This is a genomic window from Kitasatospora sp. NPDC053308, from assembly GCF_055585785.1.
On sequence record NZ_JBVJJY010000015.1, the window covers coordinates 53,395 to 108,944 of the forward strand.

General features: G+C 75.0%; 52 protein-coding genes and 1 pseudogene (2 of these 53 only partly in view). 24 read left to right on the forward strand and 29 right to left on the reverse strand.

Features of this window, described 5'->3' with window-relative positions; translation table 11 throughout:
* Positions 1–754, forward strand: the 3' portion of a protein-coding gene (locus tag ACZ6Y7_RS27795) for an MFS transporter (RefSeq protein ID WP_465760671.1). Its footprint begins 512 nt before the window's first position; the window shows 754 of its 1,266 coding nt (coding positions 513–1,266); the start codon falls outside the window, past its left edge; the stop codon is at positions 752–754.
* Between the two features lie 81 nt (positions 755–835).
* Here ACZ6Y7_RS27795 and pgm read toward each other — a convergent pair whose 3' ends face one another.
* The gene (gene pgm / locus ACZ6Y7_RS27800; protein ID WP_465760672.1) at positions 836–2,476 is read right to left on the reverse strand and encodes a phosphoglucomutase (alpha-D-glucose-1,6-bisphosphate-dependent); all 1,641 of its coding nucleotides are present in this window, start codon (positions 2,474–2,476) and stop codon (positions 836–838) included.
* 141 nt (positions 2,477–2,617) lie between these two features.
* Positions 2,618–2,917 carry a YciI family protein gene (locus tag ACZ6Y7_RS27805; protein WP_465760673.1) on the reverse strand — a complete coding sequence of 100 codons (300 nt, stop codon included), beginning with the start codon at positions 2,915–2,917 and terminating at the stop codon, positions 2,618–2,620.
* Between the two features lie 303 nt (positions 2,918–3,220).
* On the opposite strand from ACZ6Y7_RS27805, the gene ACZ6Y7_RS27810 reads away from it, so the two are divergent.
* Both ACZ6Y7_RS27810 and ACZ6Y7_RS27815 read left to right on the forward strand, forming a co-directional pair.
* Positions 3,221–3,658 carry a hypothetical protein gene (locus ACZ6Y7_RS27810; protein ID WP_465760674.1) on the forward strand — a complete coding sequence of 146 codons (438 nt, stop codon included), beginning with the start codon at positions 3,221–3,223 and terminating at the stop codon, positions 3,656–3,658.
* Between the two features lie 74 nt (positions 3,659–3,732).
* The gene (locus ACZ6Y7_RS27815; RefSeq protein ID WP_465760675.1) at positions 3,733–5,253 is read left to right on the forward strand and encodes an FAD-binding protein; all 1,521 of its coding nucleotides are present in this window, start codon (positions 3,733–3,735) and stop codon (positions 5,251–5,253) included.
* 213 nt (positions 5,254–5,466) lie between these two features.
* Here ACZ6Y7_RS27815 and ACZ6Y7_RS27820 read toward each other — a convergent pair whose 3' ends face one another.
* Positions 5,467–6,984, reverse strand: a complete 1,518-nt coding sequence (locus ACZ6Y7_RS27820) for a multicopper oxidase family protein (RefSeq protein WP_465760676.1) — start codon at positions 6,982–6,984, stop codon at positions 5,467–5,469.
* A 329-nt stretch (positions 6,985–7,313) separates the two neighbouring features.
* Here ACZ6Y7_RS27820 and ACZ6Y7_RS27825 point away from each other — a divergent pair, with 329 nt between their 5' ends.
* The 3 genes from ACZ6Y7_RS27825 to ACZ6Y7_RS27835 are packed head-to-tail and all read left to right on the forward strand — an operon-like array spanning position 7,314 to position 10,242.
* The gene (locus ACZ6Y7_RS27825; protein ID WP_465760677.1) at positions 7,314–8,870 is read left to right on the forward strand and encodes a pyridoxal phosphate-dependent decarboxylase family protein; all 1,557 of its coding nucleotides are present in this window, start codon (positions 7,314–7,316) and stop codon (positions 8,868–8,870) included.
* A complete protein-coding gene (locus ACZ6Y7_RS27830; RefSeq protein ID WP_465760678.1) occupies positions 8,867–9,541 on the forward strand; it encodes a hypothetical protein in 675 nt (224 codons plus the stop codon). The genes ACZ6Y7_RS27825 and ACZ6Y7_RS27830 overlap by 4 nt, the downstream gene beginning before the upstream one ends.
* Complete coding sequence (locus tag ACZ6Y7_RS27835; protein WP_465760679.1) at positions 9,538–10,242, forward strand: DUF6875 domain-containing protein; 705 nt, start codon at positions 9,538–9,540, stop codon at positions 10,240–10,242. The genes ACZ6Y7_RS27830 and ACZ6Y7_RS27835 overlap by 4 nt, the downstream gene beginning before the upstream one ends.
* 629 nt (positions 10,243–10,871) lie before the next feature.
* Here the strand turns inward: ACZ6Y7_RS27835 and ACZ6Y7_RS27840 are convergent.
* The 6 genes from ACZ6Y7_RS27840 to ACZ6Y7_RS27865 form a co-directional block, all read right to left on the reverse strand.
* On the reverse strand, positions 10,872–11,759 hold the full coding sequence (locus ACZ6Y7_RS27840; protein ID WP_465760680.1) for an ABC transporter permease: 888 nt from the start codon (positions 11,757–11,759) through the stop codon (positions 10,872–10,874).
* On the reverse strand, positions 11,719–12,594 hold the full coding sequence (locus tag ACZ6Y7_RS27845) for an ATP-binding cassette domain-containing protein (RefSeq protein WP_465760681.1): 876 nt from the start codon (positions 12,592–12,594) through the stop codon (positions 11,719–11,721). The genes ACZ6Y7_RS27840 and ACZ6Y7_RS27845 overlap by 41 nt, the downstream gene beginning before the upstream one ends.
* Positions 12,591–13,082, reverse strand: coding sequence for a MarR family winged helix-turn-helix transcriptional regulator (locus ACZ6Y7_RS27850; RefSeq protein WP_465760682.1), 492 nt, complete (start codon positions 13,080–13,082; stop codon positions 12,591–12,593). Before ACZ6Y7_RS27850 ends, ACZ6Y7_RS27845 begins: the two co-directional genes overlap by 4 nt.
* Positions 13,083–13,090: 8 nt before the next feature.
* The gene (locus tag ACZ6Y7_RS27855) at positions 13,091–13,588 is read right to left on the reverse strand and encodes an NUDIX domain-containing protein (RefSeq protein WP_465760683.1); all 498 of its coding nucleotides are present in this window, start codon (positions 13,586–13,588) and stop codon (positions 13,091–13,093) included.
* 81 nt (positions 13,589–13,669) lie between these two features.
* Positions 13,670–13,918, reverse strand: a complete 249-nt coding sequence (locus ACZ6Y7_RS27860; RefSeq protein WP_465760684.1) for a hypothetical protein — start codon at positions 13,916–13,918, stop codon at positions 13,670–13,672.
* Entirely contained in the window at positions 13,915–14,085 is a 171-nt protein-coding gene (locus tag ACZ6Y7_RS27865; RefSeq protein ID WP_465760685.1) for a hypothetical protein, read from the reverse strand. Before ACZ6Y7_RS27865 ends, ACZ6Y7_RS27860 begins: the two co-directional genes overlap by 4 nt.
* A gap of 155 nt (positions 14,086–14,240) precedes the next feature.
* Here ACZ6Y7_RS27865 and ACZ6Y7_RS27870 point away from each other — a divergent pair, with 155 nt between their 5' ends.
* The 4 genes from ACZ6Y7_RS27870 to ACZ6Y7_RS27885 all read left to right on the forward strand — a co-directional run bounded on the left by ACZ6Y7_RS27870 (position 14,241) and on the right by ACZ6Y7_RS27885 (position 15,843).
* Positions 14,241–15,077, forward strand: a complete 837-nt coding sequence (locus tag ACZ6Y7_RS27870; protein ID WP_465760686.1) for a helix-turn-helix domain-containing protein — start codon at positions 14,241–14,243, stop codon at positions 15,075–15,077.
* The gene (locus tag ACZ6Y7_RS27875) at positions 15,067–15,273 is read left to right on the forward strand and encodes a DUF397 domain-containing protein (RefSeq protein ID WP_465760687.1); all 207 of its coding nucleotides are present in this window, start codon (positions 15,067–15,069) and stop codon (positions 15,271–15,273) included. The genes ACZ6Y7_RS27870 and ACZ6Y7_RS27875 overlap by 11 nt, the downstream gene beginning before the upstream one ends.
* An 81-nt stretch (positions 15,274–15,354) precedes the next feature.
* Positions 15,355–15,558: a DUF397 domain-containing protein gene (locus tag ACZ6Y7_RS27880; protein WP_465760688.1), complete on the forward strand. Its 204-nt coding sequence runs from the start codon at positions 15,355–15,357 to the stop codon at positions 15,556–15,558.
* An 81-nt stretch (positions 15,559–15,639) separates the two neighbouring features.
* Positions 15,640–15,843: a DUF397 domain-containing protein gene (locus tag ACZ6Y7_RS27885; protein ID WP_465760689.1), complete on the forward strand. Its 204-nt coding sequence runs from the start codon at positions 15,640–15,642 to the stop codon at positions 15,841–15,843.
* 115 nt (positions 15,844–15,958) lie between these two features.
* Here the strand turns inward: ACZ6Y7_RS27885 and ACZ6Y7_RS27890 are convergent, their stop codons facing one another.
* Positions 15,959–16,327, reverse strand: a complete 369-nt coding sequence (locus ACZ6Y7_RS27890; RefSeq protein WP_465760690.1) for a hypothetical protein — start codon at positions 16,325–16,327, stop codon at positions 15,959–15,961.
* A 445-nt stretch (positions 16,328–16,772) separates the two neighbouring features.
* Here ACZ6Y7_RS27890 and ACZ6Y7_RS27895 point away from each other — a divergent pair.
* Both ACZ6Y7_RS27895 and ACZ6Y7_RS27900 read left to right on the forward strand, forming a co-directional pair.
* Positions 16,773–17,351: pseudogene (locus tag ACZ6Y7_RS27895) on the forward strand (pyridoxal-dependent decarboxylase); the annotation flags it as partial.
* 97 nt (positions 17,352–17,448) lie between these two features.
* Positions 17,449–18,123 carry a pyridoxal phosphate-dependent decarboxylase family protein gene (locus ACZ6Y7_RS27900; RefSeq protein ID WP_465760691.1) on the forward strand — a complete coding sequence of 225 codons (675 nt, stop codon included), beginning with the start codon at positions 17,449–17,451 and terminating at the stop codon, positions 18,121–18,123.
* A gap of 507 nt (positions 18,124–18,630) precedes the next feature.
* Here the strand turns inward: ACZ6Y7_RS27900 and ACZ6Y7_RS27905 are convergent.
* The 13 genes from ACZ6Y7_RS27905 to ACZ6Y7_RS27965 form a co-directional block, all read right to left on the reverse strand.
* The gene (locus ACZ6Y7_RS27905; RefSeq protein ID WP_465760692.1) at positions 18,631–18,807 is read right to left on the reverse strand and encodes a hypothetical protein; all 177 of its coding nucleotides are present in this window, start codon (positions 18,805–18,807) and stop codon (positions 18,631–18,633) included.
* 122 nt (positions 18,808–18,929) lie between these two features.
* The gene (locus ACZ6Y7_RS27910) at positions 18,930–19,886 is read right to left on the reverse strand and encodes an alpha/beta fold hydrolase (protein ID WP_465760693.1); all 957 of its coding nucleotides are present in this window, start codon (positions 19,884–19,886) and stop codon (positions 18,930–18,932) included.
* A complete protein-coding gene (locus ACZ6Y7_RS27915; RefSeq protein WP_465760694.1) occupies positions 19,883–20,671 on the reverse strand; it encodes an indole-3-glycerol-phosphate synthase in 789 nt (262 codons plus the stop codon). The genes ACZ6Y7_RS27910 and ACZ6Y7_RS27915 overlap by 4 nt, the downstream gene beginning before the upstream one ends.
* The gene (locus ACZ6Y7_RS27920) at positions 20,668–21,387 is read right to left on the reverse strand and encodes a phosphoribosylanthranilate isomerase (protein WP_465760695.1); all 720 of its coding nucleotides are present in this window, start codon (positions 21,385–21,387) and stop codon (positions 20,668–20,670) included. The genes ACZ6Y7_RS27915 and ACZ6Y7_RS27920 overlap by 4 nt, the downstream gene beginning before the upstream one ends.
* Positions 21,384–22,529 carry an acyl-CoA dehydrogenase family protein gene (locus tag ACZ6Y7_RS27925; protein WP_465760696.1) on the reverse strand — a complete coding sequence of 382 codons (1,146 nt, stop codon included), beginning with the start codon at positions 22,527–22,529 and terminating at the stop codon, positions 21,384–21,386. The genes ACZ6Y7_RS27920 and ACZ6Y7_RS27925 overlap by 4 nt, the downstream gene beginning before the upstream one ends.
* Positions 22,530–22,634: 105 nt before the next feature.
* Positions 22,635–23,009 (reverse strand): ectoine synthase, encoded by a 375-nt coding sequence (locus ACZ6Y7_RS27930; protein WP_465760697.1) that lies wholly within the window; start codon positions 23,007–23,009, stop codon positions 22,635–22,637.
* A complete protein-coding gene (gene trpA / locus ACZ6Y7_RS27935; protein ID WP_465760698.1) occupies positions 23,003–23,884 on the reverse strand; it encodes a tryptophan synthase subunit alpha in 882 nt (293 codons plus the stop codon). Before trpA ends, ACZ6Y7_RS27930 begins: the two co-directional genes overlap by 7 nt.
* Complete coding sequence (locus ACZ6Y7_RS27940) at positions 23,877–24,908, reverse strand: hypothetical protein (protein WP_465760699.1); 1,032 nt, start codon at positions 24,906–24,908, stop codon at positions 23,877–23,879. The genes trpA and ACZ6Y7_RS27940 overlap by 8 nt, the downstream gene beginning before the upstream one ends.
* Positions 24,909–24,912: 4 nt before the next feature.
* The gene (locus ACZ6Y7_RS27945) at positions 24,913–25,182 is read right to left on the reverse strand and encodes an acyl carrier protein (protein WP_465760700.1); all 270 of its coding nucleotides are present in this window, start codon (positions 25,180–25,182) and stop codon (positions 24,913–24,915) included.
* 255 nt (positions 25,183–25,437) lie between these two features.
* Positions 25,438–26,931, reverse strand: coding sequence for an AMP-binding protein (locus ACZ6Y7_RS27950; protein WP_465760701.1), 1,494 nt, complete (start codon positions 26,929–26,931; stop codon positions 25,438–25,440).
* Positions 26,932–26,936: 5 nt separating this feature from the next.
* Positions 26,937–27,872 carry a MaoC/PaaZ C-terminal domain-containing protein gene (locus ACZ6Y7_RS27955; protein ID WP_465760702.1) on the reverse strand — a complete coding sequence of 312 codons (936 nt, stop codon included), beginning with the start codon at positions 27,870–27,872 and terminating at the stop codon, positions 26,937–26,939.
* Positions 27,869–29,104: a beta-ketoacyl-[acyl-carrier-protein] synthase family protein gene (locus tag ACZ6Y7_RS27960; RefSeq protein ID WP_465760703.1), complete on the reverse strand. Its 1,236-nt coding sequence runs from the start codon at positions 29,102–29,104 to the stop codon at positions 27,869–27,871. The genes ACZ6Y7_RS27955 and ACZ6Y7_RS27960 overlap by 4 nt, the downstream gene beginning before the upstream one ends.
* Before the next feature lie 38 nt (positions 29,105–29,142).
* Entirely contained in the window at positions 29,143–30,354 is a 1,212-nt protein-coding gene (locus tag ACZ6Y7_RS27965) for an aminotransferase class I/II-fold pyridoxal phosphate-dependent enzyme (protein WP_465760704.1), read from the reverse strand.
* Positions 30,355–31,116: 762 nt separating this feature from the next.
* Here ACZ6Y7_RS27965 and ACZ6Y7_RS27970 point away from each other — a divergent pair.
* The 5 genes from ACZ6Y7_RS27970 to ACZ6Y7_RS27990 all read left to right on the forward strand — a co-directional run bounded on the left by ACZ6Y7_RS27970 (position 31,117) and on the right by ACZ6Y7_RS27990 (position 36,703).
* Positions 31,117–31,989 carry an AfsR/SARP family transcriptional regulator gene (locus tag ACZ6Y7_RS27970; protein WP_465760705.1) on the forward strand — a complete coding sequence of 291 codons (873 nt, stop codon included), beginning with the start codon at positions 31,117–31,119 and terminating at the stop codon, positions 31,987–31,989.
* 1,016 nt (positions 31,990–33,005) lie between these two features.
* Positions 33,006–33,359, forward strand: a complete 354-nt coding sequence (locus ACZ6Y7_RS27975; RefSeq protein WP_465760706.1) for an ArsR/SmtB family transcription factor — start codon at positions 33,006–33,008, stop codon at positions 33,357–33,359.
* A 140-nt stretch (positions 33,360–33,499) separates the two neighbouring features.
* Entirely contained in the window at positions 33,500–34,492 is a 993-nt protein-coding gene (locus ACZ6Y7_RS27980) for a phosphotransferase family protein (RefSeq protein ID WP_465760707.1), read from the forward strand.
* Between the two features lie 1,004 nt (positions 34,493–35,496).
* A complete protein-coding gene (locus tag ACZ6Y7_RS27985; protein WP_465760708.1) occupies positions 35,497–36,252 on the forward strand; it encodes an alpha/beta fold hydrolase in 756 nt (251 codons plus the stop codon).
* Positions 36,245–36,703, forward strand: a complete 459-nt coding sequence (locus ACZ6Y7_RS27990; protein ID WP_465760709.1) for a MarR family winged helix-turn-helix transcriptional regulator — start codon at positions 36,245–36,247, stop codon at positions 36,701–36,703. The genes ACZ6Y7_RS27985 and ACZ6Y7_RS27990 overlap by 8 nt, the downstream gene beginning before the upstream one ends.
* A 197-nt stretch (positions 36,704–36,900) precedes the next feature.
* On the opposite strand, the gene ACZ6Y7_RS27995 is transcribed toward ACZ6Y7_RS27990, so the two are convergent.
* The gene (locus ACZ6Y7_RS27995) at positions 36,901–37,374 is read right to left on the reverse strand and encodes a MarR family winged helix-turn-helix transcriptional regulator (RefSeq protein ID WP_465760710.1); all 474 of its coding nucleotides are present in this window, start codon (positions 37,372–37,374) and stop codon (positions 36,901–36,903) included.
* Between the two features lie 90 nt (positions 37,375–37,464).
* Here ACZ6Y7_RS27995 and ACZ6Y7_RS28000 point away from each other — a divergent pair, with 90 nt between their 5' ends.
* Positions 37,465–37,941: an SgcJ/EcaC family oxidoreductase gene (locus ACZ6Y7_RS28000; protein WP_465760711.1), complete on the forward strand. Its 477-nt coding sequence runs from the start codon at positions 37,465–37,467 to the stop codon at positions 37,939–37,941.
* A gap of 1,203 nt (positions 37,942–39,144) precedes the next feature.
* Here ACZ6Y7_RS28000 and ACZ6Y7_RS28005 read toward each other — a convergent pair.
* Positions 39,145–39,975 (reverse strand): hypothetical protein, encoded by an 831-nt coding sequence (locus ACZ6Y7_RS28005; protein ID WP_465760712.1) that lies wholly within the window; start codon positions 39,973–39,975, stop codon positions 39,145–39,147.
* A 525-nt stretch (positions 39,976–40,500) separates the two neighbouring features.
* A complete protein-coding gene (locus ACZ6Y7_RS28010) occupies positions 40,501–41,241 on the reverse strand; it encodes an MBL fold metallo-hydrolase (protein ID WP_465760713.1) in 741 nt (246 codons plus the stop codon).
* Between the two features lie 1,157 nt (positions 41,242–42,398).
* On the opposite strand from ACZ6Y7_RS28010, the gene tpx reads away from it, so the two are divergent.
* A complete protein-coding gene (gene tpx, locus ACZ6Y7_RS28015; RefSeq protein WP_465760714.1) occupies positions 42,399–42,899 on the forward strand; it encodes a thiol peroxidase in 501 nt (166 codons plus the stop codon).
* Positions 42,900–43,463: 564 nt separating this feature from the next.
* On the opposite strand, the gene ACZ6Y7_RS28020 is transcribed toward tpx, so the two are convergent.
* Genes ACZ6Y7_RS28020 through ACZ6Y7_RS28030 form a run of 3 tightly spaced genes read right to left on the reverse strand, consistent with a single transcriptional unit; the run spans position 43,464 to position 45,494 of the window.
* On the reverse strand, positions 43,464–44,219 hold the full coding sequence (locus ACZ6Y7_RS28020) for an SDR family NAD(P)-dependent oxidoreductase (RefSeq protein ID WP_465760715.1): 756 nt from the start codon (positions 44,217–44,219) through the stop codon (positions 43,464–43,466).
* Positions 44,216–45,199: a 3-oxoacyl-ACP synthase III family protein gene (locus tag ACZ6Y7_RS28025; protein WP_465760716.1), complete on the reverse strand. Its 984-nt coding sequence runs from the start codon at positions 45,197–45,199 to the stop codon at positions 44,216–44,218. Before ACZ6Y7_RS28025 ends, ACZ6Y7_RS28020 begins: the two co-directional genes overlap by 4 nt.
* Before the next feature lie 34 nt (positions 45,200–45,233).
* Positions 45,234–45,494 carry a hypothetical protein gene (locus tag ACZ6Y7_RS28030; RefSeq protein ID WP_402214061.1) on the reverse strand — a complete coding sequence of 87 codons (261 nt, stop codon included), beginning with the start codon at positions 45,492–45,494 and terminating at the stop codon, positions 45,234–45,236.
* A 2,403-nt stretch (positions 45,495–47,897) separates the two neighbouring features.
* Between ACZ6Y7_RS28030 and ACZ6Y7_RS28035 the strand changes: the two genes are divergently transcribed.
* The 5 genes from ACZ6Y7_RS28035 to ACZ6Y7_RS28055 all read left to right on the forward strand — a co-directional run.
* Positions 47,898–48,791, forward strand: coding sequence for a class I SAM-dependent methyltransferase (locus ACZ6Y7_RS28035; RefSeq protein WP_465760717.1), 894 nt, complete (start codon positions 47,898–47,900; stop codon positions 48,789–48,791).
* A gap of 54 nt (positions 48,792–48,845) precedes the next feature.
* Positions 48,846–50,537, forward strand: a complete 1,692-nt coding sequence (locus ACZ6Y7_RS28040) for a flavin-containing monooxygenase (RefSeq protein ID WP_465760718.1) — start codon at positions 48,846–48,848, stop codon at positions 50,535–50,537.
* Between the two features lie 2,037 nt (positions 50,538–52,574).
* Complete coding sequence (locus ACZ6Y7_RS28045; protein WP_465760719.1) at positions 52,575–54,056, forward strand: FAD-binding protein; 1,482 nt, start codon at positions 52,575–52,577, stop codon at positions 54,054–54,056.
* Between the two features lie 164 nt (positions 54,057–54,220).
* Positions 54,221–54,712: a hypothetical protein gene (locus ACZ6Y7_RS28050; protein WP_465760720.1), complete on the forward strand. Its 492-nt coding sequence runs from the start codon at positions 54,221–54,223 to the stop codon at positions 54,710–54,712.
* Positions 54,713–54,765: 53 nt separating this feature from the next.
* Positions 54,766–55,550, forward strand: partial view of an alpha/beta fold hydrolase gene (locus tag ACZ6Y7_RS28055; RefSeq protein WP_465760721.1) — the 5' portion only. The gene runs 145 nt beyond the window's last position; 785 of the gene's 930 nt are visible here — the first part of the coding sequence; the start codon lies at positions 54,766–54,768; its stop codon lies off the right edge, out of view.

Genomic DNA, 55,550 nt, shown 5'->3' on the forward strand with positions numbered 1-55,550 from the left:
CGGCCTCGCCGCGCTGCTGCGCGACCTGCCCGCCCCCGCCGCCGCCCCCACCCTGCGCTCCCGCCTGGCGCCGCTCGGCCGGCCCCGGGTGCTGGGCGCGGCCGCGACCACGCTGGTGTTCTTCCTCGCCTTCCAGAGCGTCTACATCTACCTGGCCACCGCCGTCAGCGGGGCCACCGGCGGCGACGGCTCCCGGCTGAGCGTGGTCCTGCTGACGACCGGTGTGATGTCGGTGGCCGGCAGCTGGCTGGGCGGGCGCCTGGTGGACCGGGCCGGGGTGCGGCGGGTGCTGGTGGCCGGCTCCGCCGCGGCCGCCCTCGCGTTCGCCGCGCTGCCCTGGCTGGGGCGCAGCATGCCGGGCGCGCTGGTGTACGCGGCGGTGGTGCCGCTGGCGGGATGGGCGGTGTCGGTGGCGCTGCCGCACCGGCTGGCGTCGCTCGATCCGGGCAGCGCGCCGCTGCTGATCTCGCTGAACAGCAGCGCGCTGTACCTGGGGACGGCGGCCGGGGGTGTGGCGGGGTCGGCGGCGATCGCGGTGCTGGGCGGGCGGTGGTTCCCGCTGGCGGCGGCGGTGCTGGCGGTGGTGGCGGGCGTGGTGGCGGCGGCGACCACGCGCGGGGAGCGGCCGCCGGCGCCGGCAGGCGGGCGGGTGCGCACGGCCGGGCCGGTGTCCGGGCCCGGGCCGGTGTCCGCGGCGGGGTCGGTGCCCGCGGCGGGGCCGGTGCCCGTACGGTCCCCCGGCGTACGGCCGTGAGCGCACGAACCGCCCCCGCCCTGGGCCGGTGGCCGGCCACCGGGCCGGGGCCGGGGGCGGGGGCGGGGGCGGGGGCGGGGGTCAGGTCCCGAGGACCTCGCCGACCAGGGCGCGGGCCTCGTCCTGCACGCGGGCGAGGTGGTCGGGGCCGTGGAAGGACTCGGCGTAGATCTTGTAGACGTCCTCGGTGCCGGAGGGGCGGGCGGCGAACCAGGCGTTGTCGGTGCAGACCTTGATGCCTCCGATGGCCGCGCCGTTGCCGGGGGCGTGGGAGAGGACGGCGGTGATCTTCTCCCCGGCGAGTTCGCCTGCGCGGACGCGCTCCGGGGACAGGCGGGCCAGGCGGGCCTTCTGCTCGCGGTCGGCGGGGGCGTCGACGCGGGCGTAGGCGGGGTCGCCGTGGCGGGCGGTCAGTTCGCGGTAGCGGGCGCTGGGGGTGGTGCCGGTGACGGCGGTGATCTCGGAGGCGAGCAGGGCGAGCAGGATGCCGTCCTTGTCGGTGGTCCACACCCCGCCGTCGCGGCGCAGGAAGGAGGCGCCGGCGCTCTCCTCGCCGCCGAAGCCGATCGAGCCCTCCAGCAGGCCGTCGACGAACCACTTGAAGCCGACGGGGACTTCCACCAGGCGCCGGCCGAGGTCGGCGGCGACGCGGTCGAGCATCGAGGAGGAGACCAGGGTCTTGCCGATGCCGGCGTCGGCGGGCCAGTCGGCGCGGTGGCGGTAGAGGTGGTCGACGGCCACCGCCAGGTAGTGGTTGGGGTTCATCAGCCCGCCGTCGGGGGTGACGATGCCGTGCCGGTCGGCGTCGGCGTCGTTGCCGGTGGCGATGGCGTACTCGTCGCGGCGGGTGATGAGGGAGGCCATCGCGGACGGGGAGGAGCAGTCCATGCGGATCTTCCCGTCCCAGTCCAGGGTCATGAACCGCCAGGTCGGGTCCGTCAGCGGGTTGACGACGGTCAGGTCCAGGCGGTGGGTGTCGGCGATGCGCGCCCAGTAGGCCACCGACGCCCCGCCGAGCGGGTCGGCGCCGATGCGCAGGCCCGCGGCGCGGACCGCGTCCAGGTCCAGCACGGAGGGCAGGTCCTCGACGTAGGCGGTGAGGTAGTCGTGGCGGGCGGTGGTGGCCGCGGCCAGGGCGCGGGCGTAGGGGACCTTCTTCACGCCGCGCAGGCCCTCGCGGATCAGCTCGTTGGCGCGGTCCTGGATCCAGCCGGTGGCCTCGGAGCCGGCCGGGCCGCCGCTGGGCGGGTTGTACTTGAAGCCGCCGTCGCGCGGCGGGTTGTGCGAGGGGGTGACGACGATGCCGTCGGCCAGCGCGCGGGGGCTGCGCCGGTTGTGGGCGAGGACGGCGTGCGAGACCGCGGGGGTGGGGGTGTAGCCGTCGGCGGCGTCGATCAGCACGTGCACGCCGTTGGCGGCCAGCACCTCCAGGGCCGTCACCTTGGCCGGCTCCGACAGGGCGTGGGTGTCGGCGCCCAGGAACAGCGGCCCGGCCACGCCCTGTTCGGCGCGGTACTCGCAGATCGCCTGCGTGGTCGCGGCGATGTGGTCCTCGTTGAACGCCGCGTCCAGCGACGAGCCGCGGTGCCCCGAGGTCCCGAACGCCACCCGCTGCCCGGGCTCCTGCGGGTCCGGGTGCAGCGCGTAGTACGCCGTCACCAGCCGCGCCACGTCCACCAGGTCACCGGGCTGCGCCGGCTGCCCGGCCCGTGCGTGTGCCATCCGTCTTCTCCCGCCGCTTGCGACTGACTCGTGTTCCGCGTCCATCTGCCCCGTGCTCACCGATGGTAACCAGGACGCGACGGTGCCCCGAACCGCGGCGGGCGGTTCGGGGCACGGGGACCGGATCCCGCGGCCGCGGGTTCAGCCGGGCAGCTGCTGGCGGTAGCCCTCCAGGGCGGGCGCGGTGACGGTGGCGAGGAACTCGGTGACCCGGTACGCGCACAGCCCGGCCACCGCGAACGGGTCGGTGGCCACCAGCGCCTCGATCGCCGCCCGGTCCTCCCCCACCGCGAGGATCACCCCGCCCTCGCGCGGCACCTTGCGCCCCGAGGCGAGGAAGGTGCCCGCCGCGTAGTGCTCCTGCAGCCAGGCGACGTGCTGCGGCAGGGCCTCGTCGATCCGCTCCAGCGGGGCGGTGTAGCTCAACTCCAGTACGAACATGCGTCCCAGGCTAGACAACGCCTTACCCGTGCGGCTGCGGGGGCCTCGCGCCGGCGGGCCGTTTTCCGGGGGCCGGGAGGTTGTCGACCCCTATCCTGCCAGCTCAGGCAAGGTTTCGGTAGGACACAGCACACCCTTTTTCCGGCTTGCCGCGCGGTGGTCGCACCCCGCAGACTCATGCGACATCCCCTCCCCCTCTCACGGCCCCACGGGCCGGCCCCGCGTCGCGGGCGGCCGGCGCGTGGCACCGCCGTGCCCGGGGGCGGGGCATGCGGGACGCAACGACGAAGGGGGACACGGAAGATGAGCGGGACGAACGGGACGGCCGGGACGAACGGGACGGCCGGGACGAGCGGGACGGCCGGGACGAGCGGGACGGCCGGGACGAGCGGGACGGCCGGGACGGGCGTGCACGGGGACCTGGTGCTGAAGGCGCGCGTGCGGCTGCTGAGCCACAACGAGCGGGTGCTGCACGGCGAGGAGGGGCTGTGGGTGTACCGGACGCTGTTCGCCGTCACCCCGCACGTGTACGCCTACAAGCTGGCACTGGTCCTGCGGGAGGCGGCCGAGGGCCCGCGGGTGGCCCACCTGCCCGCGGCGCGGGAGGCGCTGCTGGCCGAGGCGAGGGCGGCCGCGGCCCGGATCCCGAGTGGCGCGCCGGACTACCAGCGGCGGATGTGGGAGCAGTCGGTGACGGACCTTCGGCTGGCGGAGCAGCAGGCGGGGCGGGCGGGGCGGTAGGGGGTCCCGGTGGCCGGGGGACGGTTACGGTGCGGGACGATCCCTTTGTCGACGGGTGATCGGAGAAATCGCTGATGAGCAGGTCGGAACTGTCGCGCGGGGCGGGGTTGTCGCGGCGCTCCCTGGTGGCGGGGGCCGCGGCCGGTGCGGCCGCGGTGGTGGCGGGCTGGGACACCTCGGCCCGGGCGTGGGCCGCCGAGCCGGGGGCGGGGGTGGCGCAACTGCCCTCCCTGGAGGGGACGGTGACGCTGCAGGGCGCGGAGGTGGAGCGGTTCTCCTCCGATTTCGGGCACCTGGTGGCGGCGCGGCCGCGGGCGGTGCTGCGGCCCGCCTCGGTGCGCGACGTGCAGCGGGTGGTGGCGTTCGCCGCCCGGCACCGCATCCCGGTGGCGGTCAACGGGCAGAGCGGGGACGCGGCCGAGGTCGGCGCGGCGGGGCTGGAGTCGCACTCCAGCTACGGGCAGGCCGGGGCGGGCGGCGGGATCGCGATCGACGCGCGGGGCCTGTCGAGGGTGGTCTCGGTGCGGCCGGGGCGGGCGGTGGTGGAGGCGGGGGCGACCTGGGCGCAGGTGGTGGAGGCGGGGCTGGCGGCGGGCTGGGTGCCGCCGTGCCTGACGGACTACCTGCACCTGTCGGTGGGCGGCACGCTGAGCGTGGGCGGGATCGGCGGCGCGGTGCAGCGCCACGGCCTGCAGGCGGACCGGGTGCTGGAGCTGCAGGTGGTGACGGGCACCGGGGAGCTGGTGACGGCCTCGCCCACGCGGGAGCGGGAGCTGTTCGAGGCGGTGCTGGCCGGCGGCGGGCAGGCGGGGATCATCGTGCGGGCGACGCTGGCGCTGGTGCCGGTGCGCGAGCGCGCCCACGTGTTCTCGCTGTCCTACGACGACCTGGACGCCTACCTGGCCGACCAGCGGACGGTGATGGCCGAGGGCCGGTTCGACCTGCAGGTCGGCGACGTGGAGCGCAGCGCGGACGGGACGCGGTGGCGCTACCGGGCGGAGCTGGTGGCGTTCGCCGACGCCGGGCGGGGCGTGGACCGCGCCCGGCTGCTGGCGGGGCTGAATCCGGCGGCGGGCGGGGTGTCGGTGGTGGAGCGGAGCTGGCGCGAGTACGCGTTCCGGGTGGACGCGTTCGCGGGGTACCTGCGCTCGGCGGGGCTGTGGGGGCTGCCCAAGCCGTGGCTGAGCGTGTTCCTGCCCGCCTCGACGGCGCGGGTGTTCATGGCGGAGGCGGCCGAGGTGCTGACGCCGGCCGATCTGGGGGCGGGGCTGCTGCTGTTCTACCCGTACCTGCGGTCGCGGGTGGGGGTGCCGCTGGCGGTGCTGCCGGACGAGGAGGTGGGCTGGCACTTCGACCTGCTGGCGTTCCCGGGGCCGGGCTCGGACACCGGGGCGATGCTGGCGCGCAACCGGCGGCTGTACGACCGGGCGGTGGAGCTCGGCGGCAAGCGGTACCTGATCGGGGCGGTGCCGGGGATGACGGGCGCGGACTGGCGGCGCCACTACGGGGGCCTGTGGGAGCGGGTGGCGCGGGCCAAGCGGCGTTTCGACCCGGCGGGGATCCTCACTCCGGGGCAGGGCATCCACGCGTCCTGACGGGCGCGGGGAGGGACGCGGGGCCGGGCCGCGCCGCCGTCCCGCGTCCCGGCCTCCCGGCCTCCCGGCCTCCCGGGGGCCGGGCGTCCGGGCGTCCCGGCCTCCCCGGGGCCGGCCGCGCACGGAGGGGCGGCCGGCCCCGCGCGGGCGGGCGGGCGCACGGGCGGGCAGGCGCACGGGCGGGCGGGCGCGGGCGGGCGCGGGGCCGGGGGTTCAGCTGATCTCCATCTGCGCCATCATGCCCATCGCCGAGTGGTCCAGCAGGTGGCAGTGGTACGGGTAGCGGCCGCGGTAGGAGTCGAAGACGGCCTGCAGGCGCACGCTCTCGCCGGGCAGCAGGCGCACGGTGTCCTTCAGGCCGCTCTCCCCGGGGCCGGGGGCCTTGCCGTTGCGCTCCAGGACGCGGAACTGCACCAGGTGCAGGTGGAAGTTGTGCGGGACGTCGGTGTTGGCGTTGACGACCGTCCACACCTCGGAGGTGCCGAAGGCCACGGCGGCGTCCACCCGCGCCGGGTCGTACGCCTTGCCGTCGATCAGGCCGCGCGGGGCGGCGCCGCCGGCGCCCTCCTCGACCTTCAGCACGACGGTGCGCTCGCGCGCCGGGGCGGGCAGCGCGGGCAGGGTGCGCAGCCGGTCGGGGACGCTGGAGGGGTCGTCGGCGGAGCGGACGACGTCGAAGCGCAGGACCTGGCCGACGTGTTCGGCGGGGCCGGGGGGCATGGCGTTGGTGAGGACGACGGTGGAGCCGACCGGGTAGCGGGAGAAGTCGATGACGACGTCGGCGCGTTCGCCGGGTGACAGGTCGATGCCGTCGGTGGTGTGGGGGCGTTCCAGCAGGCCGCCGTCGGAGCCGATCTGGGTGATCGGGCCGCCGTCGGCCAGACGCAGGGAGAAGAAACGCAGGTTGGAGGAGTTGAGCAGGCGCAGCCGGTAGCGGCGGGCGGCGACCTCGACCTTGGGCCAGGGGCGGCCGTTGGCGAGGATGGTGGTGCGGTTGAACGGGTCGTCCATGCGGTAGACGAGGTTGCCGGAGGCGTCGAAGCGGGCGTCGCGCAGGGCGATGGGCAGGTCGTAGCGGCCGGCGGGCAGGGGCAGGGCGCGTTCGGTCTCGTCGGTGAGCAGGTAGGTGCCGGCCAGGCCCCGGTAGACGTGCTCGGATTCCATGTGGTGGGCGTGGTCGTGGAACCACAGGCTCGCGTGGGGCTGGTCGTTGGGGTAGGTGTAGGTGCGGCTGGCGCCGGGGGCGAGCAGGTTCATCGGGCCGCCGTCGCTGGCGACGGGGACCCGGGAGCCGTGCAGGTGGACGGAGACGGCGTCCTGCAGCAGGTTGGTCTGGCGCACGATCACCGGGCGTCCGGAGCGGGCGCGGATGACGGGGCCGGGGAAGGCGCCGTTGTAGGTGAGGACTTCGGTGCGGTGCCCGGGCAGGATCCGGGCGAAGGAGCGGAGCATGGTGACGGCGTAGGTGTCGGCGCCGCCGTCGGTGGAGGTGGGGGTGAGCACCGGGGGCACCGGCAGGGTGGCGGTGAACTTCTCCACCAGGGCGGGGCCGGCGTCCGGGCCCGGGTCGGGGGTGTCGGCGGGGTGGGTGTGCCGGGCGGCGCCGTCGGCGGTGTCGGCGCTGTCCTGGGCGGTGGCGGCGGAGGCGGCCGGGCGCACCGTGGTGCGCAGGAGCAGGACTCCTCCCCCGGTCGCCAGGGCGGCGCCGATCATCCTGCGTCTGGTCACCATCGCGTGTTCCTCCCGGGGCTTGCGCGCCGTGCCCGGCGGGTGCCGGGGCGGCCGTTTCCGGGGGTGATTGCAGCAGCGCCGCCTGGGGTGCGGCTGGGGTCCGGCTGGGGCCGGGCGCCGCGGCGGGCGGGGGCCGGCCGGCGGGCGGGGCGGGGGCGCGCCGCGGGGGGTGCGGGCGCGGGGTGCCGTGAGCTGCGGGTGTTGCGGACGCCTTGCGCGGCGCCTTCACGGTGGCTCGGGACGCACTCGAAGGATGCTCACGCCCCGAGGCAGCCCCGAACGGGGGGCTCTCGCGGAGGACTCGAAGGACTCGAAGGGAGGGGCCGCGCGTGGACCTGCGGTACTGGCTGCCGAGGGCGGCCGAGGTGGCCGAGCGGTGGGGGGAGCGGTTCGGGCCCTTCGCCGCGCACCCCTCGCACCTGGTGGACGACGCGGACTTCGCCGCCGCGTTCGAGCGCTTCGCCAAGCGCCTGGAGCACAACTACCCGTTCTTCCACCCGCGGTACGCCGGGCAGATGGTCAAGCCCCCGCACCCGGCGGCGATCGTCGGGTACCTGACGGCGATGCGGTTCAACCCCAACAACCACGCCTACGAGGGCGGGCCCGCCACCAACGACATGGAACGCGAGTGCGTGGCCGCCCTGGCCGGGATGTTCGCGCTGCCCGCGCACGTGGGGCACCTGACCAGCAGCGGCACCATCGCCAACCTGGAGGCGCTGTACGTGGCGCGCCAGAGCCACCCGGGCCGGGGCGTGGCCTACAGCGCGCAGGCGCACTACACCCACAGCCGGATGTGCCACGTGCTGGGCGTCGAGGGCCACGCGGTGCCCGCGGACGCCGAGGGCCGCATGGACAGCGGGGCGCTGGAGGAGCTGCTGCGCACCGGGCGCATCGGCACCGTCGTCGTCACCTGCGGCACCACCGGGCCCGGCGCGGTGGACCCGGTGCACGAGGTGCTGCCGCTGGCGCGCCGCTACGGGGCGCGGGTGCACGTGGACGCCGCCTACGGCGGGTTCTTCGCGCTGCCGGCCGCCGACGACGCGCTGGCCGCCGAGCTGGGCATCGACGTACGGCCGTGGCGGGCGGTGGCGGGCTGTGACTCGGTGACCGTGGACCCGCACAAGCACGGCCTGCAGCCCTACGGCTGCGGCGCGGTGCTGTTCGCCGACCCCGGCATCGGCCGGCACTTCGCCCACGACTCCCCGTACACCTACTTCACCGACGCCGAACTGCACCTGGGCGAGATCAGCCTGGAGTGCTCGCGCGCCGGTGCCTCGGCCGCCGCCCTGTGGCTGACCCTGCAGCTGCTGCCGCTCACCCCCCAGGGGCTGGGCGCCGGGCTCGCCGCGGGCCGGCGCGCCGCCCTGGCCTGGGCCGACATGATCGACTCCGGCGAGGAACTGACGCTGAGCCAGCGCCCGCAGCTGGACATCGTCACCTACTTCCCCACCCCGCGCGCCGGTGCGCGCACGCTGTCCGCCGTCGACGCCGCCAGCGACCGGGTGCTGCGCCGCGGCATGACCGACGAGCGGGACCCGGTGTACCTGAGCGTGCTGCGGGTGGACGCCGCCGACTTCACCCGCCGCCACCCGCAGCTGGCCGCGGACGCCGACGGGGCGCGGGTGCTGCGCAGCGTGCTGATCAAGCCGGAGGCGCAGGCGTGGCTGCCGCGCCTGCACGCGCGCATCGCCGCGCTGGCGGCCGAGGCGACCGCGCCGCCCACGCCTCCCGTGCCTTCCGTGCCTTCCGCAGCGCCCGCACCGCCCGTGCCTTCCGCGCCGCCCGCGCCGCCCGCGCCGTTCACCGCACCGCCCGCACCGCCCGTACCGCCGCTCGCCGAAACCGCCCCCTCGTCCGTCCCCTCGCCCGAGGAGAGTGCCCGTTGACCACCGCCACCGCCCTGCCCGCCGCCGCGCCCGGTGCCGTCCGCACCGCCGTGCGCCGGGCCCGCCCCGACGAGGCGCCGGCCCTGGCCCGGCTGCTCGCCGACGCCTTCGCCGACGACGCGCTGATGCTGTGGGCCTTCCCCGACCCCGACCACCGCGCGCGGGTGCTGCCCGCCTTCTTCCGCGTCCACCTGGAGCAGTGCCTGGCCCACCAGGGCGTCATGGTCGCCCACGAGGACACCGCGTACGGGCGGCTGCTGGGCGCGCTGCTGTTCCTGCCGCCGGGCGTGTGGGAGGACCCGGGCCACGCCGACGGCGCCGCCACCCGCGCCCTGGCCGAGGCCGTCGACGCCGGACGCCACGGCGAGTCCGCCCGCCGCCTGGCCGCCATCACCCACCTGCAGCAGCGCCGCCACCCGCGCCACCGCCCCCACTACTACCTGGCGTTCATCGCGGTGCGCCCCGACGCCCGCCGCGCCCGAGCCGCCGAGGCCATGTTCAGCGCCGTCCTCGCCGAGGTCGACGCCGCCGGACAGGCCGCCTACGCCGAGACCAGCTCCGCGGGCGGCGCCCGCCTCGTCGCGGGCCACGGCTTCACCCGCTTCGGCGAGACCATCGCCCTGCCCGGCGGCGGACCCCGCCTGGCCCCGGTGTGGCGGGGTCCCCGATGACCGCCCCCGCCCCCGCCACCGCCGCCACCGCCACCGCCGCCTCCGGCGCCCTGCGGCTGTTCAGCGCCGAACGCATCGACGCCGGTGAGGCCGCCGCCCACCCCGAGGCCGTGGAGATCCTCGCCTGGGCCCGCCGCTTCCTCACCACCGCCCACCCCGACCTCGGCCGCAGCGGCCCGGTCTGCCCCTACACCCAGCCCTCGCTGCGCCGCGGCCTGTTCCACATCGCCGTCGCCACCGGCGACGACGACGGCGGCGGCGGTGGTGGCGGCGACCTGCCCGCCCTGGTCGTCGAACTGCGCGCCCGCTACGACGCGCTGCTCGCCGAACTGAGCGAGGAGTCGGACCGCGAGCTGCTCACCGTCCTGCTGGTGCTGCCCGACCTGGACCCGGCCGACTCCACCGCGCTGGACGAGGCGCAGCGCAAGGCCAAGGACGAGTTCGTCGAACAGGGCCTGATGATCGGCCAGTTCCACCCGGTGTGCGAGGAGCCGGGCCTGTGGAACCGCTCGTTCCGTCCGCTGCGCGCCCCGGTGCCGCTGCTGGCGGTGCGCAAGCTGCTGGTGTTCGACCTGCCGTTCCTCACCGGTGACGAGACCCACCTGAACCACTACCTGGCCCGGTTCGCGCCCGAGGTCCCGGCCCGCATCCGCGACCAGCTGGTCACCAGCGTGCGCGCGCACCAGCGGTCCGCCGCCTGACCCCCTCCCCCACGCGCGCGCGGAGCCCGGCCGGCGCCCGGCTCCGCGCGCGCCCTTTTGTTCCTGGGCCGGGTCCTGTGCGGCGGGCGGCTCTTCCCGGGGCCGGGTCCTGTGCGGCGGGCGGCGCGGGCGGGTTGCCGCCGCGGCGCCGTCACCGCCGGACGGCGGGAGCCGCACCCGGGAGGAGCCGGCGGCCTTCGCGCGCGGCCTGCGCGAGGACGTCCCCGCGCGGCGGGCCCCGGCGCCCCGGATCGGGGACCCGGCCGGCTGGTTCCGCGGCCACGGCCGCCGGCCGTGGCCCGCCGGCGGTGACCGGACGTTCCCGGCCCGGGCCCCGGACGCGGCACCCGTCCACGAGCGGGAGCGCCGCCGACGGGCGCGGTCCCGGTGGTCCCGGTGGTCCTCGTGGTCCCGGGTGGTCACCGAGTCCCCCGTCGAGGACGTGGGCCGCGCGCACCGGCACAGGGCCGGTGGTGACCGGGTTCACCGCCGGGCCCGCCACGGTGCCCCGGGGGCCACCGCTGCCTGCTGCCGCGCGACCCCGACGGCGACCCGGCCGGCTCCTCCCCCTCACGGCGGCGACCGCCGAGTACGCCCGATGGGCGCGCCGCCCCCTCGGCGGACGCCCGCTACCGGGCCAGGCGGCCCAGCAGCGCGGAGGCGGCGGCGATCCCGGCGAGGGCGGCGGCGGTCAGGACGGCGAAGTCCAGCGGCAGGTGGGAGGGGGTGCCGATGAGCAGGCCGCGCAGCGCGTCGACCTGGTAGCTGAGCGGGTTGGCGGTGCTGACGGCCTGCAGCCAGCCGGGCATCAGGTCGACGGGGTAGAGGGCGTTGGAGGCGAAGAACAGCGGCATGGTGATGGCCTGGCCGATGCCCATCAGGCGGTCGCGGGTCAGCACGATCCCGGCGATGGCCATCGACAGGCAGGAGAAGAACGCCGAGCCGAGCACCACCGCGGCCGCCACACCGAGCAGCCGCAGCGGGTTCCAGGTCATGGCGACGCCGAGCACGGCGGCGATCAGCACCACCACCGCGGCCTGCAGGACGGCCTTGACCCCGGCGGCGAAGGCCTTGCCGGTCACCAGGGCGGCGCGCGGGGTGGGGGTGACGAGGAGCTTGGTGAGGACGCCGGAGTCCCGCTCCCAGATGATCATGATGCCGTAGAAGATCGCGATGAACATCGCGGACTGGGCGATGATCCCGGGGGCGAGGTAGTCCAGGTAGGGGATGCCGCCGGTGGGGATGGCCTTGAGGCGGGTGAAGGTCTGCCCGAAGATCAGCAGCCACAGGGCCGGCTGGATCGCCCGGGTGTACAGCTCGGTGCGGTCGTGGCGCAGCTTCTGCAGCTCGACCGCGCACATCGCGCCGATACGGGCGGGCACCAGGCGCCAGCCGGTGCGGGCGCGCGGGGGCACCAGCAGCAGGCCCAGGTCGGGCCCGGCGGGGCCACCGGCGGTGGGCCCGTTCGCGGGGGGCTCAGCCGACGCGGCCTGCGGTTCGGCGGGTACGGCGGACATCGCCGAAGTCTCCTTCCGGGGCGTCGGCCAGGTCGCGGCCGGCGAAGTGGCGGAACACGTCGTCCAGGGTGGGCCGCGCCGCGCCGGGGGCGTCGCGGCGGACCCGGTCCTTGAGCTCGGCGGGGGTGCCGAGCGCCCGGACGCGGCCGCGGTCCATGAGGGCGACGCGGTCGCAGTACCGGTCGGCCTCGTCCATGTAGTGGGTGGTGACCAGGACGGTCATGCCGGTCGCCCGGCGCACGGCGTCCACGCGCTCCCACACGCCGGTGCGGGCGATCGGGTCCAGGCCGATGGTGGGCTCGTCCATCACCAGCAGGCGAGGGGCGCTGACCAGGGCCTGGGCGAGTTCGAGGCGGCGGACCATGCCGCCGGAGTAGGTGGCGGCCATCCGGTCGGCCGCCTCCGTGAGGTCGACGGCCGCCAGCGCCTGGGCGACGCGTTCGGCCCGTTCGGCGCGCGGGACGTCGAAGACCCGGGCGAACAGGGCGACGTTCTCCCGCCCGGTCAGCCCCGAGTCGGCGGACAGCTGCTGGGGCACGTACCCGAGCAGCCGCCGCACCTGCATCGGGCGGCGGGTCGCGTCGTGGCCGAAGACCCGGACCATGCCGGCGCCGACCGGCAGCAGGGTGGTGATCGCGCGGATCGTGGTGGTCTTCCCGGCGCCGTTGGGGCCGAGCAGGCCGAACACCTCACCGGTGCGCACCGTCAGGTCGATGCCGTCCACGGCGCGGGTGGCCTTGCCGTGGTGGTGGAAGGCGTACTCCAGGCCCTCGCACACCACCGCCTGCCCCTGCGACTGCTCCTGCGGTTGCGGGTGCGGGTGCGGCTCGTTCACGGCTTCTCCCCCTCGGGCAGGGCGCGCAGGCCCTCGGCGACCTGGCGCAGCGCGGGCAGGGCGTGGGCCAGCGCCTCGCGCCGGTCGGCGGGCAGGGCGGCGACCAGGTCCTCCATCAGCGCGCGCCGGCGCCCGCGCCAGGCCTCGATCCGCTCGACGGCCGCGTCGGTGGCGTAGAGGAGGGCGGCGCGCCGGTCGGCGGGGTCCACCTCGCGGCGCAGCAGGCCCAGGGCGGCGAGCTGGTTGACGAGGGTGGACACCGAGTTCCCGGCCAGGCACAGCTCCTCGGCGGCCTCGGAGACCCGCAGGCCGGGGCTGTCCATGGCCAGGCGCAGTAGTTCGACCTGCGCGCCGCGCAGGCGCGGTTCGTCCATGGTGTGGCGCAGGCGGCGGCGGACCATGCGCTGGATCCCGACGAGGAGGGTGGAGAACTCGTCGGCCAGGGCGGCGTCGAGCGCGCCGGGTTCCGTCGTGGTCACGCCTCCCATTTTAGCTCTCAGTGAGAGCTATCTGTCGAGGGGGCGAGCGGCGGCGTGCGCTGGCCGTGCAGGAGGATCGGCAGGGTACGGCCGGCGAGGGCTTCCAGGACGCGGGCGGCCTGGGCGGGGGACATCACGTTGGGGATGTCGTGGACGGGGACGAAGCGGGCGCCGAGCAGGCCGCTGACCTTCTGGGGCGGGACGGTCAGGCGGGTGTCGTCGCGGACGACGCCGGCGTGGAAGACCAGGTTGACGCGCTCCAGGTAGCGGTCGGCGGGGGTGAAGTCCACGGCCGAGTAGGCGGTCATCGGCAGGTGCAGGCCGGTGGAGGCGTGCAGGTGGCGGGCGGCGGCGAGGTGCGGGGGCTCGTTGGGCTTGGCGGCGCCGCCGGGCAGGAGCAGGCCGTCCATGTAGTCCGGGTCCACGAGGAGGACGTCCCCGCGCCGGTTGCGGACGAGGGCGAGACAGCCCAGCCGGCACACCGGCGGCTTGGCGAGGAGACGGGGATCGCGCATGGGGAAGCTCATTTCCTGAGAGTGAAGAGAAGCAGAAGGCAGAAGCAGCCCAACCACAGCAGCCGGGCCAGGGCGTGGAGTTCAGTCGTCATGGGTCAGGCGCTCGTAGCGCAGCCCTTTGCGGAGCAGGTCGACGATCCGCAGCAGGTCGAGCGGCCGGGCCGAGCCGAGGTCGACCAGGTAGTTGCCCGTGATCCGCCCGTACTCCCAATCCACGGCGATCGAGGGCAACGTGACGCCGCCGAGGGTGAGGACGGTGGTCAGGTCGTCCAGCACGGAGGCGGCCTGCCGGCGCTGCTCGGCGGTCGCGCGGGACAGCGCGGAGGTCATCGCGGCTGCTCCCCCGGCCGCGGGTGCACCTCGAAGACCCTCCAGGCGCTGTAGGCGTCGGAGAAGAAGGTGAACGAGGCCAACTCGCCGTCGGTGCCGCTGCGCAGCCACTCCCCCGTGATCTCGTTCCGCACCCGGTAGCGCTGCACCTCGGGGTCGAACCGCACCCCGTATCCGTGAGTCCGGGAGGTTTTGTGATTATCCATCGAATTACCTTTTGTGGTCGAGAACTCACTTTCTGCAAGGAAAGGGTTGCGGAGGGATCCCCCGGTAGGGAAGCATCTGAAGTCGCCAGTTCAGCACGGTTCAGTTGGGAAGCGTCATGAACCGCAAGGATCTTGATCCAACGTCATCCCCCTACGCCCCTCTCGGGATGCAGCTCCGCCGTTTCCGCGATGCGACCGGGATGACGCAGGACGAGTTCGGAGAGCTCATCTCCTACTCCGGCTCCTACATCTCCAGCGTCGAACGCGGAGTCCGGCGGCCGAGCCGCCGCTTCGTGGAGATCGCCGACAAGGCACTCAACACGGGCGGCACGCTCGCTCTGATGCTCGACCAGCTCGAACACAGCATCTTGATAGAGGGATTCCCCGAGTACGCCGAGCGGGAGGCCGAAGCCACCGCAATCCGGCTGTTCCAGATCGGGGTCGTCTCAGGACTCCTGCAGACTCCTGAGTACGCGGCCGCTTATGAGCAGGCTCCGGTCAAGCGCGGGACGGTCACCCAGCAACAAGCCGACGAACGCCTGCGCTTCCTCCTCGCTCGCCAGGAAAAGATCAACCGGCCCTCACCGCCCTATGTCCATGCCGTGCTCGACGAGTGGTGCCTGCGACGCCCCATCGGCGGACCAGCCGTCATGGTCGGCCAGTTGACTCGACTGGAAGAGCTGGCCGCATGGCCCAACATGACCATCCAGGTGACTCCCATCGGTCTTGGAGAGAACCGGCCGTTCGCGCACCCGGTGACCATCCTCACGATGCCGAATCGATCGCTTCTCGGCTATTCGGAGACCCACCACCGAGGCTTCCTGGAACGCGACGCGGAAACCCTGGCGGGCTGGGCCAGGGAGTACGATCGGCTTCAAGTGGAGGCGCTGCCGCTGGCTGCGTCGCTTGAGCTGATCCGCGCAGTACGAAGGGAATTTGAGCGTGCATCTTGATCTATCCGGCGCTTACTGGCGCAAGAGCACGCACAGTGGGCAGGGCGGCGAGTGCATCGAGGTCGCCGACGGCATCACCGGCCTCACGCCCGTACGCGACTCCAAGGACCCCTCGGGCCCGGCCCTCGTCTTCTCCTCCTCTGCCTGGCAGTCCTTCGTCACCGCCGTGCGCACCGGCGAATTCGACGCCCAGTAGGCCTACTTCGCACCGGAGTGGGAAGTCGACCCCATCGACTTCCCACTCCGTTCGCACATCCCCGACCAGGAGGCACCCACCATGGACCCCGCCCCCATCACCACCTGGCGCAAGAGCACCCACAGCGGCGGCGGCGGCGAGTGCGTCGAGGTCGCCGACGGCGTCCCCGGCCTCATGCCCGTCCGCGACTCCAAGGACCCCTCCGGCCCCGCCCTCCTCTTCTCCTCCGCCGCCTGGCAGTCCTTCGTCACCGCTGTGCGCACCGGCGAATTCGACGCCCAGTAGGCCTACTTCGCACCGGAGTGGGAAGTCATCCCCATCGACTTCCCACTCCGTTCGCACATCCCCGACCAGGAGGCACCCACCATGGACCCCGCCCACATCACCACCTGGCGCAAGAGCACCCACAGCGGCGGCGGTGGCCAGTGCGTCGAAGTCGCCGACGGCGTCCCCGGCCTCATGCCCGTCCGCGACTCCAAGGACCCCTCCGGCCCCGCCCTCGTCTTCTCCTCCTCCGCCTGGCAGTCCTTCGTCACCGCCGTGCGCACCGGCGAGTTCGACGCCCACTGACCCTGCTCCACTGCGCCGTCGCCCCGGCCGGGGCGACGGCGTGTGCGCGCTGGTGGCGGGCTGGTCCAGCCGAACGGCGAGGGTGTGCCGGACCACCCGGTGGGCTGATGCCGTGTCACGGGAAGCGCGGCCGCGTGCCGTGGGGTTCGCCGCCCGATCGGTCCGGCGTGCCGGACCGGGTACCGCAGTGGCGGCAATAGATGACGTCGACCGGCGTGCTGGTGCGGTCGCCTGCCGAGGTTCGCACCCCCATCGCCGCCGACAGGACACCGGGCAGGAGCAGCAGGGCGCCTACGGCGTGTCCGCCGAGAAGGAGTTTGGCGGCCGGATCGACCAGCATCGCCGCCGCCAGGAACAGCAGGACGCTTTGGCCGCGGGTCACGGGGCGGTGCCACTCGCGGAGCACGGTGACCTCGGTCGTCTCCTCGCAGCGCGGGCAGCTCGGCCCGGCCTGCGTTCCTTCGTACAACAGCTCTTCCGTCACGCGGCCACCCTACGGTTGCGCCGTGGGCGGTTCGGCCGTTTCGCTCGGATCGCCGTCTCCGTCCGCCCTGGGCGCGGCACGGGGTCGGGCGGGCGCCGTGGGGGGGCGGGGCAGGAGTGCGGGCTGCGCCCTGTGCCGCGCGGGGGGTGCCCCGTGCGGGTCCGCGGGCGGGTGGCGGGCCCGGCGTGACGGCGGGCCGTGGTGCTCGTTGAGACCACGGCCCCGGTGCGCTGGCCCGGGCCTGCTGCCGAGGAAGGGCCCGTACGCCGCTGTGAACCGCTTCTCGCCCCACCACACCCCGGCCCGTCGCGGCGAACGTCCTCCGTCGGGGTGCGAGACGCCTCCGGCGGCGCATCCGAAGGTGCTGCGGGACGAGCTGATCGCGGCGGCGCAGTGGGTCGGCGAGTACCTGGACCGGCTTGCGGAGGCCCCGGTGAGCCGTCCGATGCCCGCCGCTCGGCGCGCCCGCCTGCGTGCCGGCGCGCTCGACCGCCGCGGGGGCGAGCTGAGCGGGATCCTGGACTTCGTGCGCGAGGAGATCGCCCCGTTCCCCACCGGCAACGGGCACCCGGCGTTCTTCGCCTGGGTCAACTCCCCGCCCGCCCCGGCCGGCCTGATCGCCGAACTCCTGGCAGCCGCCGTCAACGCGACCTGCGGGATGGGCGACAACGCCCTCATGGACCTGGAACGCGGCACCGTGCGCACCCTCGCCGGGCTCGCGGGCCTGCCCGCCACCAGCGGAGGCGTCCTCACCAGTGGCGGCTCCATGGCCAACCTGCTCGCCCTGGCCACCGCCCGCACCTGGTTCCTCACCCGGCGCGGCTCCGCCGACGGCCCCGCCTACGACCGCGACCACGCCCGCCTGACCGTCTACTACAGCGCCCAGGCCCACATGTCCGTCGCCAAGGCCGCGGCCTGCATCGGCATCCCCGCCCACCGCCTGCGCCCCGTGCCCGGCGACGCCCGGCACCGCCTGGACCCCGCCGCCCTGCGCGCGGCCGTGGCCGCGGACCAGGCCGCCGGGCTCCTGCCGTTCTGCACCGTCACCACGCTGGGCACCACCGCGACCGGCGCCGTCGACCCCCCTCGAACCCGTCACCGCCCTGTGCCGGAGCACCGGGATGTGGCACCACGCCGACGGGGCCTGGGGCGGGCTGGGCGCCGTGGTGCCCGCCCTGGCCCACCTCTACCGGGGCGTCGGCGCCGTGGACTCGATGACGGTGGACCCGCACAAGACCCTCAGCGTGCCGGTCGGCTGCGGTGCCCTCCTGGTCACCGACCCCGGGCACCTGCACACCGCGTTCGCCCACCGCGCCTCCTACCTCGCCCCGGGCGAACCCGACACCCTCCCCTGGCTCTCCCACGCCACCATCGAACTCACCCGCCCCGGCACCCGCGCCCTCGCCCTGTGGGCCACCCTGCACCACCTCGGACGCGACGGCGTCACCGCCCTGCTCCAGCACTACCTGGCCCTCGCCGAGCGCCTGCGCGAGAAGATCGCCGCCGGTCCCCGCCTGGAGGTCGTGGCCGGCGGCCCCTGGCCCGTCGTCTGCTTCCGCCTCACCGACACCGCCGGCGCACCCGACGCCGACGCCCTGCACACCCGTGTCGCCCACCGCGTCCAGAGCGCCGGACGCGCCTACCTCGCCACCGTCACCGTCGAGGACCGCACCGTCCTGCGCGCCTGCGTGTGCCACTACGCCACCGGCGAGAGCGACCTCGACCTGCTCCTTCGGGAAGTCCTCCACGCCGCCGACTCCGACCGCGCGGCGCCCGCCCGCCGCGGGGACGCGTGACCACCCGTCGGCAGCGCCGGCCCGTCCCGTTCGGCCGGGCGGTGCCGTCGGAACCGGGGACCTCTGCCGCCGGAAGCCCGTGAACCGCGGGTCCACGCCGGAAGGAGCCCTGGCCCGCTCCGGCACACCGCCCGCGAAGCAGCCGCCCCCCCCTTCCGCGCTTGCCGCCCGGTGCCGCTCGGGAAGTCGGCTCCGCCGACGTCCCGCTCCCCCGCCCGGGGCCCTGCCGCGCCGCCCGGGCCCGCGGGCGGGTGGCGGCCTCCTGCCGTGGCAGCGGGCCGTGGGCGAGGCACGGGTCCCGCAGGCGGGGGGCGGCGGCGCCGGTCGACGGGGCCGGGCGGCAGGGCGGGCAGGCTGCCGTGACGACCGTGCGGGCCCGCACCTCGTACCTCGTACCTGGTGACGGTCGGGCCGCTGCTCCCGGGCCTGGTGACGGTGTGCCGGGCGTGGGCGGCCCGGCGGCGGGCCACCGGCGGCACCACCGCCTGCTCCTTCTCCCCCGGGGGTTCACCACCCCTTCAGCGGACGGCGGGCCCGCTCGGCCCGCTGCGCGCGGTCGGCCGGTTCGTCCGCCGGGGCGGGGTCCTGGGCGAGTCGGCGGAGGTAGGCGCGCAGGGGCAGGTCCTCGCGGGCGGCGAGCGCGGCCGGGCGGTCGCGGGCCCCGGCGGGGATGCGGATGGTCACGTCGGCCTTTTCGGCTCCTTCCGTCCCTGCGCACCGTAGGGCCCCGTGCCCGTGCCCGTGCCTGTCCCGGTTTCCGCCGTCTCCGGGGCCCCGGCGGGGGCGGGGCCCCGGAGCGGCTGGGGTCAGACGGCGGCGAGCACCGGCGCCGTCCCGGTCCCGGGGGCCGTCCCGCTGCCGGGGGCCGTCCCGGTCCCGGGGGCCGGGGCCGGGGTGGTGGTGGCCAGGCGGGTGCGGCAGTCGTCGGCGAAGGCGAGGGCGCGCAGGTGGTAGGGGCGGGCGGCGTGGCCCAGGGAGAGGTTGTGGCCGGCGCCGCGGGCGGTGACGAGGTGGGCCAGGCCCGGGGGGAAGGCGGTGGTCAGGGCGGTGCGCGCGGCCGGGTCCAGGCGCCACCAGTGTTCGTGTTCGGCGATGGTCAGGCGCACGGGGACGCGGACGCGGGCGGCGAGGGAGGTGTAGCGGGCGGGCCAGGTGGCGAGTTCGCGTCCTTCGAGGGCGGGGACGGGGGTGAGCAGGGTGCGGGCGGCGTGGAAGGTGCCGGGCGGGTAGAGGCCGAGGGGGCCCCAGTTGAGGCGGCCGCCGCCGGCGAGGTCGTCGGGGCGGTCCCAGGCGCCGGGGGCGTAGTGCTGGGCGAGGCCGTTGATGTCGGCGCCGAGCAGGGGCAGGCGGGGGTCGGCGGGCCAGTGGGCGGCGAGGTGGAGGGCGATCTTGCCGCCGAAGGAGTGGGCGAGGAGCTGGACGCCGGCCCCGGTGGGGTGGGCGCGGGCGTAGTCGGTGAGGGCGGCGTGGAGGGTGGCGGCCTGGTCGGCGATGAGCTGGCCGTGGGGCAGGCGGTGGGCGGAGGCGCCGTGGCCGGGGCGGTCGACGGCGAGGACGGTGTAGCCGAGGTCGGCGGCGAGGGTGAGCAGGCTGGTGTCGGGGTGGGCGGGGCCGGCGAAGTAGGCGGCGCGCATGCCGCGGCCGTGGATGGCCAGCAGGACGGCTTTGGGTTCGCCGTGTTCGGGTTCGGCGACGAGGGCGGAGACGGGGATACCGGCGGCGTCCAGGACCAGGGAGCGGGTGCGCAGCGGGTCGGTGGTCATGCGGCGGCTCCGGTGCGGGCGGTGTCGAGGGCGGTGAGCCAGCCGGTGAGGTCGGTGGTGCGCATGAGGGCGGTGCCGACGAGGAGGGCGGCGTAGCCGGCGTCCAGGAGGCGGGCGGCGGTGCGGGGGTCGGTGATGGCGGAGGCGGAGACGGGGGCGCGGCAGCCGGTGGCGCGGACGGCGGGCAGCAGGCGCAGGCTGCGTTCGAGGTCGCCCGGGTCGCGTTCGCGGGTGCGGATGTCTTTGTTGTTGACGGCGATGACGCAGTTCTCGGGGTGGGGCAGGTGGTCGAGTTCGCGTTCGTCGGTGATTTCGACGAAGGGGGTGAGGGCGAGGTCGTGGGCGCCGGCGACCAGGCGGCGCAGGGAGGTGGCGGGCAGCAGGGCGGCGGTGAGCAGGACGGCGGAGGCGCCCATGGCGCGGGCGGCTTCGAGCTGGGCGGGGCGAGTGAGGAAGTCCTTCTGCAGGACGGGCAGGGTGGTGGCGGCGGTGACCTCGCGCAGCAGGCGGGTGGTGCCGCCGAACCAGCGGCCGGTGACGACGGACAGGCAGGGGGCGCCGGCGTGTTCGTAGCGGGTGACGAGGTCGGTGACGGTGCGTTCGCCGATCAGGTCGTTGCCGTGGGGGTCGCGGAGTTTGACTTCCATGACCAGGGGGCGGCGGGCGGTGAGGAGGGCGTCGATGAAGCCGCCGGGCGTACGGGCGGCGGTGCCGGGGGTGGGCGCGGCGCCGACGGCGGGCGCGGTTCCGGGGGTGTGGGTGGGGGTGTGGGTGGGGGTGTTCACAGGGCGGCCTCCTGCAGGCGCGGGTGCCAGGCGCGGGTGAGGGCGGTGACGGCGTCGCGGGTGAGGCGGCCGGTGCGGTCGCGGGCGGCGGTGTCGATGTCGGCGCCGGCGTACAGGGGGTGGTCGGTGACGGTGCGGTAGGTGTCGCGGTTGGCGGTGTTGAGGCCGCCGGCGAGGAGGAAGGGGGTGCGCAGGCGTGGCAGGAGGGCGTGGACGTGGGCGGGGTCCAGGCTCTGGCCGGTGGAGCCGACGCGGCCGTCGTCGGTGACGGTGTCCAGGAGGAACAGGTCGCATCCGGCGCGTTCGAAGGCGGGGGTGAAGGCGCGCTCCAGGCAGCGTCCGCGGGAGAGGTGGAGGACTTTGACGAGGACGGCGTAGGGCAGGCGGGCGCGCAGGTCGGCGACGAGGGCGGGGCTCTGGTAGGCGTGGAGCTGGATCCAGCGGATGCCGGTGGCGCGGGCGAGGCGGGCGAGGTGTTCGGCGTCGTCGAGGAAGGTGACGAGGACGGGTTCCAGGCCCAGGCGGATGGCGGTGGCGGCGAGGTCGGCGAGGTCGGCGGCGTCGAGGTCGGCGGGGCCGCCGGGCACGCCGTGCCACAGGCCCACCAGGGTGGGGCCGGTGTCGGCGAGCAGGGCGAGGTCGGCGCGGGTGCGGGCGCCGCAGACCTTGAGGTGGCCGGGGCGCACGGGGGCGGGGGCGAGGGCGGGGGCGGTCACTTGCCCAGTCCCAGCATGGCGGCGATGCGGTTGTACTGGATCTCGTTGCTGCCGGAGTAGATGGTGCCGGCGACGGCGTTGCGGACGTCCTTCTCCAGTCCGTACTCGGACATGTAGCCGTTGCCGCCGAAGACCTGGACGGCGGCCAGTGAGGTGGCGAGGTTGGATTCGCTGGTGAGGAGTTTGGCGATGGCCATGTCGACGGTGACGTTCTCGCCGGCTTCGAGGCGCTGGGCGGTGTCGTAGAGCCACTTGCGGGCGGTCTCGAGGCGGATCTTGGTGTCGACGATCTTGTTGGCGACGGACTGGTAGGAGCCGATCGGCTTGCCGAAGGACATGCGGGTCTTGGCGTAGTCCAGGCAGCGGGCCAGGCGGTGCTGCATCTCGCCGGTGTTGACGATGAAGGAGTAGAGGATCTCGCGTTTCATGACGTGGTCGAGGACCATGAAGCCGCCGCCGACGCGGCCCAGGACGCGGTCCTTGGGCACGCGCACGCCGTCGAGGAAGAGTTCGGACAGCGGGGAGGTGCGCAGGCCCATCTTCTTGATGGGGTTGCCGGTCGTCAGGCCGGGGGTGTCGGCGTCCAGGAGGAAGGCGGTGACGCCCAGGGCGCCGCCCTGGGGGTGGGTGCGGGCGTAGACGACGATGACGTCGGCGACGGGGCCGTTGGAGACGAAGGTCTTGGCGCCGGTGAGGATGAAGTCGTCGCCGTCGCGGACGGCGCGGGTGCGCATCCGCATGGCGTCTGAGCCGCTGTCGGTCTCGGTGATGGCGTGGGCGCCGATGGCGTCGCCGGAGGCGATGCGCGGCAGGTAGGCCTCTTTGAGGGCGGGTGAGCCGAAGGCCTGCAGGGGGACGCCGGTGGAGGCGAGGGAGGTGGTGACGGAGAAGTTGAGGCCGCCGTCGCGGCAGGTCTCGCCGAGGCCTTCGAGGACGTACATGGTGGTGAGCAGGGACTGGCCCAGGCCGCCGTGGCGTTCGTCGAAGGGCAGGGAGAGGATGCCGGTCTTCTGGATCAGGCGCCACTTGTCGTGGGAGAAGGCGGCCTGTTCGTCGCCTTCGATGTGGCCGGCGCTCAGGTCGTCGCCGAAGCGGGCCAGGCCCTCGCGCAGGGCCTTCTGGTCGGCGTTCCAGCGGATCACGGTGTTGCCGCCTTCCTCCCGGGGCCCGCCGGCGGCGGGGGCCCGGGGTGGCAGGGCCGGCGACGGGTGGGTCGCCGGCGCTCGTCTGAACAGAAGGTCTCGCCTTTAGTAGGCGGAGGAGGAGTGGGCGTCGAGCTGGTGGACCTCGTCGCCGCGCAGGGCCGGGGAGAAGACGCACACCAGGCGCAGGTCCTCGTGGGGGCTGGCGACCAGGTAGTGGGCGTCGTGCCGGTCGAGGGCGTACATGCGCCCGGGGGTGATGGGGTGGGAGTTGCCGTCCATGTCGATGACCTCGCCGGAGCCGGCGATGCAGTAGCAGGCCTCGAGGTGGTTGCGGTACTCCAGGCGGGACTTGGTGCCGGCGTTGACGATGGTGTCGGTGAGGCTGTAGCCGAGGCCGTCGCTGGCGAGCAGGAAGCGGCGGGACAGGCCGTTGCCCCACTCGACGGTCTTCACGTCGGCGATGTCGCGGATCAGCATGCCGGTTGTTCCTCTCGGTCGGTGGTGCGTGCGGGGGTGGGGGTGGTGCGTCCGCCGGCGGCGTCCGGGTGCGCGGGAGGGCCGGGGCGGAGGTCGGTGAGGAAGGCGCTCAGCTCCTCGACGGGGTCGAGGCCTTCGGTCAGGGCGTGTTCGATGCGGGCCACGGCGGCGGAGCCGACGATGGCGGCGTCGGCGCCGGATGCGGCGACGGCGGCCAGGTCGGCGGCGGTCTTGACGCCGAAGCCGACGGCGACGGGGGTCGCGGGGGCGGCGGTGCGCAGCGCGGTGACGGTGTCGGCGAGGGCGCGGTGGCCGGTGGCGGGGGTGGTGCCGGAGCGGCCGTAGTGGGCGACGAGGTAGACGTAGGCGCCTTCGGCGTCGCGGGCGGCGGCGGTGAGGACCTCGGGGGCGGAGGCGGGGTAGCAGGTGGTGACCTGGGGCAGGTGCTGGGTGCGCAGGGCGTGCTGCCAGGCGGGGCGCAGGCGCGGGGGCAGGGCGTGGACGAGCAGGGCGTGGGCTCCGGCGTCGGCGACGGCGCGGGCGGTGGCGGCGGGGTCGCGGTGGCGCAGGCTGTGGCTCCAGTCGGCGAGCAGGACGACTTTGAGGCGTGTCAGGTGCGCGGTGAGGCCGGGGAGTTCGGCCAGGACGGTGTCCAGGGTGGTGCCGGCCTCCAGGGCGCGGGTGGCGGAGCGGCGGATGACGGGGCCGTCGGTGGGTGAGTTCGGGAAGGGGACGGCGAGTTCGAGGACGTCGACGCCGTGGGTGTCGAGCATGCGGGCGAGGTCGGCCAGGCGTCCTGGGGGGTCGCCGGCGTTGAGGAAGACCGCGAGGCCCGGCTCGTCGTGGGGGAAGAGCGGGCGGGTGGGCTCAGACACCGGCGGTCTCCTGGTGGCGGGCGCCGAGGCGTTCGGCGAGGGAGCGGGGGGCGCCGTCGGCGAGCGCGTCCAGGGCGGTGGTGTAGGCGGTGTGCCAGCGGGTGTGGCGGCCGGAGGCGAGGGCGAGGGCGGCGGCGTTGAGGGCGATGGTGCGGGTGGCGGTGTCGCCGGCGCGGCCGGTGAGGGCGCGCAGGAAGTGGCCGGTGAGGTCGTGGGGGTGCGGGGCGAGGTCGGTGAGGGTGCCGGTGGCGGGGGCGACGGCTCCGGCGGGCAGGTGGATGGCGCCGGTGGGGGTGTGCAGGGTGTTGTCGGCGAAGGGCAGGAGCTCGTCGGCGCCGGCGCTGTTGTGGGCGATCCACACGGTGCGGCGCCCGTCGTGGGCGGCGAGGTGGCGCAGCGCGTCCAGGGGGGCGGCGGCGGAGGCGCCGGTGAGCTGGGCGGTGACGGGGACGGTGGCGAGCAGCGGGCCGAGGGTGTTGAGGAAGGCGCCGAAGGGTTTGAGGGTGAGGGGGTAGAGGACGCGGGCCAGGCGGGTGAGGGCCGGCGGGTAGACGTGGGGGCCGGCGAAGGCGATGTTGTGGCGGGCGAGGTGGTCGGCGGTGTGGGCGTGGTGGGAGGTGAGGGTGATGCCCAGGCGTTCGAGGAGGTCGACGGAGCCGGCGGCGCTGGTGTAGGCGCGGGAGCCGGTCTTGACGACGGGGATGCCCATGGCGGCGGCGGTCAGGGCGGCGGCGGTGGAGAGGTTGAAGGTGGCGGGGCCGCCGCCGGTGCCGACGATGTTGACGCTGCCGGGGTGGGCGGGGCCGGGGTCGGGGGCGCGTTCGGTCAGGGAGGTGGTGAGGGCGGCGAGGGTGGCGGTGTCGGGAAGGCGGGTGGTGAGGCTGGCCAGCAGGGCCGCCGCCTGGGCCCGGTCGCTGTCGCGGGCCGGGCCCAGGGTGCGGTGTTCCAGCTGGTCCCACCACGTGCGCCAGGCGTCCAGGGGGACCGGGCGGCCGGCGAGGAGTGCGGTGAGGGCCGGGTGCATGGGATCAGCCGCCCACCGTGGCGGTGGCCGCGGCGCGGCGGGCGGTGATGAAGGCGTCGATGGCGGCGACGGAGCGGAAGTTGTTGGGGTCCAGGTCGGTGTCGTCGACGGGCAGGGAGAAGTGGTCCTCGACCCAGGCGATCAGCTTGAGGACGCCGAGGCTGTCGATGACGCCGTCGGAGAGCAGGTCGTGGTCGTCGGCGAGCTGCTCGGGGGTGACGTCGGGCAGGAACTCCTCGATGAGGAACCGCTTGATCTGGGCGATGTTGCTCATGGGTGGCAACTCCCTTGCGTGAGTACGGGATGGGGACATGGGTGCCGCGTACGGCGTGCCGCGCGTGATGCGTGCCGCGTGCGGCGTGCGGCGTGCGGCCGGCGCGCGCGTGATGCGGTGTGCCGGGTGCGGCGGGCCGCGTGATGCGGTGTGCCGGTGCGGCGTGCCGCGTGATGCGGTGTGCCGCGTGATGCGGTGTGCGGTGTGCCGGATGCGTGCCGGGTGCGGGGTGCCGGGTGCGGTGGGAGGGGGTGGTCAGGGGGTGGCGGCGGGCAGGACGGCCTTGCGGTCGACCTTGCCGGTGGCGGTCTTGGCGAGGGGCTCGTCGTGGATGGCGAGTTTCTCGGGGACGGCGGCGCGCGGCAGGTTGCGGGCCAGGTGCTCGCGCAGGGTGAGGGTGTTGAGGGTGGAGCCGGGGGCGCGCTGGACGGCGGCGTGCAGGCGTTTGCCGGTGAGCGGGTCGGGGGCCGCGGCGACGGCGGCTTCGCGGACCTCGGGGTGGGCGAGCAGGACGCGTTCGACCTCGGCGGTGTTGACGGCCACGCCGCGGACCTTGACCTGGAAGTCGGCGCGGCCGGTGAGGTGGACGCGGCCGCTCTCGTCGCGGGTGACGAGGTCGCCGGTGCGGAACCAGCGCCGTCCGGGTCCGGCGCCGTCGGGCTGGGTGGTGAAGCGGCCGGTGTCGCGGGAGCGGTCGAGGTAGCCGGCCGCCTGGAAGGGGGTGGAGACGTAGAGTTCGCCGCTGCCGGGGCCCTGCAGGGGGGTGCCGTCGGGGGCGGCGATGAGGGTGCGCACGCCCGGCAGGGGCTCTCCGATGGGCACGGGCAGGGCCGCGGCGGCGTCCAGGCGGTCCAGGCGGTGCAGGAAGCTGTCGTTGGTCTCGGTGCAGCCGTAGATGTTGTACAGGCGGGCCTGGGGCAGCAGGGCGGGCAGGGCGGCCAGGGTGCGGGCGTCGATGGCGTCGCCGGTGAACGCGGCGTGCTCGACGCTGTCCAGCGCGGTGGTGGTGCCGGCGGCCTGGGCGAGCAGGGCGTAGGCGAGGGGGACGGCCTGCAGGACGTGCGGGCGGTGGCGGGTGAGCTGGGCGAGCAGGTGGCGGGCGTTCAGGGCGTGGGCGGGGTCGATGAGCAGGCAGGTGCCGCCGGCGGCGAGGGTGGCCCACACGTCGAGCAGGGCGAGGTCGAAGTTCAGCGGCGCGTAGTTCGCCACCGTGCGGCCCGGCCCGAGGTCGAAGGTGTCGTGGGCCCAGGCGGTGAAGCGGTCGACGCCGCTCTGGGCCAGCGGCACGATCTTGGGCAGGTCGGTGGAGCCGGAGGTGGTGAGCATGAAGGAGGTGCCGGCCGCGAGGGTGGGCACCGGCGCGGGCTGGGGCAGGCGGGGCAGGGCGGGGGTGTCCTGCCCGGCGGGGGCGAGCACGCGGCGGGCGCCGGCCTGGGCGAACAGGGCGGCCAGCAGCGCCGGGGCGAGCTGCGGGGAGGGCAGCAGGAAGGGCCGGCGTTCCATCAGGCAGGCCAGCACCAGGGCGATCGCCTCGGGGGACTTGACGGCGAGCAGGCCCACCGGCTCGCCCGGGGCCAGGTCCAGGGCCGCCAGGCGCTCGCGTTCGGCCGCGGCGAGCGCGGCGAGCTCGCCGTAGCCGACGGTGCGCTCGTGCCACAGCAGGGCGGGCGCGTGGGGCCGGGTGCGGGCGTGGGCGGTGAACGCGTCGGGCAGCGCCAGCGGCGCCACGGCCGTCTCCAGGGTGGTCATGGTGCTCACTCCCCCGCCGGGGCGATGCGCGCCCAGCCGGCCTTGAGCGCGGTGCCGGCGTCGGTGGCGACGGTGAAGCGCACCACGGTGCCCGCGTCGTGGGGCTGCAGGGTCAGGCGCAGCGGGGTGCCGGGGCGGGTGGGGGCGGCGAAGCGGGCGCCGAGGGCGGTGACGCGGGCGGGGTCGGCGCCGGCGTAGCGGTCGGTGATCTCCTCGGCGGCCAGGGCGACCAGGTGCATGCCGTGGGCGATGGTGCCGGGGAAGCCGGCCGCGCGGGCGGCGTCGTCGTCCAGGTGGATGGGGTTGAGGTCGCCGGAGGCGTGGGCGTAGGCGGCGGTGTCGGCGGCGGTGAGGGTGCGGGTGAGGGTGAGCGGGCCGGTGTCGGGGGCGGTGCCGGGGTGGGCGGCGGGCGGGACGGCGCCGTGGGGCTGCGGGCCGGTGGCGCCCACCAGCAGGGCGGAGGTGGCGAGGTCGGCGACCGGGGCGCCGGTGGCGGCGTCGGTGAGGCGGGTGGCCAGGGCCAGGCGGGTGCCGCGGGCCTCGCGGCGCACGGCGGTGACCTCGACGGTGACGTCCAGCTCGCCGGGGGCCAGGGGGGTGTGGGTGTGGATCTCCTGGGCGAGGTGGACCACGCCGGTGAAGCCGTCGTCGCCGGCGGTCAGGGCGGTGACGGTGTGCTGGGCCAGGGCGTGGGCGGCGACGAAGGGGTGCGCGGGGGCGGCGCCGGGGCGGGTGGGGGCGGCGAGGCCGGCGCGGGCGGCGGCGCGGTAGGCGGCCAGGTCGGCGGCGGTGACGGTCAGCCGGGTGCGCCGCACGGGCACCGCCGGGGCAGCCGGAGCCGGGGCCGGGGCGGGGGCGTTCGCCGCCGGGGCGGCCGGGGCGGCCGGGGCCGGGGTGGCCGCCGGGGCGGGTGTGGTGTGGGCGGGTGTGGTCGTGGTCATGCGGGGGTCACCACCAGGGTCGCGTTGTGGCCGCCGAAGCCGAACGAGTTGGACAGGGCCGCGCCGCTTCGCACGGGGCGGGCGGCGGTGTGGACGACGTCGAGGTCCAGGCCCTCTTCGGTCTTCTCGTGGTTGGCGGTGGGAGGGACGGTGCGGGTGTTCATGGCCTCGATGGCGGTGATCAGCTCGACGGCGCCGGCGGCGCCGATCAGGTGGCCGATGGCGCCCTTGGTGGAGGTGACCGGCACGCCGTGCGGGCCGAACACGGCGCGCAGGGCGGCGGCTTCGGCGCGGTCGTTGTGCACGGTGGAGGTGCCGTGCGCGTTCACGTGGGCGATGTCGCCCGGGCCCAGGCCCGCGTCGGCGAGGGCGGCGCGCATCGCGGCCACCGCGCCGGCGCCGTCGGGGCGCGGGTTGGACAGGTGGTAGGCGTCCGCGCTGGAGCCGTACCCGGCGAGCAGCGCGTAGGGGGTGCGGCCGCGGGCGGCGGCGTCCGCCAGGCGCTCCAGGACCAGGAAGCCGGCGCCCTCGCCCATCACGAAGCCGTCGCGGTCGGTGTCGAAGGGGCGGGAGGCGGCGGCGGGGTCGTCGTTGCGCAGCGAGTGCGCGCCGAGGTTGCCGAACGCGGCGAGGGTGACCGGGGTGAGGGTGGCCTCGCAGCCGCCGGCGATGACGACGTCCGCGCGTCCGCTCTCCAGCAGCAGCGCGCCGTGGCCGATCGCGTCCGCGCCGGAGGCGCAGGTGGTGGCGATGGTCAGGGCCGTCCCCTGCCAGGCCAGGCGCATCGCGATCTGCGCGGCGGCCGCGTTCGGCATGGTCACCAGCGGCATCAGCGGGGAGACCCGCAGCGGCCCGTGCTCGGTGTACAGGGCGGACTCGCGGTCGCTGGTGGTGCGTCCGCCCACCGCGGTGCCGACCACGATCGCGCTGCGCCCGGGCCCGGGTTCGGGGCGTCCGGCGTCCTGGTGGGCGGCGAGCGCGGCGAGGGTGCCGTAGTGGGCGAAGGGGTCCAGGCGGCGGGCGTCCTTGGCCGGGACGGGCCCGTCCTCGGGCAGGTCGGCGACCGGGCAGCCCAGGCGCACCCGGTGGCGGGCCAGGGCCGGGTCGGTCAGGGCGGTGGCGGTGGAGCGCCCGGAGGCGACGGTGCGCCACAGGGCCTGGACGGTGTGGCCGGCGGGGCTGACCACGCCGAGGCCGGTGACGGCGATCGGCGGGCGGGTGCGGGAGGCCATGGCTGCGTCTGCTCTCCGGGGCTGCGGGCGGGGGGTGGTCAGATCAGGCCGGTCTGGGCGGCCGCGGTCAGGAACGCCTCGGCGGCGAAGTCGATGTCCGCGGCGGTGTGGCGGGCGGTGACCGCGATGCGCAGCCGGGCGAGGTCGTTGGGCACGGCGGGGGTGACGACGGGCAGGCCGATGACGCCGGCCTTGCGGCAGGCGGTGGCGTAGTCGTAGGCGGCGTCGTCGGAGCCGGCGATGACGGGCAGCACGGCGGTGGTGGAGTCCATGGTGGAGATGCCGGCCGCGTTCAGGCGGCTGCGCAGGCGCTCGGCCTGGACCTGGGTGTGGGTGACGCGCTCGGGCTCGCGGCGCAGGATGCGCAGGGATTCCAGGGCGGCGCCGGTCTGGGCGGGGCCCAGGGCGGCGGAGAACAGGAACGGGCGGGCGGCGTAGCGCAGGTGGCCGATGAGGTCGTGGCTGCCGGCGACCCAGCCGCCCATGGAGGGGATGGCCTTGGAGAGGGTGCCGAGCTTGATGTCGACGCGGACCGTGTGGTCGAAGTGCTCCTCGATGCCGCCGCCGGTCGCGCCGATGACGCCCAGCGCGTGGGCCTCGTCGACCATGAGCAGCGCGTCGTAGCGGTCGCAGACCTCGCGCAGTTCGGGCAGCGGGGCGATGTCGCCGTCCATGGAGTAGACGCTGTCGACGATGACCAGGCGCACCCCGGTGGGGGAGGCGGCCTTCAGGCGGCGCTCCAGGTGCTCGACGTCGTTGTGGCGGAAGCGGGTGACGGTGGCGCCCGACAGGCGGCAGCCGTCGACGATGGAGGCGTGGTCGTACTTGTCGATCAGGACGGTGTCGCCCTGGCCGACCAGGGCGCCGACGGTGCCGACGTTGGCGGCGTAGCCGGAGCCGAAGACCAGGGCGCGCTCGCGGCGGGCGTAGCTGGCGACCTCGGCCTCGAGTTCCTCGTGCAGCGGGATGGTGCCGGCCAGGGCGCGCACGCCGTGGTTGCCGGTGCCGTAGACGTCGACGGCGGCCTTGGCGGCGGCCACCACGCGCTCGTCGCCGGCCAGGCCGAGGTAGGAGTAGCCGGACATCATGAGCAGGCGCTCGCCGTCGAGGTCGCAGTAGGCGCTGTCGCGTTCCATGGTGTAGGCGACGAAGCTGTTGCGCCGGGAGGGGTCGGACTCCAGTGCGGCCACCCGGGCGTTCGTTGCGGCCAGCTTCGGCTCCAGGCGGTCCCATGCTCCGGTGGCGTTCACGGGCGTTTCTCCTTCACGGCGTCACGGACTTCTCGGCTTCACAGGGGGGTGCGGGGCTTGCGCGCGTGTCCGCGGGGCGTCCGCGGGGTGTGCGGGTGTTCCGGGGCGTTCCGGGGTGTTCCGGGGTGCTGGTCCGCGGGTGTCCGCGGGGTGTGCGGGTGTTCCGGGGCGTTCCGGGGTGCTGGTCCGCGGGTGTCCGCGGGGTGTGCGGGTGTTCCGGGGCGTTCCGGGGTGCTGGTCCGCGGGTGTCCGGTGCCGCTCCGGCGCGTGTCCGGCTGCGGTCCGGTTTCCTTCCGGTTCTCTTCCGGTTTTCCTGCGGCTGATTCCCGGTATTGCGCGGTACGGGGCGGCGCGGGTGCGGTAGGGCTGGGGGTACGGGGCGGCTGCGGGCGGGATTTCTCGAAGCCTTCACGCGGGGTGCTCAAGGATGGCTACATTTCTACGGCAGGATGCGCAAGGCGTCCGCAATAGCCGCTTTCCCGGCCTGCGGGAACGCTCTGACGTGCGGAAACCTTGCGTCCACGACGCATCGACCGGTCGGCGGGTATGTTTCCCCGACCGGTGTTGACACCGCGCCTCGCGGCGAATGTATGGTCGAAATCCGCCGAAACCGAACGGCTGGTCGGCGGTTTTCGTTCTGTTCCGGGTTTCCCATGCCGACGGTCCGGCACGGGCCGTCACTTCCGCTTTGGCTCAAGGGGGTTGGAGCTAATTGAACGGCTTCAGGGAAGACAGTCCGTCCGGCAGATCGGGGGGGCGGCGATGCTGATCCGCCTCACCGGTCTGGTGGCGGTCGAGCACGAGGACGGTGCCCCGCAGCACCTGTCCAGCGCGCAGGCCCAGGTGGCGTTCGCCCGCCTGGTCCTGGAGCGCTCCAGCGGCACCAGCCGCGACCAACTGGCCGACACCATCTGGCCCGACGGCCTGCCCGACACCTGGGCCTCGGCGCTGCGCAGCGTGGTCAGCCGGGTGCGGGCGTTCGTCACCGACCCCGCCCAGGGCCCCGGCGCGACCCCGCTGATCGCCCAGGGCGGGCGCTACGTGCTGCGGCTGCCGGCGGACGCGGCGGTGGACCTGGAGGCCGCCGCCTCGGCCGTCGGGGAGGCCGGCGAGGCGCTGGCCGCGGGCGGCCACGCGGTCGCCCAGCAGCTGGCCGCGGGCGCGCTGGCCAACCTGCGCGGGGCGTTCCTGCCCGACCACGAGGGCGAGTGGGTGCAGGGCGTGCGCGAGCACGTGGAGGAACTGCGGATCAGCGCGCTGGAGACGGCGAGCCTGGCGGCCTCCGCGCTCGGCGAGGAACACCACGCGCTGCGCTGGGCCGACGAGGCGGTGCGCCGCGCCCCGTTCCGCGAGAGCGCCTACCGCTGCCGCATGGAGGCCCTGGCCGCCTCCGGCAACCGCGCCGAGGCGCTGCGCTGCTACCAGCAGCTGCGCCGGGTACTGGCGGAGGAACTGGGCATCGACCCGGCCGCCGAGACCCAGGAGCTCTACCTCGCCCTGCTGCGCACCCCCACCCCCGCACCGCCCGCCCCGGCGGCGGTACGGGCGGTGGACCCGGTCCTGATGGGCATCTTCGAGCCGCTGGCCCTCACCCGCCTGCCCCGCCCCGCCCCCACCCCGGTGCGCGCCGCCTGACCCCGGGGGCGGGCGGGACCACCCCCCACCCCCCGCCCGCCCCCATCCCCGCCCTTTCCGGCCCGCAACCGCCCGTCCGGCCACGCGCCCCCTCTCCCGCCGCCCCCTCTCCCCCGGCCCGCAACCGCCCGTCCGGCCAAGCCCGTTGCCCACCACCCCGTCCCGCCGCCCGGACCCCGGCCACCCCTCGCCCGACCCCGCCCCGGCCCCCCCGCCCGCAACCGCCCGTCCACCCCGGCCCGTTGACCGCGGCGTCCAGCGCCCCGCGCCGCCCCACGCCACCCCGTCCCCCTCCTCTCGCAACCGCCCGTCCACCCGGGCCCGTTGCCCGCGGCCCCCGGCGCCGCCACCCTCCTCTCCCCCGGCCCGTTGACCGCGGCCCCGGCACCCCGCGCCGCCCCACGCCGGCCCCCCGCCACCCCGGTCCCCCGCCACCCCGGTCCCCCTCCTCTCGCAACCGCCCGTCCACCCGGGCCCCTTGAGCGCGGCCCCCGGCGCCGCCATCCCCCTCTCCCCCGGCCCGTTGACCGCGGCCCCGGCACCCCGCGCCGGTCCCCGGCCACCCCGTCCCGCAACCGGCCCGTCCACCCCGCCCGTCGCCCGCGGCGTCCAGCACCCCGCGCCGCCCCGCGCCGGTCCCCCTGCACCCTGCGCCCCCTCCCCCCGTCCCGCAGCCACCCGTTCTCCCCGGGCCCGTTGACCACGGCCCGCGCACCCCCGCCGCCCCCGTCACCCCCTCCACCCGGCCCGCAACCGCCCGTTCTCCCCGGCCCGTTGACCGGCGGCCCGCGCACCCCGCCCGGGCCGCGGGCCCCTCCCTTCCCCCTGGTCCCCTGGCCCTCCGGCCGGGCGGGCCCGTTGCCGGGGCGGGGCTTGCCCGGACGTGTTGCGCGGGTGTTGCGGGGGGCGTGGCAGATGGGCCGGGCGTAGTAGCGTCTGGGCGTGAAGTCGCGCGCACGGCGCGGTTTTTGACCATGAGACGGACGGGGGTCGAGCAGTGGGAAGGGGTGGTGGGTGTGGGACGGGCACGCGTGGTGGCGCGGGTGATCGTGCACCCTGGTGTGGAGGACGTGAGCGTCCAGCAGGTGCTGGAGGCGCTCGCTGATCCGGCCCGCAGGTCGGTGGTGCGCACGCTCGCGCACGCGGGGGCCGATCTCAGCTGCGGTTCCTTCGAGTTGCCGGTGGGGCGTTCGACCTCCAGCCACCACTTCAGCGTGCTGCGCGAGGCGGGACTGCTGCGCCAGTACTACGTGGGCACGACCAAGATGAACGCGTTGCGCAGCGAGGAGCTGGAGCGCCGCTTCCCGGGCCTGCTGTCGGCGGTGGTGGCGGCCGCGGACGCGGAGGTGCGGGACACCGCGCCGTCCTGAGACGGCACTGGGGCCCGCCCCGGCCTCTGCCCCTGTCCCTCGTCCTGCTCCCGGTGCGGGTCCCGGCCCGGTGCGGGTCCCGGCCCGGTGCGGGTCCCTGCCCGGTGTGGGGCCCGGGGCGGGGCGTAGGCTCCCGGTCCATGATCGGAAACGGTGACGACGGCGACGGCGACGGCGGCGGGGCCGGGGGGCGGACCTTCGCGGACACCCTGCGCTGGGCGCGGGGCGCGCTGCGGCCCGGCGAGCGGATCACCGCGGTGACGGAGCTCAAGGGCGGGTGGACCTCGCGGATGCGCCGCCTGGACGTCGAGGGCCCCGGCGGCGGCGGCGGGCACGCGCTGGTGCTGCGCTCCTTCGTCAAGCCGTTCTACCGCCGGCACGCGCCGGGCCTGCTGGAGCGCGAGGCCGGGGTGCTGCGGCTGCTGGAGAGGGGGGCCGTCCCGGCGGCGCGGCTGCGCGCGCTGGACGCGCGGGGCGCGGCCTGCGACCACCCGTCACTGGTGATGACGCACCTGCCCGGGCGGGTGCGCCTGGAGCAGGACGCGGACACCGCCCGGCGCGCGGGGCTGCTGGCAGTCCAGCTCGCCGGCGTCCACGCGCTCACCGTCGGCGAGGGGCAGCGCCCGCGCGCCTGGCAGGCGTGGACGGCCCCCGGCCTGGTGCGGGTGCCCGGGGCCACGGCGCGCCCCGCCCTGTGGGCGCGGGCGGTGGCGGAGATCGACCGCGCGGCGCCGGCGCTGCGCCCGTGCTTCCTGCACCGCGACTTCCACCCCGGCAACGTGCTGTTCACCGGCAGCGGCGCGGAGCTGGCGGTCAGCGGGGTGGTCGACTGGGTGGAGACCTCCTGGGGGCCGGCCGACCTGGACGTCGCCCACTGCTCCACCGCTCTGGCCCTGCTCCACGGCCCCACCGCCGGCCTGGCCTTCGCCGACCGGTACCGGGAGGCCGGCGGCACCCTCGCCGAGGGCCGCGACCACCTGTACTGGCGGCTGCTGGACGCCCTCGCGTTCGCCCCGGACGCCGAGAAGGTCGCCGTCCCCTGGCGCGAGCTGGGCCGCACCGACCTGACACCGGAACTCCTGACCGCCCGCCTGGAGGACTACCTGCAGGCCCTGTTCGACCGCTACGCCTGAACCCGCCGGACCACCCCCGCCCTCCCCCGGCCCCCACCCCGGCACCCCGGGGGACGCGGACGCGCCGAGGCCCGGCACCGCAACGGGCCCGGGCCCGCAACTCCGGCCCGGCTCCTCCGCCCGGCCGCACGGCGCAGCGCCGCCGTGCGGCCGGGCGGGACACCACCCGCCAGTACCCCGCCGGGCGCCCCGCCCCCTCGCCTCCACCCGCGGCCCCACCCCGTCCCGGATGCCGCCGCGCCCCCACAGCGCCCCGTGCGCGCCACCGCCACGACCGCCCCCGCCGCCAACCCCGGGGACGGACGCGCCGGCCCGGCACCGGCCCGGGCCTGCAGCTCCGGCCCGGCTCCCCCGCCCGGGCGGACGGCGCAGCGCCGCCGTGCGGCAGCCGCACCCCGCCACAGCCGCACCCGCACCCCGCCCCCGCCGCCAACCCCATGGACGCGGACGCACCGGCCCGACACCGGCACCGGCACCGGCCCGGGCCCGCAGATCCGCCATGCGGCAGCCGTACCCCACCCGCGCCGGCCTCCCCGCGCCCAGTCAGCCACCCCGTCCCGGATGCCGCCGCACCCCCGCAGCGTCCCGTGCACACCACCGCCACAGCCGACCCCGCCGGCCGCCCCAGCCATCCCGGACAACCTCAGCCCGCCCCAGGGGACGCGGACGCGCCGGGGCCGGCACGGGCACCGGCCCGCAGATCCGGCGCGACTCCCCGCCCGGGCGGACGGCGCAGCGCCGCCGTGCGGCAGCCGCACCCCGCCCGCGCCCCCGCCCGCGAGCCCGCTTCCCCTCGCGGCCCAGTCGGCCATCCCGTCCCGGGCGCCGCCGCATCCCCGCAGCGTCCCGTGCGCGCCGCCGCCACGGCCGCACCGCGCCGCCAGCCCCAAGCCATCCCGGACAACCTCCGCCCCGCCCCGCACGGACCCGCCCCGCCCCGCACGGACCCGGATGTGACCCCGCTTACATATGACACGACACATGTGTCGTGTAACGTGTCCGTTATGGGCACCCTGGAGAAGAATCCGACCCTCGTCTTCGTCCCCTGCCTGTCCGGCGCCCCGTGGAGCGCCGAGCAGCTCGCCCCCTACGGGCCGGCGCCCCGGCGCACGCTGCGCCTGCCCGAGGGGGTCGACGACATCGAGCGCTACGCCGACCACGTCCGGGACGCGGTCGCGGACCTGGAGGACTACGTGCTGGTCGGCGACTCGTTCGGCGCGAACATCGCGCTCGCGCTCGCCACCCGCCGCCCGCCGGGCCTGCGCGCCCTGGTCCTGTCCGGCGGGTTCGCGGCCGACCCGGTCGACTCGAAGGCGTGGAAGGCCCTGATGCGGGCGGCCGGCAAGGCGCGCGGCCCGCTCTACCGGCAGCTGACGCTGCGGGTGCACGCCCGCCGCCTCGCCTCCCCGTTCGACGGCGAGGGACAGGTGCCCTGGAACGAGGCGCGCAGCCGCGAGCTGTTCCTGGCCAACACCCCGGCCGCGTCCTTCGACGCCCGGGTGCGGGCCGTCCTGGGCGCCGACTACACCGGCGCGCTGGGCCGCGTCGCGGTCCCGACCCTGCTGCTGACACCCGCGCACGACGTGCTGATCGGCGAGAAGGCCTCGAAGGTCATGCTCGCGGGCATCCCCGACGCCCGGGAGGTCGTACTGGAACGCACCGGGCACATGTTCCGCTTCTCCCACCCCGGCACCTACGCCGCCGCGGTCACCGACTTCCTCGCCGCCCTCCCCGCCGCCGGGCAGGCCGCCGGTGCGTAAGGCCGAACACCTGCGGTTCGCGATCCTGGCGGCCCAGCGCGAGGGCAACCGGCTGCTGATCCAGGCCCTCAAGCCCCACGGCGTCACCCCCTCCCAGGCCGAGGTGCTGCGCCTGCTGCAGCAGCACGGCCCGCTGAGCCTGAGCGGGCTCGGGCAGCTGCTGGTGTGCGAGAGCGGCACCAACCCGAGCCGGCTGGTGGAACGCGTCGTGGCGGCCGGGCTGGTCGAGCGCCGCACCGACCCCGACGACCGCCGCTACCTGCGGCTCGACCTCACCCCCGAGGGCGAACGCCTGGCCACCGAGGTCGCCGCGATCGAGGAGTTCCTCTACGCCGCGACGGACGCCGCCTGCGAGGGCCTGGACACCGACGCGGTCCTCACCGTCCTGCACCGCTTCATCGACCCCCTGCCCTCGGGCGAGGCCCTCAACAAGCGCCTCGCCCTCGACTGACACCCCGCACCCCGCACCCCGCCCGCGGCCCGCGCGGCGCGGGGCGCGCGCACCGGCGACCCGCCGGCCCCGCCCGCCGCCTCCGCCCCCGACGGCACCCCCGTCGCCCCCGCCGCCTCCGCCCCCGGCGGCACGCCCCCGGCCGGCCGTCGGTGCCCCGCCGCCTGCGTCCGGGTCACGGCGGCCCGGGTCCGCGTTCAGGCGTCGCGCAGCTGCTCGGCGGCGCGCCGGTAGACGTCGGCGGCGCGGGCGAAGTAGTCGAAGAGGACCTCGCGCTGCCCGGGGGTGCAGCCGGCGATGATCTCGCCGACACCGCGGCGGGCCGGCTCCAGCGCCTCGTCCAGGGCGGCGGGGACGGCCAGCGGCTCGACGAGGACCTTGCGCCGATCCGAGGCGTCGGGGGTGCGGCGCACGTAGCCGGCCTGTTCCAGACGGTCGATCAGGCGCGTGGTGGGGCCGGTGGTCAGCCCGGTGCGGGCGGCCAGCTCGCCGGGGGTCATGGCACCGGCCAGCTGCAGGATGTTCAGCGCGTACAGGTCGGTGGCGCCCAGTCCGCAGGCCCGCGCCGCGGCGTGGCCGTGGAACAGGACCGCGCTCAGATACCGCCGGTACACCTCCCCCGCGTCCCCGCTCCCGCCCTCGGGCCCGCCGGGTGTCTCGGGCGTTGACACGTGAACCCCTCCTCCCTAGTCTCTTCTCCGAGGAAGAGAAATCTTCAACGAAGCTTCTTTACTGGAGAAGCTACCATGAAGGGGTCCGCCATGCCCACGCCCGACACCTCCCGCCCCACCGGCCCCGGCACCGCCCGGCAGGCCGACACCGCCGCGATCCACGCCCTGCTGACACGCGCCGCCGACGCCTGGGGACGCGGCGACGGCGCCGCGTACGGCGCGCAGTTCACCGCGGACGCCACCGACGTCACCTACATCGGCACCCTCCACCGCGGCGCCCAGGAGATCGGACGGGCGCACCAGGCCCTGTTCGACGGCGTCCTCAAGGGCACGAAGCTCACCGTGCGGGTGACGGACCTGCGCTTCCCGGGCCCGGACACGGCGGTGGCGGTGGCCCTGGGCGAGGTCCACAAGGGCCGCCCCCGGCGGCTGGGCAAGATCGCCACCTACACCCTGGTCCGCGAGGCCGACGGCCGATGGCGCATCGCCGCGGTCCACAAGACCCGCCACCGCCGCCTGCTGGAAGCCCTCTCCTTCCGCCTCCAGCCCGCCACCCGCCCCCGCTGACGCGGACACCCCCGCCGGCCCCCGGCCCCCTCCCACCCCCAGCCCCGCCCCGCCCCCGGACCCGCACCGGACGCCGGCCCCACCGACTCCCCACCCGCCCCGCGCGGGCCACCCGCCCGCCACCGCACCCTCAACCCCCCTCCCGCGCACGGGAAGTCAGCCCCACCGACATCCCGCGCCGGGCCGAACCGACCACCCCCTGCCGCACAAACCGGACCACCGGCCGCGTCGGCCCCGCCCGCGGCGAGGACGGGAGCCACCTGAGGGGGTGACGCGGGTGGGAGTGTGCGCCAGGAGCCGAAGTTAAGCCCGCAGGGTGCGATCCGGGTCCTGACGATCCGTGTCCCTGGCAGGCGCGGGGCGCGAGCGCCCGTCCGTTTTCGGGGGCGCCGGACGCCCACGACCTTCATGACGGCCGGGTGAGCCAGAGAGATCGACAGGCTTCGACAGTCCGGATACGACACCGGCCATGCCGAGTCCGCCGAACGCATGGTGCAGGCTCCGAACGACGGCCTGTCCGCTCTGGAAGCACTCCCGCGCGACGATGAGTTCCGGCGTGACCGGGCGAACGATCGCGTGACGATCCACAAGCCGCACGCCTACGCCGGCGAACGGGTGGACCGTGACCCCGCCGGCCGGGTGGCCCGTCGGGCCCTGGTCGCGCCGGCGCTCGCCCGCGGAGCCGACGACGGAGGCCTCCCGTTCCCCGGACCGGAGATCTCCTCTGATCCGGCGATCGCCGCGGACGCCCCGGTGATCGCGGACCGGGCCCGCCCAGGAGATCGGATTCGATCTCACCCGCGACCAGCGCGTGGTGTCCGGGTCGGCTGACCGCCAGGCGTCGGAGGAACCGGCGCGAACCGATGACGGGCAGGCGGCACGGACCGCGTCGCGAGTCCTGGACGGCGGTTCCCTCTCCGCTCGAGGCATCGCCGGCGGCCGATGCGGCGATCACGCCGCTGCGCGCGAGCACCGCGTCCGTCTGGATCCGGACGGCTCTTCGGGGGCGGGGCCGTCCCTTCGGCGCCCGGCACGGCCGGATCCGGTGCCCGGGAGGCGGGAGGACTCGGCACCGGCCCGGAGGAGCGCGCGGCGCAAGGCGGCCCGGCCGGCGATCGCGGCACGGACGCCGTGACGCCGACCGCGCTTTCCGCGCGCCGGTGACGCCCCGTCACCCCAGGGTGGAAGCCGCCGTGCCCGAGCTCAGCGGCGGGCCGGCCGGCGGCGCTCGACGCGGTCGAGGCCGCCGGCGAGGAGGTCGCGGTGGCCGATGGTGAAGTCCCCGTTGGGCAGGGCCTCTCCCGCCCCGTAGTACCGGCCCACGACAGCGGCGGGAAGGAAGGAGCGCAGGCTGTGGCGCATGCCCTCGGGGTACTCGACGCTCTCGCCCCAGCCGGAGGGAGCCCGGTCGGTGGACATCAGGACCCAGTGGTCGACGGGGACGACGGCGTCGAGATCGGGCACTGCTCCGGTGTGGCCGTCCAGCGCGGGCACGGTCAGCCGGTCGGGGTCGAGGGGCGAGTACCACAGCAGGAGGGGTGCGGCACGCTGCGCGTCCGCGTTGTCGAAGCAGCACACGGCGACGGTGTGGTCGGGGAAGTGGTCGGCGTAGAAGCGCAGGAGGTCCGGGTCGAGGGACGGACGCCGGTGCGCCGGCACCCGGTGCAGTGCCGCCGGGATCGCGGTGGGGTCGGCGGCCAGCAGCACCGTGTAGACGTCGTGCTCGAAAACCCGGACGGCCTCCGGCTCCGCGCTCATCCACACGATCTCGTCGGCTGCGACGGCGACGGCGACGGGTCGAACGGCGGCGACCATGCGCTCCAGCACGTCGCCACTGCGTCCGGTGGAGAGGAAGTGCCCCGCGGTGAGCTGCCGGGTGGGCAGGTGCAGCAGCATGGCGTTCGGACCGCCGGCGAGGTTGACGGCGGTGTTCTGGTAGCCCAGGACATGAATGAGGCCGTGCACGGGGTGGTGTTGCCGACCGCAGTACACGATCGTGCCGGAGAACGCGGCCGCACTGGTCGAGATGCACATGGCGGCACGGTAGCGCCCCCGTTCGCGCGGGAACCGGGAGGGTCCGCCAGACCTCCCGGCACCCGAACCCGAACACCCCGCCGCGCACGGGACGTCGGCCCCACCGACTTCCCCCGCCAGACCGCACCACCACCACCGGCCCGGCCCGGCCCGGCCCAGGACGACAACCCCCGCCCCACCACCGCCACCCCGCCCCCCGCCACCCGGACCCGACCACCGACCCCGCCGGCCCGGCACCGAGCGACGACACCCCGCCGCCCCCGGCACCCGACCCCCCGGCCGGCACCGGAAGTCGGCCCCACCGACTTCCCACACCCCACAGGCCACACCACCGCCACCCCCGGCACCGGCACCGGCACCGGCACCGGAACCCACCACCGGCACCCGCACCCGCACTCCCCGCCCCGCACCGGAAGTCGGCCCCACCGACTTCCCACACCCCGCACGGGCGACCCGGCAGCCGCGCCGTGGCCGGGACGGCGCGCCCGGCCACGGCGGGCCGGGGCCGCGCCGGGGCCGGCGGGGTCACAGCGGCAGGCGCATGTCCTCCTCGGCGGCGGTCACGTCGCCTCCGTAGGCGCGGCGGGCCTCCGCCAGGGGCAGGGCGCGGTCGGTCCCGGGCCAGAAGTGGGTGAGCAGCAGGCGGGCGGCGCCGGCGTCGCGGGCGGCGGTGCCGGCCTGGGCGGCGCTGAGCAGCAGGGGGTCGTGGGCCTGGGTGCCGCACAGGGTGGCGCCGGCGATGAGGAGGTCGGCCCGGGCGGCCAGGCGGGCCAGGGCGGGGCCCGGCCCCGCGTCGCCGCTGTAGGCGAGGGTCAGGCCCGGGGCGCTCAGGCGCACGCCCGCGTGGGGGACGTGGTGGGGCAGCGCCTCGGTCTCCAGGCGCAGCGGGCCCAGCCGGTGGACGGTGGCGTGGGCCGGCAGGAGGTGGATGTCGAAGACGTCGTGGAGGTCTTCGCTGGGTTCCATCGCCTGGACGCGGTCCACGACGCCCGCGGGGCAGTACAGGGGCAGGCGCGCCGGGCGGGGGACGGTGAAGTGGCGGGCGCGGGCGAGGGCGCTGAGGTCGGCGCAGTGGTCGGGGTGTTCGTGGGTGACGACGACGGCGTCGAGGCCGGTGGCGGGGGTGTGGCGGAGCAGGCGGGGGAAGGTGGCGTAGCCGAGGTCGAGGGCCAGGCGGTAGCCGTCGTGGTCGAGGAGGAAGCCGCTGGCGGCGCGGTGGGCTTCGGGGTGGGCGGCACTGGTTCCCAGGACTGTCAGTCGGCGCACCGGGTGATGCTCTCACGGCACCGCGGCAACCGGCACGGCACGACAGACACCCACACCCCCGCCACCCGCCGGCCGCCGATGGACCAGGCCGCCGGCGGCGCGACCGCCGCCAGGACGCCGACGGCACGTCATACGGCGAACACCCCCCGTCCCGCCGCACTCCCACCCACCACCACACCCACCGCACCCGGACGGAACGCCCGCGGACAGGCCCCCTCCACGCACGCACCACCCACCACCACCGGCCCGGCCCCGCACGGGACACCGCGGCGCCCAGGGCAGGGCGAGCCGCAAGGGGTGCCCCGCAAACACCATCCCCCCACGCGCCCCCGGCCACGCCCACGCCCGCGCCCGCGCGCCCGTGGCCGGGAACGGGCCGGGCCCAGCACGGGGCGGGCCGCACGAACCGGCCGGCTCACGACTCCCCCCACCCAGCCGCACCCCGACCCACCACCGCGCCGCTGGACGGAACGCCCGCGGACAGGACCCCTCCACGCACGCACCACCCACCACCCCGGCCCCGCACGGGACACCACAAGCGCCCGGGCGGAGCAAGCCGGGACGGGAGCCCGGCACACGACTCCCCCATGCCCACGCTCGCGCACCCGACGGCGGGAACGGGGGCGGGCCGAGGCCGGGGACGGGCCCGAGGCGCGCAGCACGGGGCGGGCCGCACGAACCGGCCGGCCCACGACTCCCCCCACCGCGCCGCACCCCGACCCACCACCGCGCCGCTGGACGGAACGCCCGCGGACAGGACCCCTCCACGCACGCACCACCCACCACCACCGGCCCCGCACGGAACACCACAGCGCCCGGGCGGAGCGAGCGCGAAGGGGCGCCCCGTGTGCGGCTCTCCCACCGCGCCGCACCATGGCCCTCCGCCACCGCCGCCGAGTCGCCCCGCCGCCCCCGGACGGGCCGGCCACGAGCCGCAGTGCAGGGCGGGGTGCAGGGCCGGGCCACGAGCCGCAGTGCAGGGCGGGGTGCAGGGCCGGGCCACGGGCCGCCGGGCCGGGGTGCGGGCGGCCACGGGCCGGGGGCGGGGGTGGTGCGGGGAGGGGTGTCCAGTCGGTGGTCAGGGGGTGGGCGGGGCGGGGGCGGGCAGTAGGATCGGCGGCGTTGCACACCCGTACACCGCTGGTAGGAGGCTTTTCATGGCTCAGGTCACGCTGAAGGGGAACCCGGTCGAGGTCGGCGGCGCGCTGCCCGCCGCCGGCAGCCAGGCCCCGGCGTTCACGCTGGTCGGCGCGGGGCTCGCGGACACCTCGCTGAAGGACTTCGCGGGCACCCGCAAGGTCCTCAACATCTTCCCCAGCATCGACACCCCGACCTGCGCGACGTCGGTGCGCACCTTCAACGCCCAGGCCGGCGCCCTGGACAACACCGTGGTGCTGTGCATCTCCGCGGACCTGCCGTTCGCGCAGGCCCGGTTCTGCGGCGCCGAGGGCCTGGAGAACGTCAAGACGCTGTCCACCCTGCGCGGACGCGACTTCCACGACGCCTACGGCGTGGCCATCAACTCCGGCCCGCTGGCCGGCCTGACCGCGCGCGCCGTGGTCGTCCTGGACGAGAACGACACCGTCCTGCACACCGAGCTCGTCTCCGAGATCGCCGACGAGCCGAACTACGACGCCGCGCTCGCCGTCCTGAACTGACCCACCCCGGACGCACCCCCGCGCCCCCACCCCCACGCACGCATCCGTGCACGCATCCGTGCACGGCGCGCTCGCGCGTGACCGCGGCCCGCCGCCCCCGACTCCCCGCCACCCGGCCGGGAACCCCCGGGGGCCGGCGGGCCGCCGCCGTCCCGGGCCACACCGCCCCCGCCCCGGGCCACACCGCCCCCGGAAACGGGTGCGCCCGCCCCACGCCGACGGCACGCGGGCGCAGGCACGGGAACAGGGCCGCGCCCACGAGCCCCCCCCCCCCGCGCGAAGCGGGACCGAAAGGACGAACGGCCGCCCCCGCGACCCGCGAACGGCCGGCCCCGCGCACCGGCCCCGCCGGAAACCGCGCGCGGCCCCCGGGGGACGGAACGGTGACGACGAACAGGTACGCCGCCCCCGCGACCCGCGAACGGCCGGCCCCGCGCACCGGCCCCCGCCGGAAACCGCGCGCGGCCCCCGGCCCCGCGCCGACGGCACGGGAACGGGGGCGCGGGTACGGAAGGCCGCGCCCGCGAGCGCGACCCCTAGAAACCGCCGGGCGGGCCGGGGGGTTCAGGTGATGGAGGCCCCGGAGTCGATGCTGATGACCTGCCCGGTCATGCAGTCCTGGTCCAGGAACAGCGTGACGGACGCGGCGACCTCGGCCGGGGTGACGAACCGCGGCACCGGGACCTTCTCCAGCATCGCGGTCTTCACGTGCTCGGGCAGGGTGTCCGTCATCCCGGTGATCATGAAGCCGGGTGACAGGGCGTTGACCGTCACCCCGCGCCGCCCGCACTCCGCGGCCAGCGTCCGGGTCAGGCCGATCAGCCCCGCCTTCGACGCCGAGTACGCCGTCTGCCCGGCGGTGGCGATCAGACCCGACGGCGACACGATGTTGACGATCCGCCCCCACCGCGCGCGCAGCATCGCCGGCACGCACACCCGCGCCGTGTGGAACGAGCCGATCAGGTTCGTGTCGATCACCTGGCGCCACTCGGCGGGGTTCTGCATCGCCATCAGCGCGTCCTTGCGGATCGCACCGTTGTTGACCAGCACGTCCACCGGCCCCAGCGCCGCCCGGATCTCCTCGTACATCGCGCTCACCGCGTCGAAGTCCGCGACCGACCCGCTCACCAGCACATGCGCGTTGGACAGCCGCGCCGCGGTCTTCTCCGCCCCCTGGCGGGAGCTGTTGTAGTGCACCGCGACCCGGCACCCCGCCGCGTCCAGCGCCACCGCCAGCTCACTGCCCAGGCCCCCGGAGGCACCGGTGACCAGCGCCACCGGCGCCTGGGGACGCTCACCGAACACCGTGCCCGCGCTCACCGCGCGCCTCCCCACGTCAGCAGGACCGAACCCCAGGTCATCCCCGCGCCGAACCCGGCCAGCAGGACCGTGTCACCGTCCTTGATCCGCCCCGCGTCCAGCGCCTCCGCCAACGCGATCGGGATCGAGCCCGACGCGGTGTTGCCGTACCGCTCCAGGTTCGTCACCAGCCTCTCGCGCGGGATACCGGTGTGCGACAGCACCGAGTTGATGATCCGGATGTTCGCCTGGTGCGGCACCACGTGGTCCACCTCGGCCGCGGTGATCTTCGCCTGCTCCAGCGTCTCGCGGATCGTGCGCACCGTGTACCGCACCGCGTTCAGATAGATCTCGTTGCCGTTGATCTGCGCGTAGTGCAGGCCCTGCGCGACGGTCTGCGCGGTCGTCGGCATCCGCGAACCGCCCGCCAGGACCTTCAGGCTGTTCTTGCACGAGCCGTCCGCGCCCAGGTTCCACGCCCGGATCCGGTCCACCGGACCCGGCGTCAGCACCACCGCGCCCGCCCCGTCCCCCACCAGGATCGACAGGTCCCGGTCCGCCGGGTTCGCGGTCTGCGTGTGCGTGTCCGAACCGATCACCAGGATCGGCCGCGGATCCATCCGCATCAGGCCCACCGCCGTCACCAGCGCGTACACGAACCCCGCGCACTCCGAGTTCACGTCGTGCGCGCTGCCCGCGATACCCAGCTCGTCGTGGACGAACGCCGACGTCGCCGGCGAGGGCTGCTCCGGGGTGGCCGTGGCCACGATCAGATGCGCGATGTCCGCACCCGTCAGCCCCGCCCGCTCCAGCGCCCGGCGCCCGGCCTCGACCGCCATCGACGCCGTGGTCTGGCCCGGACCCACCGCCCGGCGCTCACGGATCCCGCACCGGGAGACGATCCAGTGCTCGTCCACCCCGAACCGCTCGGCGAGCTCCTCGCTGGTCACCACCTTCTGCGGGACCCACATCCCCCAGCCGGCGACGTCGAAACCGCTCATCTCACCCGACCCCTCTCTCCCCGCCCCCGGGGCCTCAGTTGCCCTCGGCGGGAACGAGCGCCAGGATCCGCTCGTGCACCACCCGCAGCGTCGTCGTGTCGTCGATGTCCGCGAACAGCGACTCGTCGGCCGGAATGTGCGGGTACTGGTTCTGGAACCCGTACAGCCACTCCATCAGGTCCAGCGAGTCCACGTCCGCGATGTGCTGCAACGCCGCGTCCGCGTCGATCTCACGCGCACCGGACACCGCCTGCAGCTGCTGCGCCAGGTCCTCGATGGTGGGGATCTGCGACATGGGTGATCGTTTCCTCTCCTCGCCCGCCCCGGACTCACCGGGACACGGGCGGCTGTCAACGCGTCGAATGGAAAAAAGCGGGTCGAACAAGGACCGCCACCCGCCCACCCCCCTGCCCACCACCACAGCCGTTTCCCGGCCACGGCCACGGCCACGGCAGCGGCAGCGACGACGGCAACGGCAACGGCAACGGCAACGGCGGCCGCAGACGGGAAGCGCCACACCCGGAACCCACCGCCGACCCCCCGCCCGCCACCCGCAACACCCGCAGCGGCACACGACAAACACAGGGAACCGGCGAACAGACCCGGACAAGCACCCCCGGCCACACCAGCAGGAAGAAACCGGACGGAAGGCGACCCGGCCGTGGGGGCCGCGTCTCTTGTCGAAACCGCATGAAACCCCCGCCCCCGCAAACGCCCCGCAACCCCCCACCCCCCGACCCCCTTGCGCCCCCCTTGCGAGACACACGCTTACCTGACCCACAACACACCGCACCCGCACGCCCACCGCCACACCACCCACCAACGGCCAGACGACCGGACGGCCAACCAGCCCAACGGCCCGACGGCCCGACGGCCAGACGACCGGACAGCCAACCGGCCGGCCCGGCACAGCACCACCCGCCGCCGGCCACCGGCGGTACCGCCACCACAGCACCACCCCGCACGGCAGCACCCCCCGGGGCACCGGCCGTCCCGCCTGAGTCCGCACGCCAGCCAGCAGAGCAGGACCAGGCCCACACGAACCGGCACCACAGGCACGGCACACACCAACCACCGCCGCCCGCACGCCGGTTCACCACAGCACCACCGCACACGGCACCACCGCACACGGCACCACCGGTACGGCAGTCCCCCTCAGGGACACCCGCCACACCGACAGGCCACATCCACAGGCCGGGTTCGGCACCCGCACCACCACGCACGGCACCACCCGGCCACCCGGCCGTCCGCCAGGACGGCCACCACAGCACCACCCCGCACGGCAGCACCCCCCGGGGCACCCGCCGTCCGCCTGAGTCCGCACGCCAGCCAGCAGAGCAGGACCAGGCCCACAACGAACCGGAACCACAGGCGGCGGCACACACCAACCACCGCCGCCCACACGCCGGTTCACCACAGCTCCACCACGCACGGCACCACCGGTACGGCAGTCCCCTCAGGGACACCCGCCACACCGACAGGCCATATCCACAGGCCGGTTCAGCACAGCGCCACCGGCCGGCGACCACCGATCACCGGCCGTAGGTCGCGACAGCATCACCCGGTACGGCAGCACCCCCAGGGGCACCTGCCGGCCGCCTGGGTCCGCACGCCAGCCAGCAGAGCAGGACCAGGCCCACAACGAACCGGCACCACGGCACGGCACACACCAACCACCCGCTCCTGCAGGCCGGTTCACCACAGCACCACCGCACACGGCACCACAGGTACGGCAGTCCCCTCAGGGACACCCGCCACGCCAACAGGCCACATCCACAGGCCGGGTTCGGCACCCGCACCACCACGCACGGCACCACCCGGCCACCCGGCCGTCCGCCAGGACGGCCACCACAGCACCACCCCGCACGGCAGCACCCCCCGGGGCACCCGCCGTCCGCCTGAGTCCGCACGCCAGCCAGCAGAGCAGGACCAGGCCCACAACGAACCGGAACCACAGGCGGCGGCACACACCAACCACCGCCGCCCACACGCCGGTTCACCACAGCACCACCGCACACGGCACCCCCGGTACGGCAGTCCCCTCAGGGACACCCGCCACACCGACAGGCCATATCCAAAGGCCGGGTTCGGCACCCGTACCACCACGCACGGCACCACCCGGCCACCCGGCCACCCGGCCGTCCGCCAGGGCGGCCACCACAGCACCACCCCGTACGGCAGTGCCCACGGGCACCGGCCGTCCCGCCTGGGTCCGCACGCCGGCCGGCAGAGCAGGACCAGGGCCACAACGAACCGGCACCACAGGCACGGCCCGCACCAACCACCCGCTCCTGCAAGCCGGTTCAGCACAGCACCACGCACGGCACCACCCGGCCACCGGCCGTCCGCCAGGGCGGCCGGCACAGCGCCACCCGGTACGGCACAGCCCACGGGCACCGGCCGTCCCGCCTGAGTCCGCACGCCGGCCGGCAGAGCAGGACCAGGCACCCGCCACACCGACAGGCCGCGCCCACACCGGTGCGGCACACCGCACCACCGGCCGTACACCGGTACACCGGTCAAGCCGGTCGGCCGGTGCTCCGGTCAAGCCGGCCGGCCCGGTGCTCCGGTCAAGCCGGTCAAGCCGGCCGGCCGGTACGCCGGTGCTCCGGCCGGCCGGTCACCCGGTGCGGACGGCCGCCGGCCGTCCGCCCGTCGTTCCGTTCCCGCAAACCCACCAACCGAGGGGCCCCATCCCATGACCACCGTCGAAGCCCGTTCCATCAACCCCGACGTCGAGGCCATCCGCCACCACTACGAGGTCCCCAACGAGCTCTACCGCCTCATCCTGGGCCCGACCATGATGTACTCCGGCGGCTACTGGGAGGACGGCGAGGACCTCGTCGCCGTCCTCGACGAAGCCCAGGAACGCAAGCTCGACGTCTTCACCGACCTCGCCCGCGCCGCCCACACCAACAAGGTCCTGGACGTCGGCTGCGGCTGGGGCACCATGCTCAACCGCCTCACCACCGTCCACGGCGTCAAGCGCGCCGTCGGCGTCACCCTCTCCCGCACCCAGGCCGACTTCGTCGACGCCCTCGCCAACCCCGCCATCGAAGCCCGCGTCGAAAGCTGGGAGGACCACCGCCTCGCCGACGGCGAGGACCCCTACGACGCCGCGTTCTGCATCAACGCCCTCGAACACTTCGTGCTCTCCTCCCTCACCCCCAAGGAGCGCACCCAGCGCTACCGCGTCTTCTTCAAGCAGATCCACTCCCTCCTCAAGCCCGGCGCCCGCTTCGTCCTGCACACCATGACCGTCGAGAACCCCCCGCTGCGCCGCCGGCTCCTGGACGACCTGAAGTTCCTCCAGCGCGAGGAGTTCGAGGGCTGCCACATCCCGCGCCTGCCCGAACTCGCCACCGGCCTCGACGGCCTCTTCGAGGTCACCGAGATCCGCAACGAACCCGAGTCCTTCGCCCGCGCCTGCCGCGCCTGGCTCCAGCTCCTGGCCGCCCGCCGCGACGAAGCCGTCGCCATGACCGACGAGACCACCGTCGCCCGCTTCGAGCGCTACCTCGACATCTTCGCCTACACCCTCGAAGACCACATCTTCAACAACTTCCGCGTCACCCTCACCCGCCGCGCCTGACCCCCAGGCCACCCCACCGGCACCTCAGCCACCGCAGAAGAGGACACCGACGCCATGACCACCACCCCCGCCCCCGACCGCACCACCCCCACCACCCCCCACACCACCACCGGTGCCACCGCGGCCCCCACCGCCCCCGCCCCGGCGGCGGGGGCCACCCCCACCACCACCGCCGGCACCACCACCGGCGCGGGCAGCGCGGGCGCGGCGGGCACCACCGCCGCCCCCGCCACCCGCACCACCCCCCACCCCACCGGCGACCTCGCCGTACGCCACCTCAACGTCGCCGTCATCGGCGCCGGCATCTCCGGCCTCGGCACCGCCATCGGCCTCCTACGCGCCGGCGAGAACGACTTCCTCGTCTTCGAACGCGCCGACGACCTCGGCGGCACCTGGCGCGACAACACCTACCCCGGCTGCGCCTGCGACGTCCAGGCCCACCTCTACTCCTTCTCCTTCGCCCGCAACCCCGAGTGGAAATCCACCTTCGCCACCCAGGCCGAAGTCCACGCCTACCTGCGCCAGACCGCCACCCGCCACGGCGTCGACGCCCACCTGCGCTACAACCACGAACTCCTCGAAGCCCGCTGGGACGACACCCACCACCACTGGAACCTCACCACCAGCCAGGGCCGCTACACCGCCCGGATCCTCGTCACCGGCACCGGCTACCTCTCCGACCCCGCCATCCCCGACCTGCCCGGCCTCGACACCTTCACCGGCACCGTCTTCCACTCCTCCCGCTGGAACCACGACCACGACCTCACCGGACGCCACGTCGCCGTCATCGGCACCGGCGCCTCCGCCATCCAGTTCGTCCCCGAGATCCAACCCCACGTCGCCCGCCTCGACCTCTACCAGCGCACCCCCCCATGGGTCGCCGCCAAACCCGACAAACCCAACACCCCCCGCCACACCTGGATGCTGCGCCACCTCCCCGGCTACCAGCGCCTGCGCCGCAACTTCAACAAACACGGCCGCGAAATCGTCGCGTTCTTCATGTCCCGCCCCACCCGCACCACCGGCATGAAGAACATGGCCGCCGGCCACCTCAAGAAGAGCGTCAAAGACCCCGCCCTACGCGCCCGCCTCACCCCCGACTACACCGTCGGCTGCAAACGCCTCCTGTTCTCCAACACCTGGTACCCCGCCATCCAGCAACCCAACGTCGACATCATCTCCGACACCATCACCCACATCGGCCCCACCCACATCACCACCGCCGACGGCACCCGCCACCACACCGACACCATCATCCTCGCCACCGGCTTCACCGCCACCGACCGCCCCATCGCCCACCGCATCCACGCCCGCGGCACCACCCTCGCCCACACCTGGAACACCCACGGCATGACCGCCCACCGCGGCACCACCATCCACGGCTTCCCCAACCTCTTCATGATCCTCGGCCCCAACACCACCCTCGGCCACTCCTCCCAGACCGTCATGATCGAAGCCCAGATCACCTACATCCTCGCCGCCCTCAAAACCCTCCACACCCACCACCTCACCACCCTCGAAGTCCGCGAAGAAGCCCAGAAAACCTACAACCACACCCTCCAGACCCGCCTCAAGAACACCGTCTGGAACCAAGGCGGCTGCACCAGCTGGTACACCGACACCCAAGGCAACAACCCCAGCATCTGGCCCGCCTACACCTGGACCTTCCGCCGCCAAACCCGCCACCTCGACCTCACCAACTACCAAACCGCCACCCACACCGACCACACCACCCCCACCCCCTAACACCCCCCACCAGCACCGCACCGACAGGGACACCCCGCCACCGCACCAGCCCGGACACCGCACCCCGGCACCGGCACCGGCACCGGCACCGGCAGGGACACCCCACCCGGCCGACAACACCACCGCACACCACACACCGGCGACAGCACCACCCGCCAAACCGACCCGCCACCCCACAGAGGACCAGCACCACCACGGCACCACCACGGCCCGCCGCCCGACCCACCCGGGCGGCGGCCGCCCCCCACCACCCACACCCCACAACCACCCCGCACCACACACCCGTCACAACCGGACAGGACACCGACCCGCAACCCGAGGGAACCGGAACAGGCGACCCGAACCACACCCCGCAGGTCACGACGCCACCCCACCGGCTACCCGCCACCCGCCACCGACCACCGGCCCCCGGCCGCACGACCACCCCACCGAACGGGAACCAGGCAACGGCAGGCACACCACCTCCCGCCACCGCCGAACCACCAGCCACCACAAGCCCGTAACCGCCGCACCCGACCAGGACCCGCCGGCCCGACCACCACCCCCGGACCGCACACCACCACCAGGCGACGACCGCCCACACCAGCCGAACAACCAAGCACCACACGCCCGTCACAACCAGGCAAGGCACCGACCCGCAACCCGCAACCCGCAACCCGCAACCCGCAACCCGCAACCCGCAACCCGCAACCCGAGGGAACCGGAACAGGCGACCCGGACCACACCCCGCGGGTCACGACGCCGCCCCACCGGCTACCCGCCACCCGCTACCGGCCACCACCCGGCCCCCGGCCGGGCAGCCACCCCGCACGACCACCCCACCGAACGGGAACCAGGCAACGGCAGGCACACCACCTCCCGCTGCCGGCGAACCACCAGCCACCACAAGCCCGTTACCGCCGGAGCCGACCAGAGCCCGCCGGCCCGACCACCACCCGCGGACCGCCCACCACCAGGCGAACAACCAAACACCGCAAGCCCGTCACAACCAGCCACCCGCCCGCGACCCGCAATCCACGGAAACCGGACCGGGCGACCCGAACCACACCCCGCGGGTCACGACACCGCCCCACCCGCCACCCGCCACCCGCCACCACCCGGCCCCCGGCCGGGCAGCCACCCGCACGACCACCCGCACCAGGCGAACAACCAAGCACCACAAGCCCGTCACAACCGGGCAGGACACCGGCCCGCAGCCCGCAACCCGCAACCCGCAACCCGCAACCCGCAACCCGCAACCCGCGGGAACCGCAGCAGGCGACCCGAACCACACCCCGCGGGTCACGACACCGCCCCACCGGCTACCCGCCACCCGCCACCACCAGGCCCCCGGCCGGGCAGCCACCCGCACGACCACCCCACCGAACGGCAACCAGGCAACGGCAGGCCCACCACCTCCCGCCACCGGCGAACCACCAGCCACCACAAACCCGTTACCGCCGCACCCGACCAGAGCCCGCCGGCCCGACCACCACCCGCGGACCGCCCACCACCAGGCGAACAACCAAACACCGCAAGCCCGTCACAACCAGCCACCCGCCCGCGACCCGCAATCCACGGAAACCGGACCGGGCGACCCGAACCACACCCCGCGGGTCACGACACCGCCCCACCCGCCACCCGCCACCCGCCACCACCAGGCCCCCGGCCGGGCAGCCACCCGCACGACCACCCCACCGCAGCCCCCGACCGGCACCCACAACTCCACACCACCGGCCCCCACGGCCCACCCCACACAGCCCACCCCCGGGCCCGGACCGTGAACCCTCACCACGCCGGCCCCCGGACGCCCGCCCCCGACCCCCCGGGGCCCGCGGGCCACCCCCACACCCGGACACAACCCCACACCCCACACCCGAAACACCCGCCGCGGCACCCGCACCACCCGCAGGACCGCACCACCCGAACGACCACTGCATTCACATGACCGAACGACCGTATGACCCCACACCCGGACGGCCACCGCCCGACGGCACCCGCACCCGCACGACCACCACACCCCGACAAACCGCCACCCGAACACGGAGACACCACCCCATGAACCACCCCCACCTCACCAGGCGCACCCTCCTCACCGGCGCCGCCGCCACCGTCATCGGCTACAACACCACCACCCGCACCTGGGCCACCACCCACGACACCCCCACCGGACACATCTCCCCCGCCCCCACCCTCCAAGGCACCCTCACCACCGCACCCGCCACCCGCACCGCCTTCGCCCACGACTTCGGACGCCTCACCACCACCACCCCCCACGCCGTCCTCAACCCCGCCAACGCCCAAGACATCGCCACCGTCATCACCTACGCCAACCGCCACAACCTCAAAGTCGCCATGAACGGCCAAAGCGGCACCGGAGACGACCTCGAATCACACTCCAACTACGGCCAAGCCGGCGCCCCCGGCGGCATCAGCATCAACGCCCGCGCCCTCAACCGCATCCACACCATCACCCCCACCAACGCCACCGTCGACACCGGCGTCACCTGGGCCCAACTCACCGACGCCACCCTCCCCCAAGGCCTCACACCCCCCGCCCTCACCGACTACCTCCACCTCTCCATCGGCGGCACCATCAGCATCGGCGGCATCGGATCCACCGTCCACAAACACGGCCTCCAAGCCGACACCGTCGAAGCCATCGAAATCGTCACCGGCAACGGCCACATCCTCACCGCCACCCCCACCCACAACCCCGACCTCTTCCACGCCGCCCTCGCCGGCGCCGGACAATTCGGCATCATCACCCGCGCCACCCTCAAACTCATCCCCGCCCCCCAAAACGCCCGCGTCATCACCCTCCACTACAACGACCTCACCACCTTCCTCACCGACCAACAAACCCTCCTCAACGACGGCCGCTTCCCCTCCCAAGTCGGCGAAATCCTCATCCAACCCGACAACCAACCCCCCCGCTACACAATCGAAGCCGTCGCCCACTACAACGGCACCACACCCCCCGACCCCACCCCCCTCCTCACCGGCCTCCACCCCAACCCCGACGAAACCACCATCACCGACACCACCTACCACCAATACATCCACCGCGCCGACGCCTTCGCCGACACCATCAAAAACCTCGGCTACTGGAACGCCCCCAAACCCTGGCTCTCCCTCTTCCTCCCCGCCACCCAAACCAAAACCTTCCTCACCGAAACCCTCCCCCACCTCACCCCCGACGACATCGGCCAAGGCCTCCTCCTCTGCTACCCCTTCCCCACCCACAAACTCACCCACCCCTACGCCATCACCCCCGACGAACCCACCACCTACCTCTTCGACCTCCTCACCTTCCCCCACCCCCACACCGACCCCACCCCCGCCCTCACCCGCAACCGCCACCTCTACGACCGCGCCGTCCAACTCGGCGCCAAACGCTACCTCGTCGGCGCCATCCCCCACATGACCCCCACCGACTGGCAAACCCACTACGGCCCCCAATGGACCAACCTCACCACCACCAAAAACCAACACGACCCCCACCACACCCTCACCCCCAACCAACACATCTTCCCCTAACACCCACAACACCCCGAACCCCCGGAACCCGGGAACACCCCGAACCCCCAAAACCCCAAACCCACCCCCCAAAAAAACCCGAAAGCAACCCCCCGGAAACCCCCGAACCCACACCCCCCTCAAACACCCAGCAAAAACCCACCCCGCACCCGAAAGGAAAAACCATGCACGCCATCCACCACACCGACCACACCATCCTCCCCCACCCACCCCACACCGTCTGGAACGCCCTCATCAACGAACTCAACGGCAAAACCACCTGGTGGCACCCCCACAACACCCACCAACCCGGCCCCACACCCCCCCACCACACCGGCGGCACCACCCACACCACCATCCACCCCGCAGGCATCGGCAAACCCGGCCCCAAACTCCACTTCACCAGCACCACCACCCACATCACCCCCCACCACACCCTCACCCAAACCCACACCGGCCACTTCCACGGCACCACCACCTACACCCTCACCCCCCACCCCCAACCCCACAACACCACCCACACCCAACTCACCATCACCTTCACCACCACCCCCCACCACTGGCCCAAACTCCTCCACCACCTCACCAACCTCACCACCAAACACACCACCGCCACCCAACACGCCCTCACCAACCTCCACCACCACCTCACCAACACCACCAACACCAACCAATAAAAAACAGAAAAAGAAAAGCCCGAATAACACCACACAAAAAGGAGGGCCCACCCATGCAGACCGCCGAAATCCCCGCTCTGCCGGCCGAGCACGTCGTGACGGCCACCGACCACACCGCGACCACGGACGACCTCGCCCGCCTAGCCATCACGGTCCACCAGCCCGCCGCACCCGACACGACCCAGCCGCTGGTGGTGCTCGTGCACGGGTGGGCCGCCTCGCGGACGGTCTGGCACGCCACGGCGCAGCAGTTGGCGGCGGCCGGGCACACCGTGGTGACGTACGACCAGCGGGGGCACGCCTCGTCCACGGTGGGGCGGGAGGCGATCAGCATCGAGCGGCTCGCCAAGGACCTGGACACCGTGATCGGGACGTTGACGACGGCGGAGCGGCCGCTTGTGGTGGTCGGGCACTCGGGTGGCGGGTACGCGGCGCTCGCGTGGGCGACGAAGCTGGCCGAGTCCGAGTCCGAGTACGTATCGGCGGGCAGCGGCAAGGCGGCGGCCGGCGACGCCGGTAGGCGGTTGGCCGGGCTGGTGCTGGTGTCGACGGCCTCGCACGGGCAGGACACCCCGGCGAACGAGGTCAAGATGATGGGGTCGAAGCTGTTCAGCCGGGCCCTGCGGACGCCGTGGCTGGGGCGCAAGCTGCTCGGTCAGACGCACGGGCCGCGCGCCACGTTGGAGGCCCGGGAGGCGAACCGCCGGCTCTTCGCGTCCACCCTGCCGCAGACCCGGGCGGCGTGCTTCGCGTCGTCCCAGGGGATGGACCAGCGGGCCGGGCTGGCCCGGATCTCGGCGCCGGTGGTGGTGATCACCGGTACCGAGGACAAGGTCGT

Coding starts and splice junctions, on each gene's coding strand:
- pgm (WP_465760672.1), bottom strand. CDS start 2,476: ATGGCACACGCACGGGCCGGGCAGCCGGCGCAGCCCGGTGACCTGGTG.
- ACZ6Y7_RS27805 (WP_465760673.1), bottom strand. CDS start 2,917: ATGTTCGTACTGGAGTTGAGCTACACCGCCCCGCTGGAGCGGATCGAC.
- ACZ6Y7_RS27810 (WP_465760674.1), top strand. CDS start 3,221: ATGAGCGGGACGAACGGGACGGCCGGGACGAACGGGACGGCCGGGACG.
- ACZ6Y7_RS27815 (WP_465760675.1), top strand. CDS start 3,733: ATGAGCAGGTCGGAACTGTCGCGCGGGGCGGGGTTGTCGCGGCGCTCC.
- ACZ6Y7_RS27820 (WP_465760676.1), bottom strand. CDS start 6,984: ATGGTGACCAGACGCAGGATGATCGGCGCCGCCCTGGCGACCGGGGGA.
- ACZ6Y7_RS27835 (WP_465760679.1), top strand. CDS start 9,538: ATGACCGCCCCCGCCCCCGCCACCGCCGCCACCGCCACCGCCGCCTCC.
- ACZ6Y7_RS27840 (WP_465760680.1), bottom strand. CDS start 11,759: ATGTCCGCCGTACCCGCCGAACCGCAGGCCGCGTCGGCTGAGCCCCCC.
- ACZ6Y7_RS27850 (WP_465760682.1), bottom strand. CDS start 13,082: ATGGGAGGCGTGACCACGACGGAACCCGGCGCGCTCGACGCCGCCCTG.
- ACZ6Y7_RS27855 (WP_465760683.1), bottom strand. CDS start 13,588: ATGCGCGATCCCCGTCTCCTCGCCAAGCCGCCGGTGTGCCGGCTGGGC.
- ACZ6Y7_RS27860 (WP_465760684.1), bottom strand. CDS start 13,918: ATGACCTCCGCGCTGTCCCGCGCGACCGCCGAGCAGCGCCGGCAGGCC.
- ACZ6Y7_RS27870 (WP_465760686.1), top strand. CDS start 14,241: ATGAACCGCAAGGATCTTGATCCAACGTCATCCCCCTACGCCCCTCTC.
- ACZ6Y7_RS27880 (WP_465760688.1), top strand. CDS start 15,355: ATGGACCCCGCCCCCATCACCACCTGGCGCAAGAGCACCCACAGCGGC.
- ACZ6Y7_RS27885 (WP_465760689.1), top strand. CDS start 15,640: ATGGACCCCGCCCACATCACCACCTGGCGCAAGAGCACCCACAGCGGC.
- ACZ6Y7_RS27900 (WP_465760691.1), top strand. CDS start 17,449: ATGTGGCACCACGCCGACGGGGCCTGGGGCGGGCTGGGCGCCGTGGTG.
- ACZ6Y7_RS27910 (WP_465760693.1), bottom strand. CDS start 19,886: ATGACCACCGACCCGCTGCGCACCCGCTCCCTGGTCCTGGACGCCGCC.
- ACZ6Y7_RS27930 (WP_465760697.1), bottom strand. CDS start 23,009: ATGCTGATCCGCGACATCGCCGACGTGAAGACCGTCGAGTGGGGCAAC.
- ACZ6Y7_RS27940 (WP_465760699.1), bottom strand. CDS start 24,908: ATGCACCCGGCCCTCACCGCACTCCTCGCCGGCCGCCCGGTCCCCCTG.
- ACZ6Y7_RS27945 (WP_465760700.1), bottom strand. CDS start 25,182: ATGAGCAACATCGCCCAGATCAAGCGGTTCCTCATCGAGGAGTTCCTG.
- ACZ6Y7_RS27950 (WP_465760701.1), bottom strand. CDS start 26,931: ATGACCACCCTGGAGACGGCCGTGGCGCCGCTGGCGCTGCCCGACGCG.
- ACZ6Y7_RS27955 (WP_465760702.1), bottom strand. CDS start 27,872: ATGACCACGACCACACCCGCCCACACCACACCCGCCCCGGCGGCCACC.
- ACZ6Y7_RS27960 (WP_465760703.1), bottom strand. CDS start 29,104: ATGGCCTCCCGCACCCGCCCGCCGATCGCCGTCACCGGCCTCGGCGTG.
- ACZ6Y7_RS27970 (WP_465760705.1), top strand. CDS start 31,117: ATGCTGATCCGCCTCACCGGTCTGGTGGCGGTCGAGCACGAGGACGGT.
- ACZ6Y7_RS27980 (WP_465760707.1), top strand. CDS start 33,500: ATGATCGGAAACGGTGACGACGGCGACGGCGACGGCGGCGGGGCCGGG.
- ACZ6Y7_RS27985 (WP_465760708.1), top strand. CDS start 35,497: ATGGGCACCCTGGAGAAGAATCCGACCCTCGTCTTCGTCCCCTGCCTG.
- ACZ6Y7_RS28000 (WP_465760711.1), top strand. CDS start 37,465: ATGCCCACGCCCGACACCTCCCGCCCCACCGGCCCCGGCACCGCCCGG.
- ACZ6Y7_RS28005 (WP_465760712.1), bottom strand. CDS start 39,975: ATGTGCATCTCGACCAGTGCGGCCGCGTTCTCCGGCACGATCGTGTAC.
- tpx (WP_465760714.1), top strand. CDS start 42,399: ATGGCTCAGGTCACGCTGAAGGGGAACCCGGTCGAGGTCGGCGGCGCG.
- ACZ6Y7_RS28025 (WP_465760716.1), bottom strand. CDS start 45,199: ATGAGCGGTTTCGACGTCGCCGGCTGGGGGATGTGGGTCCCGCAGAAG.
- ACZ6Y7_RS28030 (WP_402214061.1), bottom strand. CDS start 45,494: ATGTCGCAGATCCCCACCATCGAGGACCTGGCGCAGCAGCTGCAGGCG.
- ACZ6Y7_RS28035 (WP_465760717.1), top strand. CDS start 47,898: ATGACCACCGTCGAAGCCCGTTCCATCAACCCCGACGTCGAGGCCATC.
- ACZ6Y7_RS28040 (WP_465760718.1), top strand. CDS start 48,846: ATGACCACCACCCCCGCCCCCGACCGCACCACCCCCACCACCCCCCAC.
- ACZ6Y7_RS28045 (WP_465760719.1), top strand. CDS start 52,575: ATGAACCACCCCCACCTCACCAGGCGCACCCTCCTCACCGGCGCCGCC.
- ACZ6Y7_RS28050 (WP_465760720.1), top strand. CDS start 54,221: ATGCACGCCATCCACCACACCGACCACACCATCCTCCCCCACCCACCC.